At 66.9% G+C, this 57671-nt stretch carries 47 protein-coding genes and 1 other RNA gene (1 of these 48 running past the window's edge); 21 read left to right on the forward strand and 27 right to left on the reverse strand.

Annotation, left to right across the window (positions count from 1 at the left end; all coding sequences use genetic code 11):
* Positions 1–843, forward strand: an 843-nt coding sequence (locus FHR94_RS14970) for a phosphate acyltransferase (protein ID WP_281376040.1), incomplete at its 5' end; no start/stop codon positions are given.
* Positions 844–993: 150 nt separating this feature from the next.
* On the opposite strand, the gene nspC is transcribed toward FHR94_RS14970, so the two are convergent.
* Entirely contained in the window at positions 994–2151 is a 1158-nt protein-coding gene (gene nspC, locus FHR94_RS14975; protein ID WP_183326720.1) for a carboxynorspermidine decarboxylase, read from the reverse strand.
* 3 nt (positions 2152–2154) lie between these two features.
* Positions 2155–3354: a saccharopine dehydrogenase family protein gene (locus FHR94_RS14980; protein WP_183326722.1), complete on the reverse strand. Its 1200-nt coding sequence runs from the start codon at positions 3352–3354 to the stop codon at positions 2155–2157.
* Between the two features lie 373 nt (positions 3355–3727).
* Between FHR94_RS14980 and FHR94_RS14985 the strand changes: the two genes are divergently transcribed.
* Positions 3728–5515: a PHA/PHB synthase family protein gene (locus FHR94_RS14985; RefSeq protein WP_221188501.1), complete on the forward strand. Its 1788-nt coding sequence runs from the start codon at positions 3728–3730 to the stop codon at positions 5513–5515.
* 82 nt (positions 5516–5597) lie between these two features.
* Here the strand turns inward: FHR94_RS14985 and FHR94_RS14990 are convergent, their stop codons facing one another.
* From FHR94_RS14990 to FHR94_RS15030, 9 genes are all read right to left on the reverse strand, one after another.
* Positions 5598–7679: a TonB-dependent siderophore receptor gene (locus FHR94_RS14990; protein ID WP_183326726.1), complete on the reverse strand. Its 2082-nt coding sequence runs from the start codon at positions 7677–7679 to the stop codon at positions 5598–5600.
* Between the two features lie 107 nt (positions 7680–7786).
* Positions 7787–8731 carry a helix-turn-helix transcriptional regulator gene (locus FHR94_RS14995; protein ID WP_183326728.1) on the reverse strand — a complete coding sequence of 315 codons (945 nt, stop codon included), beginning with the start codon at positions 8729–8731 and terminating at the stop codon, positions 7787–7789.
* Positions 8728–9477 (reverse strand): siderophore-iron reductase FhuF, encoded by a 750-nt coding sequence (gene fhuF, locus FHR94_RS15000; RefSeq protein ID WP_183326730.1) that lies wholly within the window; start codon positions 9475–9477, stop codon positions 8728–8730. Before fhuF ends, FHR94_RS14995 begins: the two co-directional genes overlap by 4 nt.
* Positions 9478–9535: 58 nt before the next feature.
* Positions 9536–10030 (reverse strand): RNA polymerase sigma factor, encoded by a 495-nt coding sequence (locus FHR94_RS15005; RefSeq protein ID WP_183326732.1) that lies wholly within the window; start codon positions 10028–10030, stop codon positions 9536–9538.
* 99 nt (positions 10031–10129) lie between these two features.
* Positions 10130–12589 (reverse strand): GNAT family N-acetyltransferase, encoded by a 2460-nt coding sequence (locus FHR94_RS15010; protein WP_183326734.1) that lies wholly within the window; start codon positions 12587–12589, stop codon positions 10130–10132.
* 2 nt (positions 12590–12591) lie between these two features.
* Entirely contained in the window at positions 12592–13764 is a 1173-nt protein-coding gene (locus FHR94_RS15015; RefSeq protein ID WP_183326736.1) for an MFS transporter, read from the reverse strand.
* A complete protein-coding gene (locus FHR94_RS15020) occupies positions 13761–15089 on the reverse strand; it encodes a lysine N(6)-hydroxylase/L-ornithine N(5)-oxygenase family protein (protein WP_183326738.1) in 1329 nt (442 codons plus the stop codon). Before FHR94_RS15020 ends, FHR94_RS15015 begins: the two co-directional genes overlap by 4 nt.
* Before the next feature lie 19 nt (positions 15090–15108).
* A complete protein-coding gene (locus FHR94_RS15025) occupies positions 15109–16653 on the reverse strand; it encodes a pyridoxal phosphate-dependent decarboxylase family protein (protein WP_183326740.1) in 1545 nt (514 codons plus the stop codon).
* Positions 16654–17010: 357 nt separating this feature from the next.
* On the reverse strand, positions 17011–18180 hold the full coding sequence (locus FHR94_RS15030) for a cation diffusion facilitator family transporter (RefSeq protein WP_183326743.1): 1170 nt from the start codon (positions 18178–18180) through the stop codon (positions 17011–17013).
* Between the two features lie 581 nt (positions 18181–18761).
* Here FHR94_RS15030 and FHR94_RS15035 point away from each other — a divergent pair.
* The gene (locus tag FHR94_RS15035) at positions 18762–19916 is read left to right on the forward strand and encodes an AAA family ATPase (protein WP_183326745.1); all 1155 of its coding nucleotides are present in this window, start codon (positions 18762–18764) and stop codon (positions 19914–19916) included.
* Positions 19917–20021: 105 nt separating this feature from the next.
* On the opposite strand, the gene hutH is transcribed toward FHR94_RS15035, so the two are convergent.
* The 4 genes from hutH to hutI form a co-directional block, all read right to left on the reverse strand.
* On the reverse strand, positions 20022–21554 hold the full coding sequence (gene hutH / locus FHR94_RS15040; RefSeq protein ID WP_183326747.1) for a histidine ammonia-lyase: 1533 nt from the start codon (positions 21552–21554) through the stop codon (positions 20022–20024).
* Positions 21555–21749: 195 nt separating this feature from the next.
* Positions 21750–23429 carry a urocanate hydratase gene (gene hutU, locus FHR94_RS15045; protein ID WP_183326749.1) on the reverse strand — a complete coding sequence of 560 codons (1680 nt, stop codon included), beginning with the start codon at positions 23427–23429 and terminating at the stop codon, positions 21750–21752.
* Positions 23430–23485: 56 nt separating this feature from the next.
* Positions 23486–24445, reverse strand: a complete 960-nt coding sequence (gene hutG, locus FHR94_RS15050) for a formimidoylglutamase (RefSeq protein ID WP_183326751.1) — start codon at positions 24443–24445, stop codon at positions 23486–23488.
* Positions 24435–25652 (reverse strand): imidazolonepropionase, encoded by a 1218-nt coding sequence (gene hutI, locus FHR94_RS15055; RefSeq protein ID WP_183326753.1) that lies wholly within the window; start codon positions 25650–25652, stop codon positions 24435–24437. Before hutI ends, hutG begins: the two co-directional genes overlap by 11 nt.
* A 300-nt stretch (positions 25653–25952) precedes the next feature.
* Between hutI and FHR94_RS15060 the strand changes: the two genes are divergently transcribed.
* Positions 25953–27278: a YjiH family protein gene (locus FHR94_RS15060; RefSeq protein WP_183326755.1), complete on the forward strand. Its 1326-nt coding sequence runs from the start codon at positions 25953–25955 to the stop codon at positions 27276–27278.
* Between the two features lie 89 nt (positions 27279–27367).
* Here the strand turns inward: FHR94_RS15060 and hutC are convergent, their stop codons facing one another.
* From hutC to smpB, 3 genes are all read right to left on the reverse strand, one after another.
* Positions 27368–28078 carry a histidine utilization transcriptional repressor HutC gene (hutC, locus tag FHR94_RS15065; RefSeq protein ID WP_183326757.1) on the reverse strand — a complete coding sequence of 237 codons (711 nt, stop codon included), beginning with the start codon at positions 28076–28078 and terminating at the stop codon, positions 27368–27370.
* A 241-nt stretch (positions 28079–28319) separates the two neighbouring features.
* Positions 28320–28699: a transfer-messenger RNA gene (ssrA, locus tag FHR94_RS15070) on the reverse strand.
* 110 nt (positions 28700–28809) lie between these two features.
* Positions 28810–29307 (reverse strand): SsrA-binding protein SmpB, encoded by a 498-nt coding sequence (gene smpB, locus FHR94_RS15075; RefSeq protein WP_183326759.1) that lies wholly within the window; start codon positions 29305–29307, stop codon positions 28810–28812.
* A 133-nt stretch (positions 29308–29440) separates the two neighbouring features.
* Here smpB and FHR94_RS15080 point away from each other — a divergent pair, with 133 nt between their 5' ends.
* A complete protein-coding gene (locus FHR94_RS15080; RefSeq protein WP_183326761.1) occupies positions 29441–29878 on the forward strand; it encodes a type II toxin-antitoxin system RatA family toxin in 438 nt (145 codons plus the stop codon).
* A complete protein-coding gene (locus FHR94_RS15085; RefSeq protein WP_183326763.1) occupies positions 29865–30179 on the forward strand; it encodes an RnfH family protein in 315 nt (104 codons plus the stop codon). The genes FHR94_RS15080 and FHR94_RS15085 overlap by 14 nt, the downstream gene beginning before the upstream one ends.
* Before the next feature lie 13 nt (positions 30180–30192).
* Here FHR94_RS15085 and FHR94_RS15090 read toward each other — a convergent pair whose 3' ends face one another.
* The gene (locus tag FHR94_RS15090; protein WP_183326765.1) at positions 30193–30621 is read right to left on the reverse strand and encodes an outer membrane protein assembly factor BamE; all 429 of its coding nucleotides are present in this window, start codon (positions 30619–30621) and stop codon (positions 30193–30195) included.
* 72 nt (positions 30622–30693) lie between these two features.
* Here FHR94_RS15090 and fur point away from each other — a divergent pair, with 72 nt between their 5' ends.
* Entirely contained in the window at positions 30694–31140 is a 447-nt protein-coding gene (gene fur / locus FHR94_RS15095) for a ferric iron uptake transcriptional regulator (RefSeq protein ID WP_183326767.1), read from the forward strand.
* Between the two features lie 83 nt (positions 31141–31223).
* Here the strand turns inward: fur and recN are convergent, their stop codons facing one another.
* Positions 31224–32897, reverse strand: a complete 1674-nt coding sequence (gene recN / locus FHR94_RS15100) for a DNA repair protein RecN (RefSeq protein WP_183326769.1) — start codon at positions 32895–32897, stop codon at positions 31224–31226.
* Between the two features lie 248 nt (positions 32898–33145).
* Between recN and grpE the strand changes: the two genes are divergently transcribed.
* The 3 genes from grpE (at position 33146) to dnaJ (ending at position 37082) form a co-directional block, all read left to right on the forward strand.
* Positions 33146–33778 (forward strand): nucleotide exchange factor GrpE, encoded by a 633-nt coding sequence (gene grpE / locus FHR94_RS15105; RefSeq protein WP_183326771.1) that lies wholly within the window; start codon positions 33146–33148, stop codon positions 33776–33778.
* Positions 33779–33906: 128 nt separating this feature from the next.
* On the forward strand, positions 33907–35835 hold the full coding sequence (gene dnaK / locus FHR94_RS15110; RefSeq protein ID WP_183326773.1) for a molecular chaperone DnaK: 1929 nt from the start codon (positions 33907–33909) through the stop codon (positions 35833–35835).
* A gap of 92 nt (positions 35836–35927) precedes the next feature.
* On the forward strand, positions 35928–37082 hold the full coding sequence (dnaJ, locus tag FHR94_RS15115; RefSeq protein ID WP_183326775.1) for a molecular chaperone DnaJ: 1155 nt from the start codon (positions 35928–35930) through the stop codon (positions 37080–37082).
* 65 nt (positions 37083–37147) lie between these two features.
* Here the strand turns inward: dnaJ and FHR94_RS15120 are convergent, their stop codons facing one another.
* Positions 37148–38077, reverse strand: a complete 930-nt coding sequence (locus tag FHR94_RS15120; protein WP_183326776.1) for an HNH endonuclease — start codon at positions 38075–38077, stop codon at positions 37148–37150.
* A gap of 300 nt (positions 38078–38377) precedes the next feature.
* Here FHR94_RS15120 and FHR94_RS15125 point away from each other — a divergent pair, with 300 nt between their 5' ends.
* A complete protein-coding gene (locus tag FHR94_RS15125; RefSeq protein WP_183326778.1) occupies positions 38378–39283 on the forward strand; it encodes a DMT family transporter in 906 nt (301 codons plus the stop codon).
* Here the strand turns inward: FHR94_RS15125 and FHR94_RS15130 are convergent.
* The 4 genes from FHR94_RS15130 to corA all read right to left on the reverse strand — a co-directional run bounded on the left by FHR94_RS15130 (position 39261) and on the right by corA (position 43330).
* Positions 39261–40010, reverse strand: coding sequence for an ABC transporter ATP-binding protein (locus FHR94_RS15130; RefSeq protein WP_183326780.1), 750 nt, complete (start codon positions 40008–40010; stop codon positions 39261–39263). The genes FHR94_RS15125 and FHR94_RS15130 overlap by 23 nt on opposite strands.
* Entirely contained in the window at positions 40004–41083 is a 1080-nt protein-coding gene (locus tag FHR94_RS15135; RefSeq protein WP_183326782.1) for a FecCD family ABC transporter permease, read from the reverse strand. Before FHR94_RS15135 ends, FHR94_RS15130 begins: the two co-directional genes overlap by 7 nt.
* A 1-nt stretch (position 41084) precedes the next feature.
* Entirely contained in the window at positions 41085–42212 is a 1128-nt protein-coding gene (locus tag FHR94_RS15140; protein ID WP_183326785.1) for an ABC transporter substrate-binding protein, read from the reverse strand.
* Positions 42213–42364: 152 nt separating this feature from the next.
* The gene (gene corA, locus FHR94_RS15145) at positions 42365–43330 is read right to left on the reverse strand and encodes a magnesium/cobalt transporter CorA (RefSeq protein WP_183326787.1); all 966 of its coding nucleotides are present in this window, start codon (positions 43328–43330) and stop codon (positions 42365–42367) included.
* Between the two features lie 190 nt (positions 43331–43520).
* Here corA and FHR94_RS15150 point away from each other — a divergent pair, with 190 nt between their 5' ends.
* On the forward strand, positions 43521–43799 hold the full coding sequence (locus tag FHR94_RS15150) for a DUF2218 domain-containing protein (protein WP_183326789.1): 279 nt from the start codon (positions 43521–43523) through the stop codon (positions 43797–43799).
* Complete coding sequence (locus tag FHR94_RS15155) at positions 43796–44713, forward strand: DMT family transporter (protein ID WP_246389986.1); 918 nt, start codon at positions 43796–43798, stop codon at positions 44711–44713. The genes FHR94_RS15150 and FHR94_RS15155 overlap by 4 nt, the downstream gene beginning before the upstream one ends.
* A 9-nt stretch (positions 44714–44722) precedes the next feature.
* On the opposite strand, the gene FHR94_RS15160 is transcribed toward FHR94_RS15155, so the two are convergent.
* Positions 44723–46666, reverse strand: a complete 1944-nt coding sequence (locus FHR94_RS15160; RefSeq protein WP_183326791.1) for an MBL fold metallo-hydrolase — start codon at positions 46664–46666, stop codon at positions 44723–44725.
* Between the two features lie 143 nt (positions 46667–46809).
* On the opposite strand from FHR94_RS15160, the gene dapB reads away from it, so the two are divergent.
* From dapB to greA, 4 genes are all read left to right on the forward strand, one after another.
* A complete protein-coding gene (gene dapB / locus FHR94_RS15165; RefSeq protein ID WP_183326794.1) occupies positions 46810–47613 on the forward strand; it encodes a 4-hydroxy-tetrahydrodipicolinate reductase in 804 nt (267 codons plus the stop codon).
* 451 nt (positions 47614–48064) lie between these two features.
* Complete coding sequence (carA, locus tag FHR94_RS15170; protein WP_183326795.1) at positions 48065–49210, forward strand: glutamine-hydrolyzing carbamoyl-phosphate synthase small subunit; 1146 nt, start codon at positions 48065–48067, stop codon at positions 49208–49210.
* Positions 49211–49264: 54 nt separating this feature from the next.
* A complete protein-coding gene (gene carB / locus FHR94_RS15175; protein WP_183326798.1) occupies positions 49265–52510 on the forward strand; it encodes a carbamoyl-phosphate synthase large subunit in 3246 nt (1081 codons plus the stop codon).
* Positions 52507–52983 (forward strand): transcription elongation factor GreA, encoded by a 477-nt coding sequence (gene greA / locus FHR94_RS15180; RefSeq protein WP_183326800.1) that lies wholly within the window; start codon positions 52507–52509, stop codon positions 52981–52983. Before carB ends, greA begins: the two co-directional genes overlap by 4 nt.
* Positions 52984–53181: 198 nt before the next feature.
* Here the strand turns inward: greA and yhbY are convergent, their stop codons facing one another.
* Positions 53182–53508 (reverse strand): ribosome assembly RNA-binding protein YhbY, encoded by a 327-nt coding sequence (yhbY, locus tag FHR94_RS15185; protein ID WP_183326802.1) that lies wholly within the window; start codon positions 53506–53508, stop codon positions 53182–53184.
* 179 nt (positions 53509–53687) lie between these two features.
* Between yhbY and rlmE the strand changes: the two genes are divergently transcribed.
* From rlmE to glmM, 4 genes are all read left to right on the forward strand, one after another.
* Entirely contained in the window at positions 53688–54359 is a 672-nt protein-coding gene (gene rlmE, locus FHR94_RS15190) for a 23S rRNA (uridine(2552)-2'-O)-methyltransferase RlmE (protein ID WP_183326804.1), read from the forward strand.
* Between the two features lie 189 nt (positions 54360–54548).
* A complete protein-coding gene (ftsH, locus tag FHR94_RS15195) occupies positions 54549–56528 on the forward strand; it encodes an ATP-dependent zinc metalloprotease FtsH (RefSeq protein ID WP_183326806.1) in 1980 nt (659 codons plus the stop codon).
* A 92-nt stretch (positions 56529–56620) separates the two neighbouring features.
* Positions 56621–57484 carry a dihydropteroate synthase gene (gene folP, locus FHR94_RS15200; RefSeq protein WP_246389987.1) on the forward strand — a complete coding sequence of 288 codons (864 nt, stop codon included), beginning with the start codon at positions 56621–56623 and terminating at the stop codon, positions 57482–57484.
* Positions 57477–57671, forward strand: partial view of a phosphoglucosamine mutase gene (gene glmM / locus FHR94_RS15205; protein WP_183326808.1) — the start only. Its footprint extends 1155 nt past the window's final position; the window shows 195 of its 1350 coding nt (coding positions 1–195); it begins with the start codon at positions 57477–57479; its stop codon lies beyond the right edge, outside the window. The genes folP and glmM overlap by 8 nt, the downstream gene beginning before the upstream one ends.

Raw genomic sequence — 57671 nt, forward strand, 5'->3', positions numbered from 1 at the left:
GTCGTCGAGGCCCGTATCGAGGAACTGGGCCTGCCGGTGAGGCCCGGCGTCGATTTCGAGCTGATCGACTCGCAGGACTATCCTGGCTACGCCGACCTGGCCAGCGACTACCACCAGCTGATGGGACGGCGCGGTGTACAGCCGGAGGCCGCCGAGAAGCGCGTCCGCAGCCGGGCCACCATCCTGGCCTCGCTGCTGCTGCGCCGGGGCGAGGTGGACGCCATGATCGCCGGCCCGGTGGGCACCTACCGCGAACACCTGGGTCTGGTGCTGGATGTCATCGGCCTGCGCGAGGGCGTGACCACGGCGGCCGCCCTGCAACTGCTGATCCTCGAACAGGCCACCCTCTTCATCGCCGATCCCTTCGTCAATTACGACCCCGATGCCGGTCAGATTGCCGAGATCACCCTGCTGGCCGCGGAGCAGATCCGCCGCTTCGGGATCACGCCCCGGGCCGCCCTGGTCTCCCACTCGAATTTCGGCAGTTCCGACTTCGACAGTGCCGGCAAGATGCGCCAGGCGCTAGCGCTGATCCGGGAGCGCGCGCCGGATCTGGTGGTGGATGGCGAAATGCAGGCTGACTCGGCGCTGTCCACGGGCGTGCGCGGGCGCATCCTGCCCGACTCGCTGCTCACCGGCGAGGCCAATCTGTTGATCATGCCCAACATCGATGCGGCGAACATCGCCTTTACCGCCTTGAAGGTACTGGGCAACGGGGTGTCCGTGGGCCCCATCCTGCTGGGGGCCGCCCAGCCGGTGCATGTGCTCAACCGCACGGTCACCGCACGGGGGATCGCCAACATGAGCGCCTTCGCCGTGGTCGAGGCACAGACCGATCGTTGAATAAGGCGATGCCGACCGATCCCAGGGAGACGGTCCATGGCATGGGAAAACTATAAGGACCGTCTTCCTACGCTGGGACGCCATGGCCATGGTGGTGCACGCCTCTAGGACATTGCCTCGGCGGTTGGTAGGGGTGTGGGTAACGAGGGCTCAGCTGAGCCGTTGCATGTAGTCCATGTAGCCGAAGGTCTTCACGGTGCGCACTTCGCGGTTGGCCTCGTCGATCCGGCAGATCGACGGCAGGCGGATGCCGTTGAAGGTGGTGGTCTTCACCATGGTGTAGTGGGCCATGTCGGTGAACACCAGCCGGTCGCCGACCTTGAGCGGGGCATCGAAACTGTACTCGCCGACGATGTCGCCGGCCAGGCAGGTCTGGCCCCCCAGGCGATAGGTGTGGGCCTTCTCGCCGGGCTCGCCCGCACCGAGGATCTCCGGCCGGTAGGGCATCTCCAGCACGTCCGGCATGTGCGCCGTGGCCGAGGTGTCCAAGATGGCGATGGTGCCCTCGTTTTCGACGATGTCCAGTACCGAGCAGACCAGATAGCCGGTGTTCAGCGCGATGGCCTCCCCCGGTTCCAGGTAGACGGTGAGGTGGGGGTGGCGGGCGCGGAAGTCGCGGATCACCCGCACCAGCCGCTCGACGTCGTAATCGTCGCGGGTGATATGGTGGCCGCCGCCGAAGTTTACCCATGCCATGCCCGGCAGGTGCTGGCCGAATTTCGCCTCGAAGGCCTCCAGGGTGTGCTCCAGGGCGTCGCTGTTCTGCTCGCACAGGGTGTGGAAGTGCAGCCCCTCGAGCCCCTCCAGATCCGCCGGTGTGAGGTCCGCGGCCCGGGTGCCGAGCCGCGAGCCCGGGGCGCAGGGGTCGTAGATCGCCACCTTGCCCTCGGAATACTCCGGGTTGACCCGGAGGCCGCAGGAGATCGCCCGCGGTGCCCGGGCAACCCGGTCGCGGAAGCGTCGCCACTGGGCGGGAGAGTTGAAGCTCAGGTGGTCGGCATGGCGCAGTACCTCGCTCATCTCCGCGTCACCGAAGGCCGGCGAGTAGACATGCACCTCGCCGCCGAAGGTCTCGGCGCCGAGGCGGGCCTCGTCCTGGCCACTCGCCGTGGTGCCCACCAGGTAGTGGCGGATCATCGGGAAGGTGTCCCACATGGCGAAGCCCTTCAAGGCCAGCAGGATGCGCGCGCCGCTGGCCGCCTGGACCTCCCTGAGGCGCTCCAGGTTGGCCCGCAGGCGAGCGTCGTCCACCACGTAGGCGGGCGACGGGCAGGCGTGGATATCGAAGGGGTAGCTCGGTTCTGCCATCGGTCAGGCCAGCGGGTCGGCATCGGGGTCGAGCTCGACCATCTGCCACGGCAGGCCCATGTCGCCGATGCGCGCCATGAAGGGGTCCGGGTCGAGCTGCTCGACGTTGAACACGCCTTCGCCCTTCCATAGGCCCTCGAGCATCAGTATCGCACCGGTCACCGCCGGTACGCCGGTGGTGTAGGAGATGGCCTGGGACTTGACTTCTTCATAGCACTTCTCGTGATCGCAGATGTTGTAGATGTGCACCTTGCGCCGCTTGCCATCCTTGAGGCCGTCAAGGATCACGCCGATGTTGGTCTTGCCCTTGGTGCGCGGGCCCAGCGAGGCCGGGTCGGGCAGCACCGCCTTGAGGAACTGCAGGGGGGCGATCTCGCGGCCCTCGAACTCGATCGGCTCGATGCGGGTCATGCCGACGTTCTCGAGCACCTTGAGATGGGTGAGGTACTGCTCGGAAAAGGTCATCCAGAAGCGGATGCGCTTGAGGCCCTTGATGTTCTGTGATAGGGACTCGAGCTCTTCGTGGTAGAGCAGGTAAAGGTCCTTCTCGCCGATGCCGTCGAAATCGAAGGTGCGCTTCTCGGCCAGGGGTGCGGTCTCCTTCCACTCGCCCTCTTCCCAGTAGCGGCCGTTGGCGGTGATCTCGCGGATGTTGATCTCGGGGTTGAAGTTGGTGGCGAACGGGTAGCCGTGGTCGCCGCCATTGGCATCCAGGATGTCGATGCGATGGATCTCGTCGAACAGGTTCTTCTGGCCCCAGGCGCAGTAGATGTTGGTCATGCCCGGGTCGAAGCCACAGCCCAAGGTGGCCATGTTGCCGGCGCGGGCGTAGCGCTCCTGGAAGGCCCACTGCTCCTTATACTCGAACTTGGCCTCGTCCGGGTGCTCGTAGTTGGCAGTATCCAGGTAGGGCACGCCGGTGCGCAGGCAGGCCTCCATGATGGTCAGGTCCTGGTAGGGCAGGGCCACGTGGATCAGCACGTCGGGCTGGAAGGACTCGATCAGCACGACCAGGGCCTCGACGTCGTCGGCATCCACCTCGGCCGTGTGGATGGGCCGGTCCAGCTGGGCCGCGATGGCGCGACACTTCGCCTGGTGGCGACTGGCCAGGCAGATCTCGGAGAAGACTTCCGGATGCTGGGCGCACTTGTGGGTCACGACGCCACCGACGCCGCCGGCGCCGATAATCAGGACTTTGCTCATTGGGGTTCAAATCCAGATCGGGAAAGGTTCAACAATGGCAGGGGTTTATCGGTAGCGGGAGCGCCTTCGCGTGCCCTATGCCGATGCTACCCCAGTCTCGCATACTGCCTGGGCGCTGATGATGGCGTCCACAGAGGTCGCTAGCAAGTGCTTTTCATAGGTAGCTTTCGACTAGGGTATAGGTAGGACGCCCGCTACTCTTGATGATGTCGAGATGTTCATCCGCGTCCGTGAGGCCCGATGAGCCCGAGTTCGCTTGAACCGGCTCTGCCGGCAGAAGTTTGCAGAAGAAGGGGGAGCCATGAGTGACCAACGACGTTCGGCGCCACAGGGGAAGAACAGGGAGACACCCTCGTCCGAGGAACCGCACGACATGCTGGCTGAGCAATACGCCGAGACCATCACCCGGCTAATGGCCGAGTCGACCCGGGCCTGGCAGGGCTGGCTCCAGCGGCAGGAGCGTGGCGATTTCTTCACCCTGCCCGATCCGGCTGTCGCGGCCAAGGCGCTTGCCAACCTGAACCAGCAGTTTCTGCTGCATCCGGAACGGTCCCTGAATGCCCAGCTGAAACTGCTGGAGGGCTATGGCGAACTCTGGCAGAACACGCTGCTGCGACTCTCCGGTCACGATCCGTTATCCACGGCCCGGCCCGACCCGAAAGACCGCCGCTTCAAGGCGAAAGGATGGGAGGAGAACCTGTATTTCGATGCCCTCAGGCAGGCCTACCAGTTGACCGCCGAGGAGTGGTTGAACGCGGTGCATGATGTCTCCGAGGGGGTCGACAGGGAGGAGCGGGTGAAGATCGAGTTCTATGCCCGCCAGTTGATGGACGCCCTCGCCCCCAGCAACTTTTCGATTACCAACCCGGAGGTGGTCGAAGCCACGGTCAGAACCGGCGGTGCCAACCTGCTGCGCGGCCTGGCCAACCTGATGAGCGACCTGGCGCGAGGCGAAGGCCTGTTGCGTATCCAGCAGAGCGATTCAGAGGGGCTCGAACTGGGGAAGAACATCGCGGTGACGCCAGGCAAGGTGATCTTCCAGAATGACTTGATGCAACTCATCCAATACGCGCCGGCCACCGAGGAGGTCGACCGGCGGCCCTTGCTGATCGTCCCGCCCTGGATCAACAAGTACTACATCCTGGACCTGACCCCGGAGCGTTCCTTCATCCGCTGGGCCGTCGAGCAGGGCATGACGGTATTCATTATCTCGTGGGTCAATCCGGACGAACGCTATGCTGAGGTGGCCTTCGACGACTACCTCACCGAGGGCACCCTCAAGGCCATGGACGTGGTGGCCGAAGTCACCGGCGAGGCGTCACTCAACACCATCGGCTACTGCATCGGCGGTACCCTGCTGGCTTGTACCCTGGCGCATCAGGCCGCCCGGGGGGATGATCGGGTGAGTAGTGCGACTTTCTTCACGACGCTCCTTGACTTCAGCGAGGTGGGACCGCTGGAGGTGTTCATCGACGAGGAGCAGATCCGCTTCATGGAGCAGCATATGGAGCGGCGCGGCTACCTGGAGGGCACGCATCTGGCCAATGCCTTCAACCTGCTGCAATCCAGCGATCTGATCTGGAGCTTCGTCATCAACAACTACCTCTTGGGTCGCGACCCCAAGGCCTTCGATCTGCTCTACTGGAACTCCGATTCCACCCGGATGCCGCGACGCATGCAAAGCTTCTATCTGCGCAACATGTACCTGGAGAACCGCCTTGCCGAGCCGGGAGCGATTTCGCTGGCGGGAGAAGCCATCGACCTGGGCAAGGTGCGCACGCCGGCCTTCTTCGTCGCGACAGAGAAGGATCACATCGCGCCCTGGACAGCCAGTTATCGGGGGGCCCATCTGCTGGGCAGTCGTCCCCGCTTCCTTCTGGGTGGCTCGGGCCATATCGCGGGCGTCATCAACCCGGCCAGCTCCTCGAAATATGGATACTGGTCCTATGGACACTTGCCTCGCGACCCCGACCGCTGGCTAGAATCGGCCAGCCACCATCCGGGCTCCTGGTGGCCGGAATGGCGCCGCTGGATCCAGCGCCACAATGGCGGCCAGGTGCCGGCTCGCGAACCCGGTGGGGAGCGATTCCCGCCCCTGGAGGATGCGCCGGGCTCCTATGTCCAGGTGCGTGTCGATACCGCCTCAACGCAGGACACCTGAACGCCACACCGGGCAAAAGGCGAGGAACCAACCCCGGTAGCCAGTAGGTGTCTGGTCGTCCTGGTGGGGGCTGACGACCGGGTCAGAAGGCGTAGCTGACCGTGGCCTTGACGCTACGCTCGGCGCCGAAGTAGCAGAAGTTGATGCTGCTGCAGCCGGCCACGTAGTCCTCGTCGAGCAGGTTGTTGACGTTGAGCCGTGCCGAGACGCCCTCGAGGCCCACCTCGGTCAGGTCGTAGCCGAGGGTGGCATCGACCACAGTGTAGTCGGGCACCTTCTCGGTATTGGCCTCGTCGGCGTAGATGTCGGCGTAGTAGCGCACCCCGAGCCCGGCATCCAGGCCGGCGAGCCCGTCCTGCTGGAAGGCATACTGACCCCACACCGAGGCCTGGTGGCGCGGCACCCAGTTGTCGGTGTTGCCCTCGTTGGCATCGTCGGTCTTCTCGAGGGTCACGTCGGTGTAGCTGTAGCCGGCCTGCAGGCGCAGGTTGTCGGTCAGTTGGGTATGGGCTTCCAGTTCGACGCCCCGGGACTCGATCTCGCCGGTGGCGCGGAAGAAGGTCTCGCTGGCGCGCTTGGTGGCCAGGTTCTCCTGGGTGATGTGGAACAGCGCCAGGCTGTAGCGATCCTGGGTGCCGGCCGGCTGGAACTTCAGGCCCGTCTCCACCTGCTCGCCCTGGGAAGGCTCGATCAAATCGCCATTCTGGTCGGTGGCGGAGTTGGGGCTGAAGGAGGTGGTGTAGCTGGCATAGGGTGCCAGGCCGTTGTCGAAGAGATAGAGCACCCCGGCGCGACCGCTGAACTGAGTGTCGTCCAGTTCGCTCTCGGCACCGCTGTCGCGGTCGGTGTTGGAGATATCCACCCAGTCATGGCGCCCACCCAGGTTCACTCGCCAGTTCCCCAGGGCCAGCTGGTCCTGGAGGTAGACGCCGGTCTGCTCGAGTTCCCGCTTGCGGCGGATATCCGGGAACATGGCGATGGGCTCGGCGCCGTACTCGGGATCGAAGGCGTCGATGGTAGGGAACATGCCCGAGCCCCAGACGACGTCGTTATCGAGTTGTTGGTAGTCGACGCCGGCCAGCAGGGTGTGCTCGGCGGCCCCGGTGCTGAGCCGTGCCTCGAGCTGGTTGTCCACGGTGAAGGCCTGGAGCGACTCGTCGCCGCTGGAGAAGAAGCGGTTGAGCTCGGTGTCGCTGGCCCAGCCGAAGGCGTAGACCTGTTCCAGCTCGACGTCGGCGTCCGTGTAGCGCAGCTTCTGGCGGCCGGTCAGGGTGTCGTGGAAGCGGTGCTCCAGCTCGTAGCCGACCATGTATTGGTCGCGCTCGAAGGTGTCGAAGTCCTCCTCGCCCTCGAAGAAGGTGTTGGCGATGCGACGCCCGGCGTGGTCGACCACCGTGCCTTCGAAGGGCAGGCCCGAATGATAGCCGCCTTCCGGGTCCTTGTGCAGGTAGGCGTGCAGGGTGAGGCTGGTGGCGTCGGTCATGTCCCAGGTCAGCTGGGGGGCGAAGGCGTAGCGTTCCTCCTCCACTGGGCCGAACTGGGTATCGGCGGCTCGCGCCAGGCCGGTCAGACGAAAGGCGAGGCGGCGCTCGTCGTCCAGCGGGCCGGTGAGGTCGAAGGCGGCGCTACGCTGGGCGTTGTTGCCTGCCCCCACGCGCAGTTCCCCGCCGCGCTCGAACTCCGGACGCTTGCGGGTCTGCGCCACCAGGCCGCCCGGAGAGGCCCGGCCATAGAGCACCGAGGCCGGCCCCTTGACCACCTCGATGCGTTCCAGGAAGTAGGGATCGATGACCAGCGAGCTGAAGGAGCCGCCGTCGCTCATCACCTTGAGGCCGTCGAGGAAGGTGTTGTTGACGCTGCCGTCGGTGAAGCCGCGCAGCACCAGGTAATCATAGCGGTTGGAGGCGCCGACCTGGTTGGTGTAGACACCGGGCGTGTAGGCGGCGGCGCGCTGTACGGTCTCGGCGCCCCGGGCCTCCCACTCCTCATTCTCGATGACCGAGACCGACTGCGGCGTCTCGTTGAAGGGCGTCTCGGTCTTGGTAGCCGCCTCGGCAGTGACGGTCAGGGTGGAGAGTGGCTCGGCTTCTTCGGCATGGGCGGCTAGGGCCGTGCCGGCGGCGACGAGCGACACCGCCAGCGCCAAGGGACGTGGAGTCGGCATGAAGGATTCCTGTGAGGGTGATGCTGAGTGACTTTAGGTAATGAGAATTATTCCTTTTTATGGCCGGGGCGAGGTATGCGCGATGCTCACCTGGCTATGCGAGGTGATCAGCCCGCCGGCGGGAGGGAACTCGGCGGGTAGCCGAAGTGGCGGCGGAAGGCGGTGGCGAAGTTGCTGGCGTGGCGGTAGCCCGAGAAGTGGGCGGCCTGCTGGACGCTGTAGCCCTGGCGAAGGTAGTCGTGGGCCAGGCTCAGCCGGCACTCGCGCAAGTAGTCGAACACCGAGCGGCCAAAGGCCGCCTGGAACTTGCGCCGCAGGCTGGCGGGGCTCATGGCGGCGAGTTCGGCCAAGGCGGCCAGGCGATGGTCGCCGGCGGGGGCGTCGCGCAGGGCGTCGCGGACCCGCTCCAGACGTTGGCGTTCTTGGGGCGCCAGACGCGACGCGGAGACCGGTGCCGCCGCATCGACGCGGCCGCCATGGGCCAGCAGCTGCAGGCTCAGCCCCTCGAACACCAAGCGCTGGGCGTCATCCGGCAGCGGCGTGGTCAGGGCCTGCTCGAGGCCCTGGCGTAGCGGTTCGGGTAATGGCCAGGCATGGAGATGGGAGGCGCCTGGGGCCGGCGCACTCATGCCCAGCCGGGCCAGGCAAGTCTCGTCGAGGCTCAGGGTCAGGGCGCGCAGGCGCTGGCCGGCGGGTTGGGAGGCGGCCAGGCCGTGGTGGGCCTCGAGTCGCACGCTCAAGGCCATGCCGGGGGAGAGCGTCAGCGGGCCCTCGTCGCCCAGGGCCACTTCGGCCCTTCCTTCCAGCAGGACGATGATCGACAGCGGTGAGCGTGCCCGGGAGCGCGAGTCGTAGCGGTGCAGCACCTCCACATCGGAGACGACCAACTGCATGCCGTGTCGTGGCGAGAACTCGCGCACCAGGCCGCGTACCACCGGCACCTCGGCCCGGGGCGAGAGGCCGGGGACCCGATAGTCGAGGCCGTAGCGCCGGCCATAATCTTGCAGGTCCCGGGACGTGTGCGGGCGCTCCGCATCAGCGGGCAGGCTCATCCGGCCGCCTTCACCGCCTTGCCGGCGCGCCGGCATTCCAGCGGGCAGTTGGCACAGTAGCCGAGCTCATCGATCAGGTAGCGGATGCAGCACAACCGGCGCACCCGAGCGGGCTGATCCGGCGCGGCGGGCGTAACGTAGCGCACTGGCCGGTAGAGCGGGTTGCGCCGGCCATCGGGCAGGCGGCGGCTCTCCATCAGCGCCTGGGCGGGCTCGGCCAGGCCCTTTGATGCCATGGGGTGGTCGGCCAGGGCACCGGCGAAGTACTCGAAGTAGTTGCCGGCATTGCTCCAGAATACCTTGGGCGAGGCCCCGGTGGCCGCGGCCAGGGCCTCGACCAGCGGCGTCAGGTGGCCGTCGAGCAAGGTGGCGAAGCGGGGATAGGGATCGAGCTCGGCCAGCGGACGGCCGGCGTGGCGCAGGTCGAGGCCGGTGGTCTGCCCCTCGGCGGACTGCGCCAGGTGCAACTCGTCTAACCCCAGCGGCAGGTCGCGTTCGAGCAGCAGGTTGGCGGCCAGGCCATGGGCCGCCAGGGCGCTGAAGTGCCACTTGGACCACAGCGAGGCTACCGCCCGGCGATCGCCCTGGCCGTATCGGGCGCCGAAGCGCGCGAACAGCGCGTCCAGGTAGGCCGGGTCGAGCAGCGTGCGGGCGGGCAGGGCGTCGGGGCCGGGCGCCGCCGAGACCTTGGGAGGCGCCAGGCCTTCCAGGGGCCCGATATACAGGGTCGACAGCGCTTGGGACATGGGGCCTCCACCGGGGACGTCGATCGATACCGGATGATAGATGAAATGCGAATCGTTATCAAAAAATGGTTCGGCAATGCTCGATGGCCTGGGCCACGTAGCGTCCGGCCATGCGCTCGGAGACGCCAAGGCGCCGGCCGATCTCGGCCTGGGGAAGCCCCTCCAGGCGGTGCCAGGTGAGGGCCTGGCGCTGGCGGGGCGGCAGGGCATCCAGAGCCTCGCACAGACGCATCAGGCAGAGGCGGCGCTCGGTGACCTCCTCGGGACAGGGCCGCGGACAGGCCAGGCAGAGCCCGGGGTCGTCGAGGGGCTGGCTGGCGGGGCGCGAGCGGCAGCGTCGGTGGTGGTCGATGACCAGGTTACGGGCGATGCGAAACAGGTAGGCCCGGGGCTCCTCGAGCCGAGTGGGTTCGGGGTGCTGGCCGAGGCGCAGGAAAACCTCCTGGCAGAAGTCCTCGGCCAGGTGGGGACACGGCAGCTGGTGCCGGAGATAGCCGGCGAGGTCGCCGGCATGGCGTCGGAAGAGGGTGTCGAGATTGGGGTGGGCCGTCATGAGATGCTCCGTCCTGGGAACCGGAGCGCCCCATTATTATGATAATAAGTCTCATTATCAAATTTATTGCCCGGGCCGTGGGGCCCGGGCGGGGCCGGACTAGGCCGACGCCTCCTCGGTCGCGTGATTCGCCACGGTCTCCGGGCGATAGGCGGCGATGGGGTTGACCAGGGTGCCGGCGAACTGAAGGTTCTTCGCCGGGTCGGCCAGGTCGATCATCTGCTGGTGGTTGTTGAGCTGCAACCGGTTCAGGCAGGAGCGGGTGAACTCCGGGGCGAAGAGGTCATGCCGGGCGAACTTCTCGGCGAACTCGGGATGGTCCTGCTGGTAGTCGATGACGCAGCGGGCCACCCGCTCCCAGAACAATTGCTCGCTTAGGTCGCCCTGTTCGACGAGGATCGGCGCCATGAAGCGCAGGAAGCAGTCGAAGACGTCGGTGAAGATCGACAGCACCTTGAGCGGTTCCGGTACCTCGACGGCGATTCGAGAGACGGCCTCGGGCAGCGCCACCTCGGTGTTCATGATGCCGATCTCCTCGGCGATGTCCTTCATGATGGCGCGCACCGGCACGCCGTCCTCGAGCTGTAGGATCAGGTTCTCGCCGTGGGGCATGAACACCAGGTCGTAGGCATAGAAGCAGTGCAGCAGGGGGCGGAAGTAGACCCGCAGGTAGCGGTCTAGCCAGTCGTGGGTGGCGAGCCCCGAGGCCTGGATGAGCCGCGGCAGCAGGGCGCGCTCGTCGGCGTCGACGTGGAGCAGGGCGGCCATGGTCATCAGCCGCTGGCCGTCCTGCTGGTAGCGCACCGGGCTCTCCCGCCACAGGCAGGCCAGCATCTTCTTGTAGGCGCTGTAGCGGTCGAAGGCCGGCTCGATGGCGTCGCGCCTAAAGCCGATGGCCGCCTCCTCGCGCAGCACCGTGAAGCCTTGGGCGGCAAGCTCCGGGTCGTCGTCGACCAGGGCCTTGATCCAGTCGTTGATGGCCGGGGTGGCGCGCATGTAGTGGGGCGAGAGGCCGCGCATGAAGCCCATGTTGAGGATCGACAGCGCCGTCTTCACGTAGCGCCGGCTGGGCTGGCTGACGTTGAACCAGGTGCGGATCGACTGCTGGGCGCGGTACTGGTCGTGGCCGTAGCCCAGGCAGACGATGCGGCCTCGGGCCACCTCGGCGGCGAAGGTGATGGCCAGCTTGTGGAACCACTGCCAGGGGTGGGCGGGCATCAGCAGGTAGTCCGCGGGCTCGAGGCCGCGGGCCTCGAGCCGGCGGTGGAAGTCGGCCAGCGTCGCCTCGCCCAGCTCGTCGCGCAGCAGGGCCGCGTAGTCCAGGCCCTCGATGGCGCTGAAGTGGGCGTCCTCGCGGTGCACGGCCAGCCACACCAGGGTGATGGGGGCGGCGGCCTCCGGGGCATAGGCGTGGTAGTCCACGGCGTCGAAGCCCATGCGCCCGTTGTTGGCCACGAACACCGGGTGGCCCTCGGTCATGGCGGCCTCCAGGGTCTGGAAGTCGGCGTCGACCAGACCGTCGGCGTCGGGTCGGGTGTCGGCGAGCTTGTAGGCGCCGCCGAACAGGGTGCTGGCGACCTCCTCCAGGTAGACCGGTAGCATCTCGTCGCCGATGCCCAGAGGGCGGCGGAACTCGAGGATGAAGCGCTGGGCATCGAGTTCGGCCGGGGCGCCGTCGACGCGCTTCTCCAGGGAGTCGAGGTCGATCACCCAGTGATCCAGCGCCAGGCGGCGGGCGCGGAAGCGGTACTCGGCCGCCTCGTCCGGGGCGGCCAGGCGGTAGTCGCCGTGGCCGTCGGCATTGACGGCGGTTTCGACATTCAGGCCCTCGGGGGCCAGCAGCTTCTCATGGGTGAATTCGGCGATGGCCTTGCGGATCAGCCAACGGTTGGCCCGGGCCCAGAACTTGGGGGTCAGGTGGGCGGCGGCGCGGGCCGGGTCGGCGGCCAGGGCCGGGTCCAGGCGCGGGTTCTCGGCGCTCACCGCCGAGGCGAAGGCCTCGCGGTCGCAGAAGGCCAGGTGGGCGGTCTTCTCCTCGAGCTCGACCTCGCGCTCGTAGACGAAGCCGACCCGGCGGTTGAGCGGATGGATCTTGCGGTTATTGACATCGGGCTCCACCACGATGCGCCGCGTGGTGGAGTCCTCGAACATGAAGGCAAGGATGGTGGTGATCACCTGGGCGCTGAAGCCGGGCAGCGGCGTCTCGGCCGGGGCCACCAGGAAGTGCATGCCGCGGTCGCCCTCGGCCACCGCGTAATGCTCGCCGATGGGGTCGTGGCGCGGGTCGTAGCACTCCACCAGAAAGGCCGGCTCGCCGTCGAAGAGCCCCAGGTAGCCCTGGGCGTGGTCGCTCTCCTGGAGGTCGCGGTAGAAGGCCTGGACGCGCTCGGGGGAGTGGCCCTGCATGCCCCAGAAATGGGCCCGGGGTGCTGCGACCCAGGCGTGGATCCGCGCCAGGTCCTCGGGCAGGTGCAGCGGGCGCAGGCTGAAGGTGCCGAGCTCCTGGGCGTGGCGGCGGTAGGTGATGCGGGTGGTCGGGATCGGTTGGAAGAGGTTCATGGTCAGGTCCTTGCAGAAAGGGGTTCGTTAGGCCGCGCCGGGGTCGCCTCGGACCGGGCGAGCAGCAGGCGATGGGCCAGGGCGCAGAGCACGAAGCCCAGTGCGGCGACGAGGAAGGGGCTGGCCAGGCCTTGGGCGTCGACCAGGTGGCCGGCGCCCCAGGAGGCGATAAGCACGCCGAGCCCCTGGAAGACGTGGATCTTGCTGAAGTCGCTGGCGTAGCGCTCCGGGGTGCTGAGCTGGAAGAGGCGCACCTCCAGGCGCACGGTGACGCGGAACAGTGCCCAGCCGAAAAGCAGGCGGCCGGCCAGGATGGCGGTGATCTCGCCGCTGGCCTGCAGCAGCAGGCCGGTGAGGCCGATGGCCAGGGGCAGGACGATGGCCTGGCCGCCCGGGCGGCGGCCCAGCAAGTCGAGGGCCAGCAGGGCCACGGCCACGCCGCCGGGAATGGCGAAGACCGCCCCGGCCAGCACCTCGCCGGGTAGGCCCGAGGCCAGCTCCCAGTATTGGACGAAGAAGGGCCGGGCCAGGTAGGCGCTGAAGGTGAACAGCAGCATCACCACGCCCAGGCGCAGGATGGCGGTGCTGGTGCCCGGGGCTGGCGGGGTGGCGGGGGCGGCGTGGGGCGCTCGGCCGCGCTTGAGCAGCAGCAGGCAGACCGCCACCTGCAGGGCGTCGCTGACCGCCATCACCCGGAACACCTGGGCCGCCTGCCAGTGCTCCAGCACCAGGCCACCGATCACGGCGCCGAGGATGCCGCCGGCATGCACCACCACCGAGAGCGTGCCGATCAGGGTGGCGTGGCGGTCCTGGGGCGCGAAGTGCATCAGGTAGGGGTAGACCAGCAGGTAGCTGGCCTTGGCCACCAGCATGGCCAGCGACAGACCCCAGAACCACGGCAGCGAGGTGACCACCGCGCAGGACAGGCTCAGGCACCCCGCCACCACCTGGGTGCCGATCAGCAGGCGCAGGGTGCCGACCCGGCGCGCCAGGCGCGCCCAGGCGGGCAGCGCCAGCATCACCACCAGGCAGCTCATCGCCAGGTAGGCCCCGACGTGGGAGGGATCACTCACGCCGAAGCGCTCGGCGAAGAACTGCGGGTAGAAGGGCAGCAGCATGGCGTCGCTGACCACCGCCACGGCAGTCACGGCCACCAGCCAGGGGGTCGGGCTCATGCGGGCTCCGCGTCCATGGGTTCGAAGACGGCCGCGCTGGGGGCGCCGAAGCGCTGGTAGGCGATGCGCTCCTCGATGGGGTAGATCTCCTTGCCGGTCAAGGCGCGGATGATGCAGGCGTTGCGATAGGGGCCCATGCCGAGATCCGGCGCCACAAGGCTGTGGGTATGCAGCTCGGCGTTCTGCACGAAGATCTCGCCGCGTCCGCCGTCGATGTCGTAGAAGCGGCCCACGGCGAAGCGTCCGGCGTCGTCGAAGGCGATCCGCGAGGTGATGGGCGCCAGGAAGTCCGGCATGTGGTAGCGGTAGCCGGTGGCCATGATCAGCGCCGGGGTGCGGTGGCGGAAGTGACGCTGCTGCTCGGTGTGCCACAGGGTCAGGTCGTACTCGCCGCGCGCGGCGTCGAAGCGGCAGGTCTCGAGGCGGGTGTTGGTGAGCAGCTCAGAGCGCACCTCGCCGCCGAGCTCCTTGGCGTAACGCAGGTCGTAGATGGCGTCGATCAGCTCCAGGTTGATGCCCTTATAGAGGCTCTTCTGGCGCTGCATCAGCGCGTTGCGGGTGGCTTCGGGCAGGGCGTGGAAGTAGTCGATGTAGTCCGGGGAGGTCATCTCCAGGGTCAGCTTGCCGTACTCCAGCGGGAAGAAGCGCGGCGAGCGGGTGATCCAGTCGAGCCGGTAGCCGAAGCGGTCGATGTCGGCGAGTAGGTCGTGGTAGATCTCGGCGGCGCTCTGGCCGCTGCCGACCAGGGTGATGGCCGCCTGGCGCTGCAGCGCGGCCTTGTGCTCCAGGTACTCGCTGGAGTGCAGCGGCCGCGGGTCCACGTCGCGGCAGCCCTCCGGCAGGTAGGGGCTGGTGCCGGTGCCGAGCACCAGGTGTCGGGCCAGGTGGACCCGGCTCTCGCCGCTTGTGGTATCGCGGCAGCTCACCCGGTAGACGCCCGTGGCCTCATCGAAGTCGACCCGGGTCACCTCGGTGCCGAAGCGGAGGGTGTCGAGCTGTTCCACGGCCCACTGGCAGTAGCGGTTGTACTCGTTACGCAGCAGGAAGAAATTCTCGCGGATGTAGAAGTTGTAGAGCCGGCCCTGCTGCTTCAGGTAGTTGAGCACGCTGAAGCGGCTGGTGGGGTCGGCCATGGTGACCAGGTCGGCCAGGAAAGGCGTTTGCAGGGTGGCGTCCTCCAGCAGCATGCCGGGGTGCCAGTCGAAGCCGTCGCGGCGCTCGAGGAAGAGGCCGTCGAGCTCCTCGATGGGGTTGGTCAGGCAGGCCAGCCCCAGGTTGAAGGGGCCGAGGCCGATGCCGATAAAGTCGTGAACGTGTGGAGGCATGGTCGTGTCTCGCAGGAATTCAGGAAGCGGCGGCGCGGGCCGGGGACTGCCCCCAGGCGCGGCCGTGGTGGACGATGCGCTCGACGATGGCGGTGAGATCCTCGAGCCGGGTGTCAGGGTTGAGCAGGGTGAACTTGAGATAACGCTTCCCGTCGACCCGGGTGGCGGCGATTACCGCCTCGCCGCTGCGTGACAGCGCCGCGCGCACGTAGGCGTTGAGCTCGTCGAGCTCGGCCTCACTGAGGCCCGCCGGGTGGTAGCGGAATACCAGGGTGCTCATGGGTGGGTCGAGCAGCACCTCGAACTCCGGGTGGCGGGTCAGTTCGGCGTGGGCCTCGCCGGCCAGATCGATGACCCGCTCGAACATCTCGCCCAGGGCGTCGGCGCCCATGATGCGCAGGGTCAGCCACAGCTTGAGGGCGTCGAAGCGCTTGGTGGTCTGCAGGCTCTTGTTAACCTGGTCCGGGGTGCCGGCCTCGGCCTGGCACAGCGGGTTGAGGTAGTCGGCGTGGTAGGTGACGTGGCGCAGGTCGCGGCGCCGCCGGACCAGGAAGGCGCTGCAGCTCACCGGCTGGAAGAAGGTCTTGTGGTAGTCGACGGTCACCGAGTCGGCGTGCTCGATGCCGGCCAGGCGGTGCCGATAGCGCCGCGAGCACAAAAGGCCCCCGCCGTAGGCGGCGTCCACGTGTAGCCAGATGCCGTGCGCCCGGCACAGTGCGGCGATCTCCTCGAGGGGGTCGATGCTGCCGAAGTCGGTGGTGCCGGCGGTGGCCACCACGGCGATGGGGATCAGATCCCTCGCCAGGCACTCCTCCAGACGCGCCTTGAGGGCCGCGGGATCCATGCGGTAGTGATCGTCGCAGGCTACCGGCATCACCGCCTGGTAGCCGAGCCCGAGGATCGCCGCTGACTTCTGCAGGCTGAAGTGGCTGATCTCGGAGCCGAGAATGCGCAGCCGGCGGTAGTCCGCGGGCAGGCCTTCGTGCTTATTGCCGCCGTGATCCACCAGGGAGGCGCCATGGTGGTCCCGGGCGATCATCAGCGCCATCAGGTTCGACTGGGTGCCGCCGCTGGTGAAGACGCCGTCGGCGTCCCGGCCCAGGCCGATGCGGCTGGCCGTCCAGTCGATCAGCGACTGCTCGATGAAGGTGCCGCCGGCGCTCTGGTCGAAGGTGTCGAGCGAGGAGTTGATCGGTGAAAGGATCGCCTCGGCGAGGATGCCGGGCAGCACGATGGGGCAGTTGAGGTGCGCCACGTAGCGGGGATGGTGGAAGTAGACGGCGTCATCCAGGTAGACCCGCTCCAGTTCCTCCAGGGCCGGGCGCAACTCGCCGAGGGGCGCATCCAGGTCGATGGTCCCGAAGAGCCCCTTGAGGTCTTCGGGACTCGCGCCGGTGAAAGGGCGGTCCACGCCGCCCACCTTGCGCCGTACCAGGTCGATACAGCGCGTCGCTTGCTGCCAGTAGGCCTCGGCATGACGGGCATTGAACAGCTGGTCGGTCGCCAAGGGGGCGGAGAGGGTACCCAGGGCGGCGCCCCTTTCCTCGAGCCGTGATGATGTCATGGTGTCACCTTGTTCGTTCGTCGCCGCCGGTGTGGCTGCGGCATCTCGGGGAGGCCGTGCCTGCCCGGGTTCCGGGAGCACGACGGGATCCGATAATAATGCGAATCCTTATCATTTATTGCTGTGGCCCGAGGGATAACGACGGCGGGGGTGAGTTCTGAACCGCAGAGGACGATTTTTTTGGTTCATGGCACGTTGCCGGGCAAGGCGGCGCGGACCTTCAGGAAGAAATACGCCGTGTCGTGATACCCGTAGGCCATCCGTTTAGATAGGGGGCCCGCCTGCTCGCAAGGTGCACCAGGGCACGGGGGAGAGCCATGTCGTACGGTGGAAAAGGTGGGGGCGAGGCCAGCGGCGTCAGTCGGTCGTCGGCAAAGAAGGGGCACCTGCCAGGCGGCGCACTTCGACGTGGGCGAGCCAGTCGATGTCCCGGGCGCGGGCCTCGAGGTGGTGGATCACCGCGTCGCTGTCGAAGGGCGACGACTCGTCCAGGCAGATCACCACCGTGACCGCGCCCTCTAGGTAGTGAAGCTCCATCTTGCGGATGGCCGGCCAGACGTCCAGCGCTGCCCAGCGCTGCGCCAGGGCGGCCTCCACCTCGGGGCGCAGCGGCAGTCCCGGGAAGCGACTGGGATCGCCCTCGCCGGCATCGTCCTCGGGATCGATGTGGAAGGTGAGGTCGGTGAGGGCGGGGAAGGCGTTGCGCAGGCGCCGGCTCACCTCGTTGCCGATCTCGTGGCCTTCGGAGACGCTGATCCGCGGTGATACCACCACGTGTAGATCAAGCATGGTGTGCCCGGCCGACTGGCGAGTGCGCAGGTCGTGTATGCCCTCGACACCGGACACGCTCATCGCCACCTGGCGCATCTCCTCCTGCGTGGCTACGGGCAGGGCGGTATCAATCAACTCGCGGCCCGACTCCCACAGCAGGTCCCAGCCCACCTTGCCAACCATCAGACCGACGATCACGGCGGCCACGGTGTCGATCCAGGTGGCGCCGAATTGGCTGCCCACCAGGGCGACCATCACCACGCCAGTGGAGAGCACGTCGCTGCGGTGGTGCCAAGCGTTGGCCTCGAGCATCTTCGAGCCGATGCGCCGCGCCACCCGGCGTGTCACGTGGAAGAGCCACTCCTTGGACAATAGCGCCAGGGCCGTCAACAGGATCGCCCAGACACCGGGCGGCGGGATCTCAGTGGTGGAGAACAGTCGCTCAAGGCTCGACCAGGCGATACCGCCGGCCACGAAGATCAGCACGCTGCCCAGAAACAGGGTGGCCAGGGTCTCGATACGGCCGTGGCCGTAGTGGTGGTCGTGGTCGGGACCCTGGTGACCATAGTGAGAAGCGGTGATCACGAAGCCGTCGGTCACCAGGTCGGAAAAGGAGTGGATGCCGTCGGCGACCAGCGCGGCGGAGCCGACCATCCCGCCGACCAGGATCTTGGCCACGCCGAGCAGGGTGTTGACTACCACGGACAGGAAGGTGACGCGCTGGGTCGCCTGATGCTTCTTGAGGTTGGTCTGCATGGTCGTTCCTCGGCACGCTCCTCTGGGCAGGCCACCGGATGAAATATCGGCCGAAGGGTACCGAAGAGGTCCAGATTTGCACAAGACGTCGACGCACCTGGCGTCTCCCCTTTTTTGCCTGTCGCCCACCCACACCCCTCCCGCCGAGGAAACGTCAGCGTCTGGCGAGCAGGCAAGGGAGGTCAAGGGCAAGGCGCCGAAGCCGACCGACATGGCGGCAGATGTGTAAATAAATGTAGCGATACTGTAATCGTTCGGCTACGCTGGATAAGGCGAGGCTCAGATGCATCCTGGATGCGGATGGGTGATCGCGAGAAGAGACTCATGGCCAAGGACGGCCGCCCTCACCTGGCTGCCCACCACGGGTGGCGCGGATATCATCCCCTTGCAGGCCCTCCCACCCTCGTAGCCCTCTCCGACATCCTCCGGGCATCCGCTCGAAACGCCGATCACGCCATGCTCGAGGCAGACCAAGCGGTGCCATGAAAGGTGGCACCGCATAGGGAAAGAATTGCAGAATCCAGTTGATTATACTAAAAGGTATAAATATCTAGTTATCACTGTAATTCAGTATAATCGCCATGAGCCTACAGAAGTTTCTCTACCACCGGCATGCGCTGGCCGAGTCGATTGCTCAGGGGCTGACCGGGGAAGGGTTGGTCGACTACAGCTCGGGGCTCTTCCTGGCGGCACCGCGACGCACAGGCAAAAGCACGTTCCTGAAGCAGGACCTGATGCCGCTCTGCGAGCAGCGTGGCTGGGAGGCTGTCTATGTGGATCTGTGGACCAATCGACAGGAGGATCCCGGGTACCTGATCGAGCGCACCGTCATGAGGTCGTTGAAGCGTTATGAGCCCCAGCTGAAGCGGTTGCTAAAAGCTGCGGGGGTGCGCCGTGTCTCCCTGGAGCGAACGCTGCATTGGGACCTGGATCGAGAGAACCTGCCGGAGGGGGCCACCCTGGCGGAGGCGTTTGAGGCGCTGCAGGCGGCGTCGGGTCGCATGGTGGTGATGATTGTGGATGAGGCCCAGCATGCCCTGAACACCGAAGCCGGCATTAACGCGATGTTCGCGCTGAAGGCGGCACGGGATGCCCTCAATCTGGGGGAGGAATCGCCGGGGTTGCGCCTCATTCTCACCGGGTCGAGTCGTGATAAGTTGGCGATGCTGGTATTGAGTCGTGACCAGCCGTTCTTTGGTTCCAGCGTGACGCCATTCCCGCTGCTCGGGGAGGATTTTGTCGAGGCCTACACCGCGGATCTCAACACCAAGCTGGCGCCCGGTAATACCTTCGAGGCGAAGGAGGTGTACGAAGCGTTCCGGCGGGTTGGACATCGCCCCGAATTGCTGGGCGAGGTGGTGAGGCGCGTGGCGCTGGAGCTGGGCCAGGCTCCCGACCTGGGGAAGTTGCTGTCGCAGGGGGCGGCGGAGGTGCAGAACGGGCTCTGGGCGGAATATGAGTCGGCTTACGCGGTGCTGTCGCCGCTACAGCGTGCCATTCTGCGCGTCATGGCCGAGGCCGCGACAACGGGGGAACGCCTGGCGATGTTTGCCGACACGACGGTTGAGCGCATCAATGCGGCGGAACAAGCCGAAGGGGGGAGAGGTAAGGTGCGCCCCCAGTCGATCCAGGCGGGACTCGATGCGCTACGCGATAAGTCCCTCGTCTGGCGGTCAGGCCGAGGTGCTTACGCGCTGGAAGACAGCGGGTTCGGGGAGTGGCTGCTGGCCCAGTGACCTAATTGCATAGGTACTTATTCGACGTTGCCGTCAAGAAACGCTCTCCTTCTCTGGGGTGGGGCGTAGATGCCTCGCGTAGGCGCGGGGTGTCTGCCATCTGGCTCAGCGGCTCGGCAGCAGGTCGCCGGGCACCAGGTGACTGAGGGTGCGCCGCGCCAGCAGGTCGCTGGCCGCCTCGATGTCCGGGCCGAAGAAGCGGTCCTTGTCATAGTAGGCGACGCGCTCGCGCAGGGTGCGACGCGCCTCCTCCAGGGCCGGCGAGGTGGTCAGGCCGTGGCGCATGTCGATGCCCTGGCAGGCGGCCAGCCACTCGATGGCCAGGATGCCGCGGACGTTGTCGGCCATCTCCCAGAGGCGCTTGCCGGCGGCCGGCGCCATGGAGACGTGGTCCTCCTGGTTGGCCGAGGTCGGCAGGCTGTCGACGCTGTGCGGATGGGCCAGGGCCTTGTTCTCACTCGCCAGGGCCGCGGCGGTGACCTGGGCGATCATAAAGCCCGAGTTCACGCCGCCGTTCTCGACCAGGAAGGGCGGCAATTGGGACATGTGCTGGTCCATCATCAGCGAGACGCGGCGCTCGGTGAGCGAGCCGATCTCGGCGATCGCCAACGCCAGGTTGTCGGCGGCCATGGCCACCGGCTCGGCGTGGAAGTTGCCGCCGGAGATGACGTCGAACTGCTCGGCGAAGACCAGGGGGTTGTCGGAGACCGCATTGACCTCCACGGCCAGCACCTCGGCTGCCTGGCGGATCTGGGTCAGGACAGACCCCATCACCTGGGGCTGGCAGCGCAGGGAGTAGGGGTCCTGGACCTTGCCGCAATGGGCATGGGAATCGCTGATCTCGCTGCGGCTGCCCAGCAGGTGGCGATAGGCGCCGGCGGCGTCGATCTGGCCGCGCTGGCCGCGCACCTCGTGGATGCGCGCATCGAAGGGCGAGCGTGAGCTCAGGGTCGCCTCCACGGTGAGCGAGCCGCACACGGCGGCGGCGGCGAAGAGGTCTTCGGCCTCGAACAGCCCCTTGAGGCCATAGGCGGTGGACACCTGGGTGCCGTTGAGCAGCGCCAGGCCCTCCTTCGGTGCCAGGGCCAGCGGCTCGAGGCCGGCGATGGCCAGCGCCTCGATGGCCGGCAGCCATTCGCCCTTGTGGCGGGCCTTGCCCTCGCCGAGCAGGACCACGCTCATATGGGCCAGGGGGGCGAGATCCCCTGACGCGCCGACGGACCCCTTGAGCGGGATATGCGGGTAGACCTCGGCGTTGATCAGGGCCACCAGGGCGTCCAGCACCTTGCGGCGGATGCCGGAGAAGCCGCGGGCCAGGCTGTTGACCTTGAGCACCATGACCAGGCGCACCAGGTCGTCGCTCATGGGCTCGCCGACGCCGGTGGCATGGGAGAGCACCAGAGCACGCTGCAGGTCCTCGAGGTAGTCCTTCTCGATGCGGGTCTGGGCCAGCAGGCCGAAGCCGGTGTTGATGCCGTAGACGGTGCGGTCCTCGGCAATTACGCGGTTGACGCAGTCGACGGCTTTCTGGATGTCGGCGTCGGCGCTGGCCGGCAACTCCACCGTCACAGCGGCCTCGAAGATCCGGCGCGCCTGCGCCAGGGTCATCCGGCCGGGAGTGATCTCGAGATGGGGCATGTTGGGCACTCCATGTGGGCCTCTCTTAGAGCACATTTTCCATAGGGGCAGCGAGATGAGCGCCGGGGACAAGCCGGAGCGAGGGTCTTTTGCCAGGGATGGCAAAAGTAGCGCCCAAGGAAGGGTTCACAGCGCCCTCGTGCAGGCTTGTCACCGGAAAAGCTCATCGCTTTCGTCGAATGGTCAAAGGAGCTCTTACCCTTCGAGCATCGGCAGGTCGAGTCCGTTCTCGCGGGCACACTGCTTGGCGATGTCGTAGCCGGCATCGACGTGACGCATGACGCCGGTGCCCGGGTCGTTGCGCAGCACCCGGCCCAGGCGGGCATGGGCATCCTCGCTGCCGTCGGCGACGATCACCACCCCGGCATGCTGGGAGTAGCCCATGCCCACGCCGCCGCCGTGGTGCAGCGACACCCAGGTGGCGCCGGAGGCGCAGTTGAGCAGGGCGTTGAGCAACGGCCAGTCGGACACGGCGTCGGAGCCGTCCATCATCGCCTCGGTCTCGCGGTTGGGGCTGGCTACCGAGCCGGAGTCCAGGTGGTCGCGGCCGATCACCACCGGCGCCTTGAGCTCGCCGCTCTTGACCATCTCGTTGAAGGCCTGACCCAGGCGGGCGCGGTCCTTGAGGCCGACCCAGCAGATCCGCGCCGGCAGGCCCTGGAAGGCGATCCGCTCCCTGGCCATGTCGAGCCAGTTATGCAGGTGCGGGTCGTCGGGGATCAGCTCCTTGACCTTCTGGTCGGTCTTGTAGATGTCGTCGGGGTCGCCGGACAGCGCCGCCCAGCGGAAGGGGCCGATGCCCTGGCAGAACAGCGGACGGATGTAGGCCGGCACGAAGCCGGGGAAGTCGAAGGCGTTGTCGACGCCCTCTTCCTGGGCCATCTGGCGGATGTTGTTGCCGTAGTCGAAGGTGGGAATGCCCTGGGCCTGGAAGTCGAGCATGGCCTTGACGTGCACCGCCATGGACGCCTTGGCGGCCTTGACCACCGCGTCGGGCTCGGACTCACCGCGGGCCACGTACTCTTCCCAGGTCCAGCCGGAGGGCAGGTAGCCGTGCAGCGGGTCATGGGCGCTGGTTTGGTCGGTGACCATGTCGGGCTTCACGCCACGGCGCACGAGTTCCGGCAGGATGTCGGCGGCGTTGGCGCACAGGCCGATGGAGATGGCCTGGCCCTCGGCGGTGTAGCGCTCGAGGCGGGCCAGGGCGTCGTCCAGGTCCTCGGCCTGCTCGTCCAGATAGCGGGTGCGCAGGCGGAAGTCGAGGCGCGACTGCTGACACTCGATGGTAAGCGAAGTCGCGCCGGCCAGGGTCGCGGCCAGGGGCTGGGCGCCACCCATGCCGCCGAGGCCGGCGGTGAGGATCCAGCGGCCCTTGAGGTCGCCGCCGTAGTGCTGGCGGCCGGCCTCGACGAAGGTTTCAAAGGTGCCCTGGACGATGCCCTGGGAGCCGATGTAGATCCAGGAGCCGGCGGTCATCTGGCCGTACATCATCAGCCCCTTGCGATCCAGCTCGTTGAAGTGCTCCCAGTTGGCCCAGGCCGGCACCAGGTTGGAGTTGGCGATCAGCACCCGGGGGGCATCCTTGTGGGTCTCGAAGACACCCACCGGCTTGCCGGACTGGATCAGCAGGGACTGGTGGTCCTCCAGGCGCCGGAGGGTCTCGACGATCTTGTCGAAGCACTCCCAGTCGCGGGCGGCGCGGCCGATGCCGCCGTAGACCACCAGGTCCTCGGGGCGCTCGGCGACGTCAGGGTGCAGGTTGTTCATCAGCATGCGCAGCGGCGCTTCGCTGAGCCAGCTCTTGCAGGACAGTTCGGGCCCGGTGGGCGCGGCGATCCGGCGGCTGGGGTCGTGACGCTTGTCGGTATGGGACATGCTCGGAATCCTCGCTGGGTTTTCGCGGTAAGGGGGCTGACGGCTGGCGTGCCGGTTCAGCCGTTCAGGGTCAGCAGATGGACGAGCCGCGCCGCCACCTTGGCGGTGCGGGCGTCCACGTCGAAACGGGGGTTGAGCTCGGCCAGGTCGGCCAGGCGCAGCTTGCCGCTGTCGCGGATCACCTCGAGCAGTGGTTCGAGCAGGGCCAGCGACACGCCGCGCGGGGCGGGCGCGCTGACGCCCGGCGCCTCGGCGGCGGGCAGCACGTCCAGGTCGATGGTGAGGTAGAGGTGGTCGCAGGCGGCCACGAAGCGCCCCACGTCGCGCCGGATGGCGTCGAGGCGCAGCGGGTCGAACTCGCGATCCTCCCGGACCAGCACGTCGAGTGCCTCGGCACGCTGGAAGAGGGCGCGGGTATTGGCGGCCCGGCTGACGCCCAGGCAGGCGTAGCGGAAGGGCCAGCCGCGGGCCTGGCAGCGTTCGGCGATCTGGGCGAAGGGCGTGCCGGAGGAGCGCACCTGGGCCGGGTCGCGCAGGTCGAAGTGGGCATCGAAGTTGATGATGCCCACGCGGGGAGGCTCGGCCCCCCGCTCGAGATGGCGGGCCAGCCCGGACCAGCTGGCATAGGCCACCTCGTGGCCGCCGCCCAGCACGATGGGCAGGTGCCCGGCATCGAGCAGCGGGGCCAGGCGGTCAGCCAGCTCGGCCTGGGCGTCCTCCAGGGCGTCGCCTTCGCAGGTCACGTCGCCGGCATCATGGGCCGGGCCTCGGCGGTGCCAGGCCAGCGGAGCCAGGGCGCGGCGAATGGCCTTGGGGCCGGCGGTGGCGCCGGGACGGCCCTGGTTGCGGGCGACGCCGGCGTCGCTGGCGAAGCCGATCAGCACGGTGCCCGGGACGGCACCGGCCTCGAGAGGGCGGATGCGCTGGTGCCAGCGCTCGCTGTCCGGCTCCGGGTCCGTGCGACCCTGCCACAGGCTCATGTCGATGGCGGTGGGAAGCTCGTGTTCAGGCGTCATGGCTGGGGACTCCCTGGAAGACACGCTGACGCAGACGGCCCGGCTGGACGGCATAGGCCAGCTCCGCCGGCGAGTCGATGTCCCAGACGCAGAGGTCGGCCGGCGTCCCTTCCTGGATCCGGCCCAGCCCCGTGAGGCCGAGGGCGGCGGCACCATGGGCGGTCATGCCGGCCAGCGCCTCGGAGGGCGTGAGGCGGAACAGGGTGCAGGCCAGGTTGAGCATCAGGGTCGGCATGAACAGCGGCGAGCTGCCCGGGTTGGCGTCGGTGGCCACGGCCATGGGCACCCCGGCCTGGCGCAGGGCGGCGACGGGCGGTTGCTGGGTCTCGCGCAGGGTGTGGAAGGCCCCGGGCAGGATCACCGCCACGCTGCCGGCTTCGCGCATGGCATCGATGCCGGCCTGATCGAGGTACTCGATATGGTCGGCGGAGAGCGCGCCGTGGCGGGCGGCCAGGGCGGTGCCGCCGAGGTTGGAGAGCTGCTCGGCGTGAGCCTTGACGGGCAGGCCGTGCGCCTTCGCGGCCTGGAAGACCCGCTCGCACTGGGCCACCGAGAAGGCGATCTTCTCGCAGAAGACGTCCACCGCGTCGGCCAGCCCCTCGGCGGCGGCCGCCGGGATCATCTCCTCGCAGACCAGGTCGATGTAGGCGTCGCCGTCGTCCCGGTACTCCGGCGGCAGGGCATGGGCGCCGAGCAGGGTGGTGACCACGCGGACCGGCAGGGCCTCGCCGAGGCGGCGGGCCACGCGCAGCATCTTCAGTTCGTCCGCTACGGTGAGGCCGTAGCCCGACTTGATCTCCACGGTGGTGGCGCCATCGGCGATCATCGCCTCCAGGCGGGGCAGGGCGGCCCGGAAGAGGCTCTCCTCGGAGGCCTCACGGGTGGCCTTCACGGTGCTGAGTATACCGCCGCCGCGTCGGGCGATCTCCTCGTAGCTGACGCCCTCGAGTCGGGCTTCGAATTCGTCGGCACGCCCACCGCCGAAGACGAGATGGGTATGGCAGTCCACCAGGCCCGGCGTCATCACGCCGCCGCTGCCCATGTCCCGGCAGGCGTCGGCAAGCGGGTCGCTGAACTCCGCCATGGGGATCAGGCGGGCGATCCGTTCGTCCTCGACGATCACCGCCATGGGGTCCGGCAGCGTGGCCAGCCCGTCGAAGACGGTGACGTCGCTCCAGAGTCGGCGATTCGGCGGTGTTTGTGTCATGTCAGTGCCTCCTGCTGTCTTATTGTATATACAAATGTTAGCCCATCTCTCCGCCTTCGTCACCCTCTTTGGCGATCCGGCTCATGGTGGGATGAGACGAGCGGAGTTGCCTGAATAATCATATAAAATCAATAATATATGGAGGTTCGCATCACGCGGTTATCGTTGCTCCTTCCGCGCCTTCGACCAAAGTGTAAGGCGGCGGCGCGCAAGATGTTGGCGTGCGACCGGCTCATAATGTATATACATTAATACGGCATCCCGTCATCCCCAACCACAACGACAATCCAGGAGTGTTCCATGTCCACCCCTCCTTCTGTCTCGCCAACGGCGCATCGCCATTCCTCGGCCACCGTGCTCAAGCTGTTCCTGCCCAGCCTGCTGGGCGTGCTGATCTTCTTCGTGCCCCTGACCCTTGGGGGCAAGACCACCATCCCGCTGGATCACATGGTCACCGGGGCCAAGGCGCTGCTGGGCGGGGCTAGCGGCTATTACGCCCTGACGCTGATCGTGGCGGGGGCCATCTACCCGCTCTACAAGGGCATCTGGCGGCGCAGCCTCACCGATGTCATCTTCACCGTGCTAAAGTTCGCGGGGATCCTGACGGCCGTGCTGGCGCTGACCGGCTGGGGGCCGGCCTTCCTGCACACCCCGGACATGCTGCCTTTCCTGTTCGAGAAGCTGGTCATCCCGGTGGGCCTGATCGTGCCGATCGGCGCCATCTTCCTGGCGCTGCTGATCGGCTTCGGCCTGCTCGAGCTGATCGGGGTGCTGGTCCAGCCGATCATGCGCCCGATCTGGCGCACCCCGGGGCGTAGCGCCATCGACGCCGTCGCCTCCTTCGTCGGCAGCTATTCTATTGGCCTGCTGATCACCAACCGGGTCTATCAGGCGGGCGAGTATTCCGCCCGCGAGGCGGCGATCATCGCCACCGGCTTCTCCACCGTCTCGGTAACTTTCATGATCATCGTCGCCAAGACCCTGGACCTGATGAGCGTCTGGAACGCCTATTTCTGGCTGACCCTGGTCATCACCTTCCTGGTCACTGCCATCACCGTGCGGATTCCGCCGCTGTCCGGCATGGACGACACCAAGACCGACCCCGAGCCGGAGGCCGAGTCCGGCCGGCGGCTCGCCACCGCCTGGAACACCGGCCTGGACGTGGCCGCCAAGGCGCCCAGCCTGCCGGCCAGCGTGGCGCTGAACTTCCGCGAGGGCCTGATCATGGCCATCAGCATCCTGCCGTCCATCATGTCCGTCGGTCTGGCCGGTCTCCTGCTGGCCAAGTACACCCCGGTCTTCGAATGGCTCGGCTGGGTGTTCTATCCCTTCGTCGCCGTGTGGGGCGTGGAGGAGGCCGCCGCGGTGGCCCAGGCCTCGGCCGCCGGTTTGGCCGAAATGTTCCTGCCGGCGCTGCTAATGGGGGATGCCGGCTTCGTGGCGCGCTTCGCTACCGGCGTGGTCTCGGTGTCCGCGGTGCTGTTCTTCTCCGCCTCGATCCCCTGCATCCTGTCCACCAGCATCCCGATCTCGGTGGGGCGCATCGTGGTCGTCTGGTTCCTGCGGGTGGCATTGAGTTTGCTGCTGGCGGTGCCCACCGGGCTCCTGGTTCAGTCCCTGCTGTGACGCCCGGAGGGCGCTCCGACGGGCGCCATTCCATGCAAAAGGCCGGAGGCGTTCGCCTCCGGCCTTTTCTTGCGGCGTGTATCGCCCTGTCAGGCGGTGTGCAGTGAGGAGCGCAGCTTGTAGCGGTCCCCCGGGTGGATCAGCCGGGCATAGCTGACCAGGTGGTCGCCGGACCAGGTGCGGCGGATCATGCGCAGGCAGGGTTGGTTGGGCGTAATCTCGAGCAGCTTGGCGGTGTCGGGATCCACCGTGACGGCCTCCACCACATGCTCGACGTCGCTGATCGGGCAGGCCGCCACCAGCACCTCGTTGGGCGTATGGCGGGTGAAGTCTGTCTCGAGGTAGTGGGGAACCTGGCGGGGATTGACGTAGCGATCCTCGAGCTGGATGGGCACGCCATCCTCCCGGTGGACGATCAGGGTGTGGAAGACCCGGGTCCCCAGGCGCACCCCGAGGCGCATGGACACCTCATCGCCGGCGTCCAGCGCCTCGGCGGCGAGCACCTGGCTGCTGTAGGCATGGCCGCGGCCCTCGACCTCGGCGGCGATGTTGTGGACCTCGACCAGGGAGGATTCCGCCTTGTGGTCGGTGACGAAGGTCCCGACACCGGGCTGGCGGGTCAGATACCCTTGCTGCACCAAATCGCGGATGGCCTTGTTGGCGGTCATGCGGCTGACGCCGAAGTCCCGGGCCAGCTGCTCCTCCGGGGGGATCTGGTGGTGCGCTGGCCAGTCGCCGCCCTGAATCTTCTCCAGCAGGTGCTGCTGGATCTGTTGGTAGAGGGGGGAGGCGCTGGCCATTGGGCATCCTTTCACGCGAGGCTAATGTCTATACAACTAGTCTACCACCCTAAGCGCCCAACACACCCCCGCGGTCTGGATAGAAGACCTGTCAGGTGGTCCAGAGGAGGGGGACCACTTCACCCCCAGTTGTGGGGGTATGTCAAAGGATGTGGTGGGGCGTCCAGACACAAGAAAGGGGCCCGGAGGCCCCTGTTCATGCGGTTTCTGGTGCTTCTTGGGAAGTCCTGAAACCTTGGTTTGGTGGAGGCGGCGGGAATTGAACCCGCGTCCGCCGGTACTCGCCCATTGGCTCTACATGCTTAGGTCCGTCTTTTGCTTTAGCGCCTCTGGCTCCGACGGGCAGGATCCAGCGACACGATTCCTCGTCAAGTTTAACGATTGGCGAGAGGACACCACCAACCGCGATCCCATCAGTCTTGGCTCGTATCCCGTCAGCGATGAATGGGCACATCGCCTTCGGGCCGGGCTAGAAGCTAGCAGTCTTTAGGCTGCCAGCGCGCCCTGAGCGTAGTTGTCGTCGTTTGCGACTATTTGTCGTGATGTTGGATTTACGAGATACATCACGCTCTCGGCATGCACCGCAGGGGTTGTCACCGGCGTCGAAGCCATGTCGCCCCCTCAACACTCATCCTAACAGGATGTCTTTTTTTATGACAGCTCTCAGAAGGGTTTGTTCCCGCCGGAAGCGTCATGGTCGTCAGTCTGCAGGAGATGCACTCTGTGACCCGTCAAGCCTTGTTTTGTTCCCGCATGATGCGTCCCTTCTGCCGCTGCCAGTCGCGGCTCTTCTCGGTGGCGCGCTTGTCGTGCTGCTTCTTGCCAGTCACCAGCGCCAGCTCGCACTTGATCAGGTTGCCCTTCCAGTAGAGCTTTAACGGCACGCAGGTGTGTCCCTTGTCCTGCGTGCGCGAGAAGATCTTGGCGATCTCCTTGCGGTGCAGCAGCAACTTGCGGGTGCGCGTGGGGTCGGCCACCTCGTGGGTGCTGGCGGTATTGAGCGGCGTGATGTGGCTGCCCAGCAGCCAGGCCTCGCCGTTCTTGACCAGAATGTAGGTGTCGGTGAGCTGCGCCTTGCCGGCACGCATGCTCTTCACCTCCCAGCCGGCCAACGCCACCCCCGCCTCGAAGGTCTCGTCGATGTGATATTCGAACCGCGCCTTCTTGTTCAGGGCGATGACATTGTTGCCAGGGCCCTTGCCCTTGCCTTTCCCTTTCTTGTTGGCCATGGAACCTCGTGACGTGATCGGTGCGACCTCTGTGTGGCGACCCCTCCGATATGGGGGGAAGCATGATATCATTCAAGGTCGAAATAACCGCTCATGATACGCCTTGGGCCCCCTGAAGTCAGCGGAGAGGTCAATGCCAACGGTCAATCGGTCCGCCCTGGTGCGGCACACCCCTCGAGAAATGTTCGATCTGGTCAACGATTTCGAGCGCTACCCGGAGTTCCTTCCAGGCTGTCGGAAGGCGCGCCTGATCGAGCAGGACAAGGCCCACCTGGTGGGGGAGATGACCCTGGGGCGCGCCGGCATCGAGCAAAGCTTCACCACTCGCAACGACCTCTACGAGCCGGAGCGCATCGAGCTGTCCTTGGTCAAGGGGCCGTTCAAGCGCTTGCGCGGTCGCTGGCAGTTCACGCCCATGGGCCAGGATGCCTGCAAGGTGAGCCTCGAGATGGAGTTCGAGTTCGCCAGCCGCCTGCTGGGCATGGCCTTCGGCAAGCTGTTCCAGCAGGTCGCGGGGCAGCTGGTGGATGCGTTCACGCACCGGGCCGACAACGTCTATGGCCGGCGTTAAGCGGCGCCGGCTGCGCGTCGAGGTGGCCTTCGCGTTGCCTGAGCGGCAACGCCTCGTGAGCCTCGAGGTGCCCGCGGGCACCTCGGCGCGCCAGGCGGTGAGTCTGGCCCGGCTAGAGGCGCACTTCCCGGAGCTTCCGCCTTCCACCTTTCGCGACGCCGATCTCGGCATCTTCGGTCGGCGACTGCGCGACCCCGAACGCGTGGTGCTTCGGGAGGGTGACCGGGTCGAGGTCTATCGCCCGCTGCAGATCGATCCCAAGGCCGCCCGGGCCGAGCGAGCGGTACGCGGCAAGCGCTAGGGGCGGACCGGTCTCAGGGGCGGTCCGGGGTAACGTTGTCGAGGGGGGCTTCCGGGACATCGTCGATCGCCTTGCTCGCCGGGCCGATGCCGCGATTCTCGGGTAGTGCCGGGGCGCGGGAGAAGTCGCCACCATGCGCGATCTCCGCCAGGCGGTTGCCGTCGAAGGTGAGGGTGACACGGCGCTGCTCCACGCCACCGTAGGCCTCTTCCAGCCGGTAGACGTAATCCCACTCATCGGCATCGAAGGGGGCTTCGAGCAGGGGGCTGCCCATCACCTCGGCCACCTGCTGACGGGTCATGCCTGGACGCAGCTGCTCGACCATGCCGGCAGTCACCAGGTTGCCCTGAGGGATATCGCGCTTATACACGCCGAAGTAGCTGCAACCGCTGGTCAGGAAGAGCAAGAGGAAAAGGGTGACAATTCTGGTCGGCTTTTGCATTTGCGCCCATTCTTCACTATCGTGGATTCGGTCGATCATAACCGACCCTACCCGATACTGCGAAGAGCGACCATGGCCGACCAGAACCATGAATTGCGCAAGGCCGGTCTGAAAGTGACCCTGCCGCGCCTAAAGATCCTGCAGATCCTCGAGACTGCCACCGACCAGCACCACCTGAGCGCCGAAGACGTCTACAAGACGCTGCTGGAAGCCGGCGAGGATGTGGGCCTGGCCACCGTCTATCGCGTGCTGACGCAATTCGAGTCCGCCGGGCTGGTGACCCGCCATAACTTCGATGGCGGCCATGCCGTCTTCGAGCTGTCTCAGGAAGAGCACCATGATCACATGGTGTGCCTGGACAGCGGCGAGATCATCGAGTTCTACGACGAGACCATCGAGCGTCGCCAGCAGGAGATCGCCGAGGAGCACGGCTACGAGCTCGTCGACCATGCCTTGGTGCTCTACGTGAGGCCTCGAGGCTCTCGGTCGACCCGCCAGGAAGGCACCCAGAAGAAGTGATACTGCTCCGCTGAACCCGCCAGGCACTCGACCGCGGCCCCGATCCCAGGATCGGGGCCGTGTTGCGTTGGTAGGCGGGGCGCTCAATGGTGGGCGCGCTGGCTGGCGTCGAGCATCTCCCGGGCATGGGCCAGGGTCTGGTCGGTGAGGGTCATGCCGCCCAGCATGCGGGCCAGCTCGCTCACCCGGCCGGCCTCGTCGAGCAGGGTCATGCGGGTCAGGGTGATGTCCTCCCTGGCCTGCTTGGTGATGTGCAGGTGCCGGTGGGCCTGGGCCGCCACCTGGGGCAGGTGGGTGACGGTCATCACCTGGCCGCTCTCGCCGAGCCGGCGCAGCAGCTGGCCGACGATCTCCGCGGTGGCGCCGGAGACCCCCACGTCCACCTCGTCGAACACCAGGCTGGGGATGGTGGAGTGCTGCGCCGCCACCACCTGGATGGCCAGGCTGATGCGCGACAGCTCACCGCCCGAGGCCACCTTGGCCAGAGGGCGGGCCGGCTGGCCGGGGTTAGCACTGATCAAGAAGCGAATGCGATCCTGACCCTCCGGGGCCGAGGTATCGCGCGGCGCCACCTCGACCTCGAAGCGTGCCTTGCCCATGGCCAGGAACGCCAGCTGCTCCTGCACGGCCCGACCGAAACGGCCGGCGGCCTCGTGGCGCGTCTCGCTGATCACGGCGGCCTGCTCGCACCACTGCTGCTTGAGGGCCTCGACCTCCCGGGAAAGGGCATCGAGGTCATCATCGCTGCCGTCGATGCCGGCCAACTCGGTGGCCAGCGTATGGTGCAGCGCGGTGAGTTCCTCGGGCAGCACGTGGTGTTTGCGGGCGATGCGGTGCACCTCGCCCAGCCGCTCCTCGACCCAGGCCAGGCGCTCCGGGTCCAGTTCGACATCGGCGGCGACGTGGTTGAGCTCGCGGCTGGCCTCCTCGACCTGGATGCGTGCGTCACCGAGCATGGAGAGCGCCTCGGCCAGGGCGCCGCGGTCGCTGCCGGGAAGCGCCGAGAGCCGGTTGATCGCCTGGGTCAGCCGCGCCAGCACGCCGCCTTCCTCGCCGTCGCAGCACTCCGCGGCGAAGCGGGTCTCCTGCAGCCGTTCCTCGGCGTGGGCCAGCGTCTCCTGTTCCTCTTCCAGTCCCTGGAGCTCGCCCTCGGTCAGGGCCAGCGCCTCGAGCTCCTCGACCTGGTAACGCAACAGTTGGCGACGAGCGCGCACTTCATCGCCGTCCTCGGCCAGGCGCTTGAGCCGGCGCCGGGCCTCGCGCCAAGCCCGGTAGGTCTCGGCCAGCTCGGCCACCGCCTGGCCATGGCCGGCGAAGTCGTCGAGCAGGCGCAGGTGGGTCTCCTCGCGCAACAGGGCCTGGTGGGCATGCTGGCCATGGATCTCGATGAGGTGCTCGCCCAGCGCCTTGAGGTCGGCCACCGTGGTCGGCTGGCCGTTGATCCAGGCCTTGGAGCGCCCGGCACGGGTCACGACCCGGCGCAGCAGGCAGTCATCATCGGGCAACTCGCGGCGGGCGAGCCAGGCACGGGCCTCGGGGAGGGTGGCGATGTCGAAGCGGGCGCTGAGGTCGGCCCGCTCGGTGGCGTGGCGCACGCTGCCGGCGTCGGCCCGCTCGCCTAGGCACAGGCCCAGGGCGTCGAGCAGGATCGACTTGCCGGCCCCGGTCTCGCCGGTGAGGGCGGTCATGCCGCCGGCGAGCTCGAGCTCCAGATGGTCGACGATGGCGAAGTCACGAATGGCGAGCTCTGTCAGCATGGTGCGTGTCTCCCGGCGCAGGGCCTGTCCGAAACGACTGATCATCCATCCACTGTGGTGGTTGTTTATACAGTGATAGTGGCTGTTTATACAGTAGTCGGCCGGGCGGAACAATGCACGGTCCAGAGATCTGCCTTCGTCGCCTTGAGTTCGTCACAGCCAGCCCCATATACCTCCGACATTGATGCCCGTGACATTCATGTCGTGTTGGCGGCTTTGCCGTCGCCCCAAGCCATCAGGAGACCCACATGGCCAAACAACCGCAGACGCCACTGGAAGAGGAAGTGGAGCGCGCCGACCAGGATGCCGAGCCGCAGCGCGAGCCCACCGAGGGCGAGCTGCAGGATGCCGCCCAGGCGGCAGAGACCGCCGAACAGACCTCGGCGGATGCCGACAACCTCGAGAGTGGCGATGCCGAGGCGCTAGCGGTGAAGGTCGAGGAACTCGAGCAGGCGCTGGCCGAGGCCAAGGACCAGGCGCTGCGCACCGCGGCCGAGGCCCAGAACGTGCGTCGCCGTGCCGAGCAGGAGGCCGAGAAGACGCGCAAGTTCGCCCTGGAGAAGTTCGTCAAGGAACTGCTGCCGGTGGTCGATAGCCTGGAGAAGGCGCTGGAGGCCATGGGCGAGGATGCCACCGAGGCGCACCGCGAGGGGGTGGCCATGACGCTGAAGATGCAGCACGACGTGCTGGCCAAGTTCGGCGTCGAAGTGGTGGAGCCCGAGGGCGAGCCCTTCGATCCGCAGTACCATGAGGCCATGGCCATGGTGCCCAACCCCGAGCTCGAGCCCAACACCGTCATGGAGGTGATGCAGAAGGGCTACCTGCTTAACGGGCGCCTGGTGCGGCCCGCCATGGTGGTGGTCAGCAAGGCCGCCGAGTGACCCGACGCGACAATTGCGGGGGCAGGGCTTGAAAAGCGTCGCTCGGCCCCCAGATAGACGTCAACTCCGTGGTGAAAGCCGCAGAACACGCTCTTTCGTGACACCGCAACGACTTTCGAGGATTACCTATGGGACGCATCATCGGGATTGACCTGGGGACCACCAACTCCTGTGTGGCCGTGCTCGACGGCGACAGTGCCAAGGTCATCGAGAACGCCGAGGGCGCGCGCACCACGCCGTCCATCATCGCCTACACCGAGGACAACGAGATCCTGGTGGGCCAGGCGGCCAAGCGCCAGGCGGTCACCAACCCGCACAACACCCTGTACGCCATCAAGCGCTTGATCGGCCGTCGCTTCAAGGACGATGTCGTGCAGAAGGACATCAAGATGGTGCCCTACACCATCACCGAGGCCGACAATGGCGACGCTTGGGTGGAAGTGAAGGGCAAGAAGCTGGCGCCGCCGCAGGTCAGCGCCGAAGTCCTCAAGAAGATGAAGAAGACCGCCGAGGACTACCTGGGTGAGACCGTCACCGAGGCGGTCATCACCGTGCCGGCCTACTTCAACGACTCCCAGCGTCAGGCCACCAAGGATGCCGGGCGCATCGCCGGCCTCGAGGTCAAGCGCATCATCAACGAGCCGACCGCGGCGGCGCTGGCCTACGGCATGGACAAGTCCCGCGGCGACAAGACCATCGCGGTCTACGACCTGGGCGGCGGCACCTTCGACATCTCCATCATCGAGGTGGCCGACGTCGAGGGCGAGACCCAGTTCGAGGTGCTGGCCACCAACGGCGACACCTTCCTGGGCGGCGAGGACTTCGACCTCAAGCTGATCAACTACCTGGTCGATCAGTTCAAGGCCGACAGCGGTATCGACCTGTCCGGCGACAACCTGGCCATGCAGCGCCTCAAGGAAGCCGCCGAGAAGGCCAAGATCGAGCTGTCCAGCGCCCAGCAGACCGAGGTTAACCTGCCCTACATCACCGCCGACAACACCGGGCCCAAGCACCTTAATGTCAAGGTGACCCGGGCCAAGCTCGAGTCGCTGGTGGAAGAGCTGGTCAAGCGCTCCATGGAGCCGTGCAAGACCGCGCTCAAGGATGCCGGCCTGTCCGCCTCCGAGATCGACGACGTCATCCTGGTGGGTGGCCAGACCCGCATGCCGATGGTCCAGAAGTCCGTCGCCGAGTTCTTCGGCAAGGACGCCCGTAAGGACGTCAACCCGGACGAGGCCGTGGCCGTGGGCGCGGCGATCCAGGGCGGCGTGCTGGGCGGTGACGTCAAGGACGTGCTGCTGCTCGACGTCACCCCGCTGACGCTGGGCATCGAGACCCTGGGCGGCGTGATGACCCCGCTGATCGAGAAGAACACCACCATCCCGACCAAGAAGACCCAGACCTTCTCGACCGCGGATGACAACCAGACCGCCGTGACCATCCACGTGCTGCAGGGCGAGCGCAAGCAGGCGGGCGGCAACAAGTCACTGGGCCGCTTCGATTTGGCCGACATCCCGCCGGCCCCGCGCGGCGTGCCGCAGATCGAGGTCGCCTTCGACCTGGACGCCAACGGCATCCTGCATGTGTCCGCCAAGGACAAGGCCACCGGCAAGGAGCAGTCGATCGTCATCAAGGCCTCCAGCGGTCTGTCCGAGGAGGAGGTCGAGCAGATGATGCGTGACGCCGAGGCGCACGCCGACGAGGACAAGAAGTTCGAAGAACTGGTGCAACTGCGCAACCAGGCCGATGGCATGGTCCACGCCGCGCGCAAGACCCTCGAGGAGGCCGGCGACAAGGCCACCGACGAGGAGAAGCAGGCTATCGAGACCGCCGCCGCTGAGCTGGAAGAGGCCGTCAAGGGCGACGACAAGGACGACATCCAGGCCAAGCTCGACAAGCTGACCGAGGCCTCCGGCAACCTGGCCCAGAAGATGTACGCCGACCAGGCCGAGGCGGCCCAGGGCGCCGAAGGCGGTAGCAGCGCCGGTACCAAGAAGGAAGATGACGTGGTCGACGCCGAGTACGAAGAAGTCAACGACGACCAGAAAAAGCAGTAAACCACGACGTCTGAACCACGGACGACGCCAGCGCGGGAGGCCCTCTCCCGCGTTGGTGTTTCCGTCGAGTCGCTACGGAGGCGGACAGACCCATGTCCAAGCGTGACTACTACGAGGTGCTGGGCGTCGAGCGCGGGGCCGACCAAAAAGACATCAAGAAGGCCTACCGACGGCTGGCCCAGAAGTTCCATCCGGACCGCAACCCGGACGATGACAAGGCCGCGGAGAAGTTCCGCGAGGTCTCCGAGGCCTACGAAGTCCTGGCCGACAGCGAGAAGCGCGCGGCCTACGACCAGTTCGGCCATGCCGGCGTCGATGGCCAGGCCGGTGGTTTCGGTGGTGCCGGTGGCTTCGGTGGCGCCGGAGCCGGGGGCTTCAGCGACATCTTCGGCGATGTCTTCGGCGATATCTTCGGCGGGGGCGGCGCGCGGCGCCATCCCAATGCGCCGCAGCGCGGCAGCGACCTGCGCTACAACCTCGAGCTCGACCTCGAGGACGCGGTGGCCGGCACCAGCGTGGATATCCGCGTGCCGCGCCATATCGAGTGCGAGCGCTGCGACGGCGGCGGCGCCGAGCCGGGCTCCAGCAAGGAGACCTGCCCGACCTGCAACGGCATGGGCCAGGTACGCATGCAGCAGGGCTTCTTCGCCGTGCAGCAGACCTGCCCGACCTGCCATGGCTCGGGCCAGCACATCAAGGTGCCGTGCCACAAGTGCCACGGCGAGGGCCGGGTACGCGAGACTCGCACCCTGTCGGTGAAGATCCCCGCCGGCGTCGACACCGGCGACCGCATCCGCTTGAATGGCGAGGGCGAGGCCGGCCTCAACGGGGGGCCGCCCGGCGATCTTTATGTCCAGGTGGCGATCAAGCCGCACCACATCTTCCAGCGCGACGGCCGCCACCTGCAGTGCGAGGTGCCGATCAACTTCGTCGACGCCGCCCTGGGCGGCGAGCTCGAGGTGCCGACCCTGGATGGCCGGGTCAAGCTGAAGATCCCGCCGGAGACCCAGACCGGCAAGCTGTTCCGCCTCAAGGGCAAGGGCGTGAAGCCAGTACGCGGCGGTCCCCCGGGGGATCTGCTGTGCCGTGTGGTGGTCGAGACTCCGGTCAAGCTAGGCGAGGAGCAGAAGGAACTGCTGCGTCGCTTCCAGGAGAGCCTGGAGGGCACCAACAGTCACCACCACTCGCCGAAGAAGTCGAGCTTCTTCGACGGCGTGAAGAAGTTTTTCGAGGATATGAAACCGTAAGGCTCGCCTCGTTGACCTCTAAAGGCCCCGCGCTCCACCAGGAGGCGGGGCCTTGTCATGTCGGGTCAGCGCTGCAGATGTTCTTGCCGCCAGGCGAGGGCCTCGGGGCAGGGGTGCCAGCGCGGATCCTGGGGCAATACCAGCGGGTGGCCGTCCAGCTCGCAGAGCCAGCGGTTGTCCGCTACCAGGGTGTCGATCGCGGGGCTGAGATGCCAGCGATGATCCGGGCCCGGAGCGATCAGATGGTTGTCCATGGCCCAGTGCAGATTGGGTGTGAGCGCCAGACCGTTTGTCGGCCGATCATCCTGGCTGACGCTGAAAGGAATCAAGTGAGCGGCTTCCACCAGATAGCGGTAGTCGGGCGTGATATAGCGCAACCGGCTGGCCGCGCAGCGATAGTCATAGGCCTCCAGCACCAAGGTGCGAAAGGCGGCGGAGCGAGCGTACTGCTGCCGTGACTCTTGGATGCTGCCTTTCAACTTCTCGGGATGCTTCTCGTATTCGCCGCTGGCCAGTGCCGCTTGAAAGTATTTCTGTAGTCGCGCATGGGCTGCTTGATCCGATGAAAGGTAGCGGTTCACCAGCAGGGCACAGGCCTCTTCGGCTGTCTGACGGTCTTGGAGAGCTGAGAAAAGCGCGGGATCGAGTCGAGCAGAAGAGAAGCGCTCCAACAGCTTGTTCAGGGACTTCGGCTGGCCGAGCTGGTCCGCCAAAGGGGCCAGTTCAGAAGTGTAATCCGGCGACCAGAGGAGCCCCTCGGGGCCTTGGTCATTACGCAGATGCCAGAGAGGCAGCCAGGGGCTGGCCTTGTGGCGCTCACCACTGGCCAGCTCAAAAAGATCGTGATAGCGGATCAACAGTCGTCGATCGATGGCCACCTTACTGGAGACGATATGGCCAGCCTGGATCTCGCAGATTATGGACAGCAGCAGACAGGGCTTGTTGAATGGGCTTCCCGTTCGAAGATGCTTGAGGCATTCCAGCCGCTCATCCATCTGCTTTGTCTTCCCTAGTGAAAGGATGGCGATAACGTATCGCGCTCATGCCGCTGTTGTCATGCCGGATCGTCAGTTCCCAGGGGTGGTTTGGAGGCTTGGTCGCTTTTGATCATGGGAGTCATTCCGGCTGACGGTGTAACATGTCTGGTTTGCGATCAGCGCTGGACTTGGCGTAGGGCGCCGAGGCGTTCTGTTGGCGCCGGGTATGGTCAGCCGGGCGCATGATGTCGATGGCTGTCGACCCACGACGAGGGCGGAAACGCTCTGTGTTACTCAGATACGTAGACAAGGAAGCTCATGGAAAACGTCGCGGATCGGCCGATGGCCGGCATCCTGCTCCGGCTGCTGTCCGGCATTCTGTTCACGGGGATGATGGTGTGCGTGAAGGTGGTGAGCACCGAGGTGCCGCTGGGACAGACCGTGTTCTTTCGCTCAGCGTTCGCGCTGCTGCCCATCGTGATCTTCATGACCTGGCGGCGGGAGTTTCCCCGGGCCCTGGCCACGCGGCGCCCGCTCGGGCACCTGCTGCGCTCGGGGCTGGGGGCGGCGGCGATGTTCGCCTCCTTCGCCGCGGTGGCCCGGCTGCCGGTGGCCGAGGCGACGCTGCTGGCGCAGCTGGCCCCGGTGGCCATGGCGGTGGGCGGCGTGCTGCTGCTGGGGGAGCGTTTCACCCGGCATCGCGCGGCGGCGTTCGCCCTGGTGCTGGGCGGCGTGGCGGCGCTGGTGCTGCCCGATCTGGGCCGTGGTCAGGACCAGGGACGCGTGCTGGGCTATGCGCTGGGCATCCTCGCCGCGCTGCTGACGGCGGGCGCGCTGGTCACGGTGCGGCGCATCTCGCGCACCGAGACGCCAGCCTCCATCGCCTTCTACTTCGTGCTGGTCACGGCGCTGGCGGGCCTGGCCACCCTGCCGCTGGGCTGGGTGGGCGTGTCGGGGCCGACCCTGGGGCTGCTGATCCTCTCGGGGCTCTTCGGTGGCGCGGCGCATATCTGCATGACCCTGGCGCTGCGCTTCGCCGAGGTCTCGCGCCTGGCGCCCTTCGAGTACGTGGCGTTGATCTGGCCGGTGCTGGCGGACCTGCTGATCTTCGGGCTGCCGCTGTCCAGCGGGTTCCTGCTGGCCCTGCCGCTCGTCCTGGGCGGGGCGGGCCTGGCGGCGCTCGAGGGACGGCGAGGAGCAGTCACACGGCCTCTTCGACAATGAGCTGGGGCCGGCCCTTCGAGCAGGACTCGATGCGGGCGGTCACCCGATAGACGCGATGCAGCAGCTCGGGGGTGACCACCTCGTCGGTCGGCCCGCAGGCGACCAGTTGGCCGTTCTCGAGCACCATCGCCTGATCGGTGAAGCGCAGCGCGTGGCCCAGGTCGTGCAGGGCGGCGATCACCAGCATGCCCCGCTCCCGCGCCAACCGCCGCAGGATCGACAGCAGGTGGATCTGGCGGTGCAGGTCGAGCGCCGAGGTGGGCTCGTCGAGCAGCAGGATCTCCGGGTTCTGCACCAGCGCCTGAGCCGCGCCCACCAGTTGGCGCTGGCCGCCGCTGAGGTCGCCGATGTCACGCTCGCCCAGATGGGCGATACCCAGTTCGGCCAGGGCGTGGTCGACCTCGGCCAGGTCATCGGCCTGCACGTTCAGGCGGCGCCCCTGCATGCGCGCCAGCAATACCGACTCGTACACCGTCAGCACCGCGTTCGCCCCGGTGTCCTGGGGCATGTAGGCCACGGGGCGTTCGCCGGTGGCGCCCTTGATGCGGACCGTGCCGCCGCCGTCAAGCAGCCCGAAGATGCGCCGGAAGAGGGTCGACTTTCCCGCCGCGTTGGGACCTAGGACAGCCACGACCTGACCGCCCTGGAAGCCCGGGGTGGTGATCTCGGAGAGAATCCGGCGGCGGCCGTAGCGGGCCGATAGCCTGTCGAGCGTGAGCGTTACCATGAGGCCTTCTTGTGGCTGAGGACGAGGAACAGGAAGAAGGGAATGCCCACCAGCGAGGTGATGATGCCGATGGGAATGACGGTACCCGGTATCAACACCTTCGACAGCACCGAGCCGACGGAGAGGATCAGGGCCCCGCACAGCGCCGCGCCAGGCAGGAAGAAGCGCTGATCCTCGCCCAGCAGCATGCGGGCGATATGCGGCCCGATCAGGCCGATGAAGCCGATGGTGCCGACGAAGGCCACGGCGATGGCGGCCAGCAGCGCGACCAGCACCAGCACCTCCAGGCGAAGCCGGCGGGGTTTCACCCCCAGGCTCTCGGCCTTGGCATCGCCCAGGCGCATGGCGGTCAGCGCCCAGCCGTGGCGGGCCAGCAGTGGCATGACCACGGCCAGCACGCCCAAGGCGATCCACAGCTTGGGCCAGGTCGCCTTGGTCAGGCTGCCCATGGTCCAGAACACCACCGCGGACACGGCCTGCTGGCTGGCGAAGAACTGGATCAGCGCCATCAGGGCGTTGAAGATGAACACCATGGCGATGCCCAGCAGCACGATGGTCTCGATGGTCACCCCACGTCTGAGACTCAGCGCATGGATGAAGAAGGCGGTGACCATGGCCATGACGAAGGCATTGATCGGCACGACGTAGTCTACGGCGGCGGGAATGATCACCACGCCGAAGGCCAGTGCCAGGGCGGCGCCGAAGCCCGCCCCGGCGGAGATGCCCAGCGTGAAGGGGCTGGCCAGCGGGTTGCTGAGGATGGTCTGCATCTGGGCACCGGCCACCGACAGGCTGGCGCCGACCACCAGCGCCATCAATGCCACCGGCATGCGGATCTCCCACAGGATGACGCGAGCCTGCTGACTCACGTTATCTGGGGTGAACAGCGCGGCGATCACCTCGCCGAGGCCGAAGCGGGCCGGCCCTAGGGCGAGGTCGACACACAGGCTCAAAAACAGCGCCAGCGTCAGGGCGGCGAGGATCAACTGGCGGCGAACCACCAGGGCGCGGTAGAAATCGCGTCCCTCGGGAGCGCCCTGCTCGGTGGGTGATGGGCTCGTGCCGGCGTGCATGTCAGCGGTCCTTCAGCGAGAGCCAGTAGCCTGGCGTGTAGTCTACCGGCAGGAAGCGGTCGTGCAGCTCCTTTATCGTCGCCTCGGGGTCGAGGTCGGCGAATAGCTCCGGGTGGAACCACTTGGCCAGCTGCTGCACGGCGACGAAATAATAGGGGCTGTTGTAGAACTGGTGCCAGATGGCATGGACGTTGTCGGTCTCGACGGCCTCGATGCCAGTCATGGCGGTGCGCTCCGTGAGCGCCTGGAGCTTGGCGTGGGCGGCGTCCATGTCGGCGCCGGGCCCCACGCCCACCCAGGCCCCGCCGGGCACATAGGCCTCCCAGTTACCGCCGGTCACCACCACATGATCCGGGTCGGCGGCGATGATCTGCTCGGGGTTCAGCGAGCCGAAGGTGTTGGGGATGATGCCGTCGGCGATGTTGGTGCCGCCGGCGATCTCGACATATTCGCCGAAGTTGCTCGGGCCGAAGCTCATGCAGCAGTCCTCGGAGTAGCCACCGGCGCGGTCGACGAAGACGCTTGGGCGCTCGGGGTCGGCGGCCTCGAGCGTTTCGGTGATGCGGGCCATCTGCTCCTGGGCAAAGGCGATGAAGGCCTCGGCGTCTTCCTCCTCGCCTAGCAGTTCGCCCATCAGCCGCATGGAAGGGATGGTGTGGGCAAGCGGCTCCTCGCGGAAGTCCACGTAGACGATCGGGATGCCCAGCTGGCCCAGCTTGTCGTCATAGGCGGCATCCTCGGTGGCCGCCCTGGCCTCGAGATTCATCAGCACGACGTCCGGCTGCAGCGCGGCGGCCTGCTCCACATCGAAGGTGCCGTCCTTGAAACCGCCGAAGGTGGGGGTCTCCTTCAGTTCGGGGAAGCGCTCGGCATAGGCGGCGTAGTTGTCCGGATCGGCCTGGGAGAAATCCTCGCGCCAGCCCACGACGTGCGCGAACGGATCTTCCGGTTGGAGGGCGCCGAGCAGGTAGATCTGGCGGCCTTCTCCGAGGATCACGCGATCCACAGGCGCATCGACGCTGACCTCGCGGCCGGCGACGTCGGTGACGGTGATCGGTTCGGCCTGGGCGGCCGCACAACCGAGGGCAATCGCCGCGCCACCGGCGGCGTTGAGCAGGGAGTTATGCATGTGCGGGTGTGGTACTCGTTGATGGGGAGCTTCAAAATCCGGGTCGACGACGCGCACGGAGGGGTCTCGCTATACCTTGCGTCTCATTCCCATTCGTAAACGGCGAGTAGTATGGCCGAATCCCCAGGTCGCGTCGAGGCGGAGCACCAACACTACAACCACCCGGCGCGCCGGAAGCGCCAGTAGAGCCAGCCGCAGGCTACGCCCATCACGAGTAGGGCCAGAGGATAGCCGAGGCGCCAGTCAAGCTCCGGCATGTGGGCGAAGTTCATGCCCCAGATGCCGGCGAGAATGGTGGCCACCGCGAAGATGGCCGCCCAGGCCGCCAGCCGCTTGTGGACCTCGCCTTCGTCGATCGCCACCATCGACAGGTTCACCTGGATGGCGGTGATGGCCATCTCGCGGATGGTATCCACCGCCGCCTCGATGCGATGCAGGTGGTCGTAGACATCGCGAAAGTACTCCTGTGTCTTGCGACACAGCGCCGGTACCCGGCCGCCGAACAGGTGGGCCGCGGCCTCGCCCAGGGGCATGGCGGCATGCTTGAGCTGCATGGTCTGGCGCTTGAGCTGGTAGAGGCGTTCCAGGCTGCGCCGCGCCGTCCCCCTCACGAAGATCTGGTCTTCGATGCTCTCGAGCTCAGCCTGCAGGGCCTCGACCACCGGGAAGTAGCGATCGACGATGGCATCCATCAAGGCATAGAGCACGAAGGCCGGTCCATGCCGCAACAGCTTCGGTTCACGTTCGCAGCGCCGCCGTACCATGGCGAAGCCCTGGCCGGGGTGCAGCCGCACCGACAGCACATAGCCGGGGCCGGCGAACACCGCCACCTGTCCGGCTTCCAGCTGTTCGTCGCGCAGCGTGATCATGTGCATGATCATGAACAGTGCCTCGCCGTACTCCTCGAGCTTGGGGCGCTGATCCCCTTTCAGGGCATCCTCCACGGCCAGCTCGTGGAGGCCGAACACTTCCTGGAAGGCGGCCATCTCCTTGTCATCCGGGTTGTGCAGGGCCACCCACACGAAGCGGTCCGGCTGACCCAAGTAGTTTTCGATCTCATGGGTCTGGATGTCACGCAGGCGATGTCCCTTCTCGTAGGCCACGCAGTTGACGATCATGGTCGTGTCCTCCTGCCGGATGGTAGCGTCCTGGGGATAGAGCATAGCGCCTGGGAGCGGTCGATTGCCGGATCGCCCTGTGAGCGACCGGTGTAGCAAGGCGAGAGACGCTCGCCTTGGCCGGGGCTGGCGCGTAAGGGACGTGGCGTCTTAGTCTGGAGGCACACTCGCTTCGACCGCGGAGGCCGCCATGCCCATTTCACGAGCCGAGATTCCCACCAAGGACGCCAAGAAGTTGATCGAGCGCCTGTGTCAGGAGTGGTCCAGTGCCCGGCCCATCGACCGGGAAGAGATCCAGGCGCGGATCACCTTCGACGAGGGCAGCTGCCTGCTCCGGGCCGAGGCGGACCAGCTGGTCGTGGCCGTGGAGACGCTGGAGGACGGCACCCTGGACCAGCTCGAGGGCCGGGTGAATGCGGCCCTGGAGGGCCTCGCCGACGTCAAGCTGGACATCGTCTGGGAGAATTGATCACCGCCACGCCGTCGGTTCGCGGCGCCCACCTGGGCATGCTGCTGTGGGCGATGCTGGTGGGACTGTCGTTTCCCGCGGTGGGGGCGATGAGCGAGCTGCCACCGCTCTCCCTGACCTCGCTGCGGTTCGTCATCGCCTGCAGTGGCCTGTGGTGGCTGGCCAGACGCTCGCCGGTCTTTTTGCCCTCGTTGCGCGCGCTGCCGCTCTACGCCCTGATGGGGCTTTGCCTGGCGGGCTTCTTCGGCGCCATGTTCTGGGCGGCGCATCATGCCACGGCGCTCTCCATGGCCACCCTCTTCGTGACGGTGCCGCTGCTGGCGTTCCTGCTGGGACTGGGCTTCGGCGTCGAGCGGCTGGCCTGGCGGCTGCCGGCGATCCTTGCCCTGGGAGCGGTCGGGGCGCTGGGCCTGGCCATCGCCGAGTCACTGGAGTCGGGCGGACGCCTGCGGTTCGGCCTCGGCGAGGCGGTGTTCTTCCTGGGCTGCCTCTCTACATCGCTCTATCCGGTGCTTAGCAAGTGGGGGCTTTCGACCGGGCGCCTGCCGGAGTCGGCGGCGGTGCGTACCTTCTGGAGCCTGGGGCTGGGCGCCGTGCTGATCGGGCTGCTGGGTTTGGCTGTCGAACCGGTGGGTCGCCTGGCGTCGATGACCGGCCGCGACCTGCTGTTGCTGGTTTATCTGGGGCTCTTCTCCAGCGCCCTGACCTTCTGGCTGCTGCAGCGGGCCACCGCGGTGCTGACGCCGGGGGCGGTCACCGCTTACAGCTACCTGGTGCCCTTCGTTTCCATGCTGCTGCTCTTCGTCCGGGCGCCGGAACGGCTCGGCTGGGTCTGGCTGCCCGGCAGCTTGCTGGTCATCATCGCCATCGCCTTGCTGATACACCATGACCGGGCCTCGACGGTTTCGCGCTGAGCGTGAGGCTCAGTCGAGGGTATCGTGGTGTGTCGGCCCGGGCGGAGCGAAGCGGGTGCGGATCTCGGCATGGATCGCCTCGACATTGTCGGTGTAACGGCGCGAGAAGTGGAAGGGAATCAGCTGTGTCACCTCGGCGGCCGCGGCGAGCTCGCCGCAGGCGTGGGCGGTGAGGTGGTGGGTGGCGCGGGCCTGGTCGGCGTCGCCCTCCAGGAAGGTGGCCTCACAGAAGAGCACTCGGGCGCCGGCGGCCAGGGCGATCAGGCGCCGGCGGTTCTCGGCGGTGTCGCCGAAATCGGTGGCATAGACCAGCCGCTCGCCGGGTGCGGTGATCAGCAGCGTATGGGCCAGTGACGCGACCTGCCGTCGCGTGCCGTCGGGGAGTCGTAGCCAAGCGTCGTCCTCGCCGGCCAGCACGCGCTCCTTGAGCTCGCCCAGCCAGGGGCCGGGCGACCAGCCGTGGTGGACAAGGCGCTCCTTGCGCACCTTCAGCTGGCGCTCGGGCTCGAAGGCGAAGGCCAGCACCGGGGTGCCATGATCCAGGACCACCGCGCGCACGCGAAAGCCGCGCTCGGCGTGCAACACGCCGTCGGGGGCGGGGCGTGACGGCAGGGCGACGGGCGTCTGCCCGGCGGTGATGCGATGGCGCACCAGGTGCTCGCCATGCAACTCGCTCACCTCGAAGCGGGGCGCCTTGTCGCCGACCCGGTCCCAGAGCACGCCGTTGACCAGGCCGGCGAGGTGCGCGGCCAGTCCCGGCGGGCCGTAGACGCGACACGGGGGAAAATCGCCGATGCGCGAGCGCAGCAGCCAGGGAAAGCCCCCGATGTGATCGAAGTGGGCGTGGGTAATGAAGACATCGCTCACCTGGTGGGCGAGCCGGGCGGGCAGCCGGCCGGGATCGCCGAGGTCGAACAGTAGGCTGCGCTTGCGCTGGGTAAGGCGAAGCTGCAGCAGCGGGTCGCCGAAGCCGCCGTTGACCAGGGTCGCGGTGACCGCGGCGAGCCGGGCCTGTGGTTGCGGTCCCTGCCAGGCCTCGCGTGGGGCCAGGGCGGCGTCGGCCGTGTCAACCGGCCGGCTCGGCGGCGGGCGATAGGGACGGGCGGTGCCCAGCTGGCCGTCTGCGCGACGCTGGGCGTCCCGGATCAGCAGGACGTGGGGCGTGGTGTCCCAGGCCGGCGCGCGCAGGCTTAGCCGGTCGGCCGCCAGGGCGAGCACTTCACCCAGCCCCAAGGGGGTGCCGCGGGCATCGAACAGCCCGACCTGTCGGCCACGCCAGGCATCGGTCGCGCTGCGCGGTGGGGGGGTGCCGATGACCGCCAACCGGGAGAGGTCGAGGTCGTGCGTGTCGGCACCCTCGAGCCAGCGATCCCAGGCCGCGGTGCGCTGCTCCCTACGCTGTGCCTTGCCGGGATGGTGAGCGCCTTCTGCCGGCGCCAGCCACACAAGGGGCAGGCCCAGGGCGCGGCACTCCGCGTCCAGTGGAGGTGGGCGGTCCTCCGGCGCCACCATCAGCACGGCTTCCACCCCGCAGGCCGCGATCAGCGTGGGGAGCAGCTCGGCCGCGGCCACGCCGCGGACCAGGCCGGGGGCGTCGATGATCACCGGCACGGGCGGCGGCAGGGCGCGTGCTAGCTCACGGGCCGCCGCCACCAGCGGCAGGCGAAAGCGCGCGGCGTCGAGGGTGGCGAGGGGCATCATGGCCTCGAGGCGCCAGTCGCCCTCGCGCCAGCCCCCCCGGCAAACGGCCCCGGGCGGGCCGAAGCCGGGCAGGCCGGGGTCGAGGGTCAGGCCGTGGCATACCACACCCGCCTCGGCCAGGCGGCGGGCGGCGGCCCGGGCCAGGGTCGTCTTGCCGGTGCCCGGGGGGCCGGCGAGCAGCACGCGTGGGTGCCGGCGCAGCAGCGTCAGCAGGGGGTGGTCAGGTGGCAGGCAGTCGGCGTGGGAGGGCATGGCCGGGTTCCTTGCAGCGACGGCGGTGTCTCTGTCCAGTGTGGGCGATGCCCCCGCCGCGGTGCCAAGGACGGACGCGCGCCGTCGGCGGGGGCTCTGGTATACTCCCGGCCATTCACGCCAACGCATCCGCAGGAGATCGCATGACCCGTATCGCCATCGTCGGGGTCGCCGGCCGCATGGGCCGCACCCTGGTCAACGCCGTGCAGCAGGATGCCGGTGCCACCCTGGCCGGTGGCGTCGTCGAGCCGGGCAGCTCGCTCGTCGGGACCGACCTCGGTGAGTTGGCCGGCGTGGGCCGGCTGGACGTGACCGCCGTGGATTCGCTGGAGGCGATCCTCGACGATGTCGACGTGCTGATCGACTTCACCTCCCCGCAGGTGACCCTGGCCAACCTGGCAGCCTGCGCCGCATACGGCAAGGCCATCGTCATCGGCACCACCGGCCTCGACGACGAGCAACTGGCCGAACTCGACGGCTACCGCGACCGGGTGCCGATGGTGTTCGCGCCCAATATGAGCGTAGGGGTGAATCTCACGCTGAAACTGCTGGAAACGGCGGCGAAGGCGCTGGGCGACGAGGGCTACGACATCGAGGTGATCGAGTCCCACCATCGCCACAAGGTCGACGCACCCTCCGGCACGGCCCTGAAGATGGGCGAGGTGGTCGCCGATGCCCTGGAACGTCCGCTCAAGGAATACGGCGTGTTCGAGCGCGTCGGCCAGTGCGGACCGCGCTCGGACCGCGAGATAGGCTTCGCCACCGTGCGGGCCGGGGATATTGTCGGCGAGCACACCGTGATGTTCGCTACCGAGGGCGAGCGCATCGAGATCACCCACAAGGCGAGTAGCCGCATGACCTTCGCCAAGGGCGCGGTGCGCGCCGCGCGCTGGGTAGCCGGCCAGGGCAATGGCCGCTACTCGATGCAGGACGTGCTAGGGCTTTGATCCCGAAGGTTCTGCCGATGGCAGGAGCTCGGGGCTGTTCCGTCGACAAGCCTGCGGGGAGGCGCTGTGAATACCTCCCTGTACGCTACCGACGCCATCCCTGGCGTAGGACCTCCCCTCCGGCTTGTCCCCGGCGCCCCTCGCTATGGGGCACTATAATAGACCTGGCTCTTCTGGTCCCCCCGGGGGTAGCCGCCGGGCGCCGTTTCCTGTAATATCCCTAAAATTTTGGCCGGGCGCATCGGGCGAAAGCCCTCTCGAGCGCTTGTTGCTTCGGCCCAGGCATTCCGAGCGAATGACAACAAGCGGGATGAAACCGGTCTTACATCGGGTTTCGTCCCGCTTTTTTACGGCCTTCACAACCGTGCCCGGCGAACGATTTATGCCTCGACGAGCTATTCCTTATAGCTGTCTGTAAAAGCTGTTCGTAAAAACATGGGAGGACGTTGCATTGAACAGACCCGCGATACTGGCCTTGGAAGATGGCAGTGTGTTTCATGGCACGGCCATCGGGGCCGATGGACAGACCAGCGGTGAGGTGGTGTTCAATACGGCCATGACCGGCTACCAGGAAATCCTGACCGACCCCTCCTATACCCGGCAGATCGTCACCCTCACCTATCCCCATATCGGCAACACCGGCATCAACGCCGAAGACGTGGAATCCGGCGCCATCGCCGCCGCCGGCCTGGTGATCCGCGACCTGCCGCTGGTGGCCAGCAACTTCCGTTCCGAACAGTCGCTTTCCGACTACCTCGCCGGCCAGAACGTGCTGGGCATCGCCGATATCGATACCCGCCGCCTGACCCGCCTCTTGCGCGACAAGGGCGCCCAGAATGGCGCCATTCTCGCCGGCCCCGATGCCGAGGGCGAGGACGCCGTGGCCCGCGCCCTGGAGACGGCCAAGGCCTTCCCCGGGCTCAAGGGCATGGATCTCGCCAAGGTGGTCTCCTGCCAGTCGCCCTACGCGTGGACCGAGGGCGAGTGGGTCCTGGGGCAGGGCTACGCCGACACCCGTGAGGCCGAGCGGCCCTACCACGTCGTCGCCTACGACTACGGCGTCAAGCGCAACATCCTGCGCCTGCTGGCCTCCCGCGGCTGCCGCCTGACCGTGGTGCCGGCCCAGACCCCGGCCAGCGAGGTGATGGCGCTGACCCCGGACGGGATCTTCCTCTCCAACGGCCCCGGCGACCCCGAGCCCTGCGAGTACGCCATCGCCGCCATCCGCGAGCTGCTCGAGACCGGGGTGCCGATGTTCGGCATCTGCCTGGGTCATCAGCTGTTGGCGCTGGCCAGCGGAGCGCGCTCGGTGAAGATGAAGTTCGGCCACCATGGCGCCAATCACCCGGTGCAGGACCTCGAGACCGGCCAGGTGATGATCACCAGCCAGAACCATGGGTTCGCCGCCGACGAGGACTCCCTGCCCGAGACCCTGCGCGCCACCCACCGGTCGCTGTTCGACGGCACCCTGCAGGGCATCGAGCGCACCGACTGCCCGGCCTTCAGCTTCCAGGGACATCCCGAGGCGAGTCCCGGCCCGCGTGACGTGGCGCCGCTGTTCGACCGTTTCGTCACCATGATGAAGGAACGCCGCTAAGCGCGAATCACCCGACATCAGCCTGTTATTCACCGATTAGCCGCGGGAACCGTCATGCCCAAACGTACCGACATCCAGAGCATCCTGATCATCGGCGCCGGCCCGATCGTCATCGGCCAGGCGTGCGAATTCGACTATTCCGGCGCCCAGGCCTGCAAGGCGCTGCGCGAGGAGGGCTACCGGGTCATCCTGGTCAACTCCAATCCGGCCACCATCATGACCGACCCGGCGATGGCCGATGCCACCTACATCGAGCCGATCACCTGGCAGGCGGTCGAGAAGATCATCGAGGCCGAGCGCCCCGACGCCATCCTGCCTACCATGGGCGGCCAGACCGCGCTGAACTGTGCCCTGGACCTCGACCACCACGGCGTGCTGGCCAAGTACGATGTGGAGATGATCGGCGCCAACGCCGATGCCATCAACAAGGCCGAGGACCGCGACCTCTTCGACAAGGCCATGAAGAACATCGGCCTGGAGTGTCCCAAGGCCCAGGTGGCCCACGCCATGGACGAGGCCTGGCGCATCCAGGGCGAGCTGGGCTTTCCGGTGATCATTCGCCCCTCCTACACCATGGGCGGGTCCGGCGGCGGCGTGGCCTACAACAAGGAGGAGTTCGAGGAGATCTGCACCCGCGGTTTCGAGCTCTCCAACAACCACGAGCTGCTGATCGACGAGTCACTGCTGGGCTGGAAGGAGTACGAGATGGAGGTCGTGCGTGACAAGCACGACAACTGCATCATCGTCTGCGCCATCGAGAACTTCGACCCCATGGGCGTGCACACCGGCGACTCCATTACCGTGGCCCCGGCCCAGACGCTGACCGACAAGGAATACCAGATCATGCGCGACGCCAGCCTGGCGGTACTGCGCGAGATCGGCGTCGAGACCGGCGGCTCCAACGTCCAGTTCGGCGTCGATCCCGATACCGGACGCATGGTGGTCATCGAGATGAACCCGCGGGTATCGCGCTCCTCGGCGCTGGCCTCCAAGGCCACCGGCTTCCCGATCGCCAAGATCGCCGCCAAGCTGGCGGTGGGCTATACCCTGGACGAGCTGTCGAACGACATCACCGGCGGGCGCACTCCGGCGTCGTTTGAGCCGTCCATCGACTATGTGGTCACCAAGATCCCGCGCTTCACCTTCGAGAAGTTCCCCCAGGCCAACGATCGGCTGACCACCCAGATGAAGTCGGTGGGCGAGGTGATGGCCATCGGCCGTACCTTCCAGGAGTCGCTGCACAAGGCCCTGCGCGGCCTGGAGACCGGCAACGATGGCCTCGATCCCATATTTCCCGATTTCAAGTTCGGCGAGTTCACCCCCGACGCTCTGGCGCGCATCAAGGGCGAGCTGCAGGCCGCCGGGGCCGAGCGTATCTTTTATGTGGCCGACGCCCTGCGCGCCGGCATGAGCGTCGAGGATGTGTTCGCCCTGACCAACATCGATCGCTGGTTTTTGGTGCAGATCGAGGACCTGGTCCTCAACGAGGCGGAAGTGGCCAAGCGCTCGCTCTCCGAGTTCAGCCCCCGGGAGCTGTTCGCCCTCAAGCGCAAGGGCTTCAGTGATGCCCGTCTGGCCAGCCTGCTCGGCGTCTCCGAGAAGGAGTTCCGCAAGACCCGCCAGCAGGCCGGTATCCGCCCGGTCTACAAGCGGGTGGACACCTGTGCGGCGGAGTTCGCCTCCGATACGGCCTACATGTACTCCACCTACGAGGAGGAGTGTGAGGCCGAGGTCTCCGAGCGCCAGAAGATCATGGTGCTCGGCGGTGGACCGAACCGCATCGGCCAGGGCATCGAGTTCGACTACTGCTGTGTCCATGCCGCGCTCGCCATGCGCGACGACGGCTTTGAAACCATCATGGTCAACTGCAACCCGGAGACCGTCTCCACCGACTACGATACCTCGGATCGTCTCTACTTCGAGCCGGTGACCCTGGAGGACGTGCTGGAGATCGCCGACAAGGAGCAGCCGGTGGGGGTGATCGTGCAGTTCGGTGGCCAGACCCCGCTGAAGCTCGCCCGCGAGCTCGAGGCCGCCGGCGTGCCGATCATCGGCACCACCCCAGACGCCATCGACCGCGCCGAGGACCGCGAGCGCTTCCAGCAGATGATCGACAAGCTGGGTCTCAAGCAGCCGCCCAACGCCACCGCACGCAGCTTCGAGGAGGCCTTCGCCAAGGCCGAGGCGATCGGTTACCCGCTGGTGGTGCGGCCAAGCTACGTGCTCGGCGGCCGGGCCATGGAGATCGTCTACGACGCCTCCGAGCTCGAGAACTACATGACCCATGCGGTCAAGGTCTCCAACGACTCACCGGTGCTGCTCGACCACTTCCTCAACGCCGCCATCGAGATCGATATCGACGCAGTGAGCGACGGCGAGCAGGTGGTGATCGGCGGCATCATGCAGCATATCGAGCAGGCCGGGGTGCATTCCGGCGACTCCGCCTGTGCGCTGCCGCCCTATTCCTTGCCCGCCGAGGTGCAGGATGCGATGCGTGAGCAGGTCAAGCGCATGGCGGTAGAACTCGGCGTCAAGGGTCTGATGAACGTGCAGCTGGCCTGGCAGGACGGCGAGATCTACGTCATCGAGGTCAATCCGCGGGCCTCGCGCACCGTGCCCTTCGTCTCCAAGTGCATCGGCACCTCCCTGGCCCAGATCGCCGCGCGCTGCATGGCCGGCACCTCCCTGGTCGATCAGGGTTTCGAAACCGAGCGGGTGCCGCACTTCTATAGCGTCAAGGAGGCGGTCTTCCCGTTCAACAAGTTCCCCGGCGTCGACCCGATCCTGTCGCCGGAGATGAAGTCCACCGGCGAGGTGATGGGCTCCGGCGAGACCTTCGCCGAGGCCTTCTACAAGGCCCAGCTAGGCGCCGGCGAGGCGATTCCGCGGCTCAATGGCGAGCGTAAAGCCTTCCTCTCGGTACGCGATCCCGACAAGGCGGGTGTTATCGAGGTGGCCCGTTCTCTGTTAAAATTAGGTTTCACCCTGTGCGCGACCCGTGGCACGGCAGCGGCCCTCGAGGCGGCCGACCTGCCGGTGGAGATCGTCAACAAGGTTTATGAAGGCCGTCCGCATATCGTCGATCTGCTCAAGAACGACGAGGTCGCCTATATCGTCAACACCACCGAGGGCCGCCAGGCCATCAATGACTCCTCGGTGATTCGCCGTACCGCCCTCGCCCGCAAGGTCCCCTATGCCACCACCCTGGCCGGGGCGAACGCCGTTTGTCTGGCGCTGGAGTACGGTAACGCCATCACGGTACGGCGGCTACAGGAACTGCATGCAGGAGCCAGTACATGAACAAGGTCCCGATGACCATCGTCGGTGAGCAACGCCTGCGCAAGGAGCTCGAGGAGCTCAAGAGCGAGGCGCGTCCCAGAGTGATCGCGGCCATCGCCGAGGCCCGCGAGCACGGCGATCTCAAGGAGAACGCCGAGTATCACGCGGCACGCGAGCAGCAGGGCTTCATCGAGGGACGCATCCAGGAGATCGAGGGCAAGCTCTCCAGCGCCCAGGTGATCGATGTCACCAAGCTGCCCCAGACCGGCAAGGTGATCTTCGGCGTAACCGTGGGGCTGATCAACCTGGAGACCGACGAGGAGGTGACCTACCGGATCGTCGGCGAGGACGAGGCCGACATCAAGGCCGGCCGGATCTCGGTCACCTCACCCATCGCCCGGGCCCTGATCGGCAAGGAAGAGGGCGACGTGGTGCAGGTGCGAACCCCAGGGGGCGATGTCGAGTACGAGATCGCCAGCGTCGAGCACCTGTAGCCCTTCGGGCAGCGCCTAGCTACAAGCGCCTAGCGCCCAGCAGGTCAGTAACGGGCGGCAGGTGTCGAGGTAGAAAACGAGAAAACCCGCCGGGAAGCATACCTGGCGGGTTTTTTCTGGATTTCTCCTGGGTGTTTGCCATCTTCCTGCTCGGCGCTCGGCGCTCGGCGCTCGGCGCTCGGCGCTCGGCGCTCGGCGTCAGCGCCGCCCGTGATGCTCCTCGAAGCGCTTGATATTGGAGAGCTTGGGATTGACCCGGGGGTTGTGGCGGTAGAGCAGGGCGACCTTGCCGATCGTCTGTACCCGTTCGGCACCGCTCTCGGCGACCAGCTCGTCGAGCATGGCGGTGCGGTCGTCGCGCTCGGCCAGGGCCAGCTTGATCTTGATCAGTTCGTGGTCGGTCAACGCCCGGTCGAGCTCGGCGAGCACGCCCTCGGAGAGGCCGTTCTCGGAGACCGTGACCACGGGGTCGAGGTGATGCCCGATGCTGCGGAATGCTTTCTTTTGTGCCTGTGACAAGCTCATGGTATCGTGCTTCTTCCCGGTTGGCGCGCAGCGCACAGGATACGGTGAATCGCCTCGCGGCGAAAGCGCGGCCGCCTTCACCGCCCCTTGTATGCCGGGCCGCAGGTCAGCACCCCCGTCCCCGATTCCGGAATCCGCTCGACCGCCTGTCTTTCCCGTAACGCGACACAGGTGATGCCGTGGCACCTCCCTCTGATTCTCGCTCCAAGGGCGCCAGCGGCGCCAAGCGCCGCAGCGCCAGCAAGAGCAGTGCCGGTTGGCTCAAGGAGCACTTCGACGACCGCTTCGTCCAGCAGCGCTGGCAGGATGGCTATCGCAGCCGGGCCAGCTACAAGCTACAGGCCCTGGACGAGAAGAACCGGCTGCTGCGCCCGGGCATGACGGTGATCGACCTCGGCGCCGCCCCCGGTGGCTGGAGCCAGATCGCCGCGGAGAAGGTGGGGCCGGAGGGCCTGGTGATCGCCTCCGATATCCTCGAGATGGATGCCCTGGCCGGCGTCGACTTCGTCCCGGGGGATTTCACCGAGGAGGCGGTGCTCGAGGCGATCCTCGACCGGCTCGATGATCGCCCCGTGGACCTTGTGATGTCGGACATGGCCCCCAATATGAGTGGCATGGCCGCCATCGACCAGCCCCAGGCGATGTACCTGGTGGAGCTAGCCCTGGACTTGGCGCGCCAGACCCTGTCGCCCGGCGGCGCCTTCCTGGCCAAGGTCTTCCAGGGAGAAGGGTTCGATGCTTACCTGAAGGCGTTGCGCAGCGACTTCAGGCGGGTGGTGACCCGCAAGCCGGAGGCGTCCCGGGCCCGTTCCCGGGAGGTCTACCTGCTGGCGGAAGGGTTTCGCGGCTGAGCCGGCGTCCCGATAGTCACAGGCTAACGATGCGATGGCCGGACACGACGGCGTGTCTGTGTCACAGTGAGTGTCATAGCCACGGGTGGGTACGCCCCGCCCCCATGCTGGCTGAACATCTGCCGCTGATGTAGTGTCGAAGCCATCAGGCATGTTAAGCCGACAGATTCTTGCAATGAGGGTGGTCCCTTGAACGACATGGCGAAGAACCTGATTCTGTGGTTGGTCATCGCGGCGGTGCTGCTGACGGTGTTCAACAACTTCAGCGTCGAGAATACCCCGCAGACGATGAACTACTCGCAGTTCGTCCAGCAGGTGCAGAACGAGCAGGTCCGTAGCGTGACCATCGATGGCTATACCATCACCGGCGAACGCACCGACGGCTCGCAGTTCCAGACCATCCGCCCCGCGGCGGAAGACCCCAAGCTGATGGATGACTTGCTGGCCCACGACGTCACCGTGGTGGGCAAGGAGCCCGAGCAGCAGAGCCTGTGGACGCGGCTGCTGATCGCCAGCTTCCCGATCCTGCTGATCCTGGCCATCTTCATGTTCTTCATGCGCCAGATGCAGGGCGGGGGCGCCGGTAAGGGCGGGCCGATGAGCTTCGGCAAGTCCAAGGCCAAGCTGCTCTCCCAGGACCAGATCAAGACCACCTTCTCCGACGTGGCCGGCTGCGACGAGGCCAAGGAGGAGGTCGAGGAGTTGGTCGACTTCCTGCGCGACCCGACCAAGTTCCAGCGTCTCGGCGGCACTATCCCGCGCGGCGTGCTGATGGTCGGCCCGCCCGGGACCGGCAAGACGCTGCTCGCCAAGTCCATCGCCGGCGAGGCCAAGGTGCCGTTCTTCTCGATCTCCGGTTCCGACTTCGTCGAGATGTTCGTCGGCGTCGGCGCCTCTCGCGTGCGCGACATGTTCGAACAGGCCAAGAAGCAGGCGCCGTGCATCATCTTCATCGACGAGATCGATGCCGTGGGCCGCTCACGTGGCGCCGGCATGGGCGGTGGCAACGACGAGCGCGAGCAGACCCTCAACCAGCTGCTGGTCGAGATGGATGGCTTCGAGGCCAATGAGGGCATCATCGTCATCGCCGCCACCAACCGGCCCGACGTGCTCGACCCGGCGCTGCTGCGCCCGGGCCGCTTCGACCGCCAGGTGGTGGTGCCGCTGCCCGATATCCGCGGCCGCGAGCATATCCTCAACGTGCACCTGCGCAAGGTGCCGCTGGCCGACGACGTCAAGCCGTCGCTGATCGCCCGCGGGACGCCGGGCTTCTCCGGCGCCGACCTGGCCAACCTGGTCAACGAGGCCGCGCTGTTCGCCGCGCGGCGCAACAAGCGCCTGGTGAGCATGGACGAACTGGAGCTCGCCAAGGACAAGATCATGATGGGCGCCGAGCGCCGCTCCATGGTCATGACCGAGAAGGAAAAGCTCAATACCGCCTACCATGAGTCGGGCCACGCCATCATCGGCCTGGTGATGCCAGAGCACGACCCGGTCTACAAGGTGACCATCATCCCGCGCGGCCGGGCGCTGGGCGTGACCATGTTCCTGCCCGAGCAGGATCGCTACAGCCTGTCCCGCCAGCAGATCATCAGTCAGATCTGCTCGCTGTTCGGCGGTCGCATCGCCGAGGAGATGACGCTCGGCCCGAATGGCGTCACCACCGGGGCGTCGAACGACATCAAGCGCGCCACCGAGCTGGCCCACAACATGGTGGCCAAGTGGGGCCTCTCCGAGGAGATGGGGCCGGTGATGTACGACGAGGACGAGTCCCACCAGTTCCTCGGCGGTCCCGGTCAGGGCGGCAAGCTCAAGTCGGGCGAGACCACCACCAAGCTCGACAAGGAAGTGCGCAAGATCATCGATGAGTGCTACCAGCAGGCCAGGCAGATCCTCAAGGACAACCGCGACAAGCTCGACGCCATGGCCGAGGCGCTGATGCAGTACGAGACCATCGACTCGACCCAGCTCAAGGACATCATGGAAGGGCGCGATCCGCGTCCCCCCGAGGGCTGGGATGACCCCAGTGGTGGCTCACCCTCTGCCGATCAGCCGGACGCCGAAGCCGGCAAGGCGAAAGGGGGGCGAGAGGCCGATGGCGATGAGGATGCCGATGATGAGCCGACCCGGAGACCTTCCGACCCGCTGGGCGGGCCGGCAGGCAGCTGAACCGGTCCGCTAGCGACCACAGGCGCCCCGCGGGGCGCCTGTGCCGTGGTGGGGCCTTCCCTGCCGTTTCACGACCCTCCTTCAGGACGACGATGGACACCAGTACCCCGACGCTTTTGCCCTGTGGCCGACACCGGCTCGACCTCTCCTTTCCCCGTATCATGGGGATTCTCAACGTCACCCCCGATTCCTTCTCCGACGGTGGCCGCCATGTGGCCCTCGATGATGCTCTGCGTCATGCCGAGCGCCTGCTGGCGGAAGGGGCGGCGATCATCGATGTGGGGGGCGAGTCCACCCGCCCCGGCGCCGCCCCGGTCTCGGTCCAGCAGGAGCTGGACCGGGTGGTGCCGGTGGTCGAGGCGCTGGTGCGTGAGCTCGATGCCCTGGTGTCGGTGGATACCAGCACTCCCGAGCTGATACGCGAGTCGGCGCTGGCCGGCGCGGGGATGATCAACGACGTGCGCAATCTGCGGCGTGACGGCGCCATGCAGGCTGCCGCCACCAGCGGCCTGCCCGTGTGCCTGATGCACATGCTGGGTGAGCCCGGCGACATGCAGGACGCGCCACACTATGATGAGCCCGTAGAGGAGGCCGTGGCGGCCTTCCTCGAGGCGCGCATCGCCGAGTGCGAGGCGGTGGGGCTGCGCCGCGAGCGGCTGGTGCTCGACCCGGGCTTCGGCTTCGCCAAGACCGTCGAGCACAACCTGCGCCTGCTGCATCGTATGGACCACGTGACGCGTCTGGGTCTGCCGCTGCTGGTGGGCATGTCCCGCAAGAGCATGATCGGCCAGGTGCTGGACCGTCCCGTGGAGGAGCGCCTGCATGGCGGCCTGGCGTTGTCGGCGCTGGCGGTGGAGCGGGGCGCGCGGATCCTGCGGGTCCACGAGGTGGCTCCGCATGTGGACGCGGTGAACATGGCCTGGGCGGTGATCAACGAGGGACGTGACGATGGCTAGGCGTTATTTCGGTACCGACGGAATCCGCGGCACGGTGGGCGAGGCCCCCATCACTGCCGACTTCATGCTCAAGCTGGGCTGGGCCACCGGCCGGGTGCTGACCCGCGAGTCGGGGCGGGCCCGAGTGCTGATCGGTAAGGATACGCGGATCTCCGGCTACATGTTTGAGTCGGCCCTGGAGGCCGGG

Origin of the sequence: Halomonas cerina (genome assembly GCF_014192215.1) — a bacterium.
GTDB classification, from domain to species: domain Bacteria; phylum Pseudomonadota; class Gammaproteobacteria; order Pseudomonadales; family Halomonadaceae; genus Halomonas; species Halomonas cerina.

Bases quoted from the DNA above. Each gene is read 5' to 3' on its own strand.
- FHR94_RS15160 (WP_183326791.1), bottom strand. From the start codon at position 46,666: ATGCCCTCCCACGCCGACTGCCTGCCACCTGACCACCCCCTGCTGACG.
- fur (WP_183326767.1), top strand. From the start codon at position 30,694: ATGGCCGACCAGAACCATGAATTGCGCAAGGCCGGTCTGAAAGTGACC.
- FHR94_RS15090 (WP_183326765.1), bottom strand. From the start codon at position 30,621: ATGCAAAAGCCGACCAGAATTGTCACCCTTTTCCTCTTGCTCTTCCTG.
- FHR94_RS15080 (WP_183326761.1), top strand. From the start codon at position 29,441: ATGCCAACGGTCAATCGGTCCGCCCTGGTGCGGCACACCCCTCGAGAA.
- FHR94_RS15030 (WP_183326743.1), bottom strand. From the start codon at position 18,180: ATGCAGACCAACCTCAAGAAGCATCAGGCGACCCAGCGCGTCACCTTC.
- FHR94_RS15120 (WP_183326776.1), bottom strand. From the start codon at position 38,077: ATGGATGAGCGGCTGGAATGCCTCAAGCATCTTCGAACGGGAAGCCCA.
- FHR94_RS14985 (WP_221188501.1), top strand. From the start codon at position 3,728: ATGCTGGCTGAGCAATACGCCGAGACCATCACCCGGCTAATGGCCGAG.
- FHR94_RS15085 (WP_183326763.1), top strand. From the start codon at position 29,865: ATGGCCGGCGTTAAGCGGCGCCGGCTGCGCGTCGAGGTGGCCTTCGCG.
- FHR94_RS15140 (WP_183326785.1), bottom strand. From the start codon at position 42,212: ATGCATAACTCCCTGCTCAACGCCGCCGGTGGCGCGGCGATTGCCCTC.
- recN (WP_183326769.1), bottom strand. From the start codon at position 32,897: ATGCTGACAGAGCTCGCCATTCGTGACTTCGCCATCGTCGACCATCTG.
- hutC (WP_183326757.1), bottom strand. From the start codon at position 28,078: ATGGCCAGCGCCTCCCCCCTCTACCAACAGATCCAGCAGCACCTGCTG.
- FHR94_RS15025 (WP_183326740.1), bottom strand. From the start codon at position 16,653: ATGACATCATCACGGCTCGAGGAAAGGGGCGCCGCCCTGGGTACCCTC.
- greA (WP_183326800.1), top strand. From the start codon at position 52,507: ATGAACAAGGTCCCGATGACCATCGTCGGTGAGCAACGCCTGCGCAAG.
- dnaK (WP_183326773.1), top strand. From the start codon at position 33,907: ATGGGACGCATCATCGGGATTGACCTGGGGACCACCAACTCCTGTGTG.
- FHR94_RS14990 (WP_183326726.1), bottom strand. From the start codon at position 7,679: ATGCCGACTCCACGTCCCTTGGCGCTGGCGGTGTCGCTCGTCGCCGCC.
- folP (WP_246389987.1), top strand. From the start codon at position 56,621: ATGGACACCAGTACCCCGACGCTTTTGCCCTGTGGCCGACACCGGCTC.
- nspC (WP_183326720.1), bottom strand. From the start codon at position 2,151: ATGGCAGAACCGAGCTACCCCTTCGATATCCACGCCTGCCCGTCGCCC.
- FHR94_RS15125 (WP_183326778.1), top strand. From the start codon at position 38,378: ATGGAAAACGTCGCGGATCGGCCGATGGCCGGCATCCTGCTCCGGCTG.
- smpB (WP_183326759.1), bottom strand. From the start codon at position 29,307: ATGGCCAACAAGAAAGGGAAAGGCAAGGGCAAGGGCCCTGGCAACAAT.
- FHR94_RS15020 (WP_183326738.1), bottom strand. From the start codon at position 15,089: ATGCCTCCACACGTTCACGACTTTATCGGCATCGGCCTCGGCCCCTTC.
- fhuF (WP_183326730.1), bottom strand. From the start codon at position 9,477: ATGTCCCAAGCGCTGTCGACCCTGTATATCGGGCCCCTGGAAGGCCTG.
- FHR94_RS14980 (WP_183326722.1), bottom strand. From the start codon at position 3,354: ATGAGCAAAGTCCTGATTATCGGCGCCGGCGGCGTCGGTGGCGTCGTG.
- dapB (WP_183326794.1), top strand. From the start codon at position 46,810: ATGACCCGTATCGCCATCGTCGGGGTCGCCGGCCGCATGGGCCGCACC.
- FHR94_RS14995 (WP_183326728.1), bottom strand. From the start codon at position 8,731: ATGAGCCTGCCCGCTGATGCGGAGCGCCCGCACACGTCCCGGGACCTG.
- FHR94_RS15060 (WP_183326755.1), top strand. From the start codon at position 25,953: ATGTCCACCCCTCCTTCTGTCTCGCCAACGGCGCATCGCCATTCCTCG.
- FHR94_RS15130 (WP_183326780.1), bottom strand. From the start codon at position 40,010: ATGGTAACGCTCACGCTCGACAGGCTATCGGCCCGCTACGGCCGCCGC.
- FHR94_RS15150 (WP_183326789.1), top strand. From the start codon at position 43,521: ATGCCCATTTCACGAGCCGAGATTCCCACCAAGGACGCCAAGAAGTTG.
- yhbY (WP_183326802.1), bottom strand. From the start codon at position 53,508: ATGAGCTTGTCACAGGCACAAAAGAAAGCATTCCGCAGCATCGGGCAT.
- grpE (WP_183326771.1), top strand. From the start codon at position 33,146: ATGGCCAAACAACCGCAGACGCCACTGGAAGAGGAAGTGGAGCGCGCC.
- FHR94_RS15135 (WP_183326782.1), bottom strand. From the start codon at position 41,083: ATGCACGCCGGCACGAGCCCATCACCCACCGAGCAGGGCGCTCCCGAG.
- corA (WP_183326787.1), bottom strand. From the start codon at position 43,330: ATGATCGTCAACTGCGTGGCCTACGAGAAGGGACATCGCCTGCGTGAC.
- hutG (WP_183326751.1), bottom strand. From the start codon at position 24,445: ATGACGCCTGAACACGAGCTTCCCACCGCCATCGACATGAGCCTGTGG.
- FHR94_RS15035 (WP_183326745.1), top strand. From the start codon at position 18,762: ATGAGCCTACAGAAGTTTCTCTACCACCGGCATGCGCTGGCCGAGTCG.
- FHR94_RS15005 (WP_183326732.1), bottom strand. From the start codon at position 10,030: ATGACGGCCCACCCCAATCTCGACACCCTCTTCCGACGCCATGCCGGC.
- FHR94_RS15010 (WP_183326734.1), bottom strand. From the start codon at position 12,589: ATGAACCTCTTCCAACCGATCCCGACCACCCGCATCACCTACCGCCGC.
- dnaJ (WP_183326775.1), top strand. From the start codon at position 35,928: ATGTCCAAGCGTGACTACTACGAGGTGCTGGGCGTCGAGCGCGGGGCC.
- hutH (WP_183326747.1), bottom strand. From the start codon at position 21,554: ATGCCCCATCTCGAGATCACTCCCGGCCGGATGACCCTGGCGCAGGCG.
- FHR94_RS15015 (WP_183326736.1), bottom strand. From the start codon at position 13,764: ATGAGCCCGACCCCCTGGCTGGTGGCCGTGACTGCCGTGGCGGTGGTC.
- hutU (WP_183326749.1), bottom strand. From the start codon at position 23,429: ATGTCCCATACCGACAAGCGTCACGACCCCAGCCGCCGGATCGCCGCG.
- hutI (WP_183326753.1), bottom strand. From the start codon at position 25,652: ATGACACAAACACCGCCGAATCGCCGACTCTGGAGCGACGTCACCGTC.
- carB (WP_183326798.1), top strand. From the start codon at position 49,265: ATGCCCAAACGTACCGACATCCAGAGCATCCTGATCATCGGCGCCGGC.